Here is a 57,671-nt window from a genome sequence, read left to right as displayed (position 1 = left end):
GATTTCATCTTACACGTCAACCTTTGTGCAACAACTTTGTCACGTTTTAAAGTGAATTGGAAATAAATGTAAATTCATTTGTGCTTTTTGCGCATTGTGCCGTATATTTATCAATTATTTTAGGCATAATGACGATTTATTTTTTACGTAATTGTTACATCTTTGTTAAGATTTATTTTTGTTAATTTTTTGATCAATACTTTCATCTGTTTTATGTAAACTATTTATAGCCAAAAACCTTACTTTCACGTAATTCTGTTTTAATTTTTTCATAGGCTGTTTTTGTCAAAAAACGGGTGAACTCCCCACTTTTAACATTTTTGTAATTTTTTATATGTGCTATATCTTATACTCACGAATCCCGCGCATTCGCGCTCTACTGCCTGCTTACGCAGGCGATTCGTTCGTTAATGGCTTGTAAAAAACAAATGTCTGCTTGCGCAGCCGCTTGTTTTTCCCTGCGCTCATTATATCTTATACTCACGAATCCCGCGCATTCGCGCTCCACTGCCTGCTTACGCAGGCGATTCGTTCGTTAATGGCTTGTAAAAAACAAATGTCTGCTTGCGCAGGCGGAACCTTCGTTAATGGTCCAAGAAAAACAAATGCTACCTTCGGTGTCGCTTGTTTTTCTTTTGGACTCATTATATCATTTTAGCCAGATGATCCAGATGTGCCATAGTCTCCCCCACTGCAAACCACTTCTGTCCCGGTGGGAACTGGTCCCAGGAAAGACCTCTCATGGACCAGGATAAATGTCCTGCAAGTTCGTATGCATTTGCCCCAGGATATACATCTATAGCCTTTTTAAGCTCTGTAAGCCGTCTTTCATGATGAGCTAAAAGTTCATCGATCCTTGTGGCAAGATTCCCTTTCACGCCTCTGTGGGCCGGAAATACTGCCTGTACCGGAAGATTTCTCAAACGTTTCAGACTTTCCAGATAATCCCCCAGTGAGTCCTCTACCTCCGGCCAGCTTGTAATATTAGGTGAGATATCAAACAATACATGATCACCGGAAAACAATAATTGCTGCTCTGGCAGATATAAGACCATATGTCCCGGCGTATGTCCCGGCGTGCAGAAAGCTTTTACCTCATATTCACCGACCATAAAAGATGCGTTATCTTCCACAGGATTTACCGGATATCCAGGTCTGGCACTGTAGGCACTTCCCTGATTTTCCGTGACCTGTCGTTTTAACAGTTCATCAGGGAAACCTTCTCTGCGAAAACGCGGAAACAATGTCTCAAAAGCTGTCTTTTCCAGCCGCTTCTGATAACTGATCTCTCTTTTACTCATGTAGACCGGAATTCCCTTATTTACAAAATCCCACACAAGCCCCGTATGATCAGAATGCAGATGAGTTAAAAACAGGGATGTCTTTGACAGATCAAGGCCCAGCTCACTGATCCCATCCCACAAGGCTTTCCTGCACTCTTCCCTGCGAAAACCTGTATCGATCACAAGAGCCTGTTCTTTTGTCCGCAGAACATAAACATTTAACCCCTTTAATGGATTTTCCGGTAATGGTACCAGAATCCGGAAAATATCCGGTGAACCCCAAAGCTGCTCTATCATCATAAGTAATCCCCTTTCATGCATATACATTTTTAACATACTCTTTTTTACGCACTGCTTTTTTAGATTACCAACAAAATCCGGCTGTGTCTATGCTGTATCCATAAGCTCCTTTCAGATGTACTCTAACAAAAAAAGCCTCAGACAATGATATCCTCACCGTCTGAAGCTTTTTTACAGTTATCTTTTTTGATTACAGAATAACCTTCACAGGGCACTTTTCTGCGCACTTTCCGCAGTTTGTACACTTCTCATAATCAATCACTGCAAGGTTGTTATCCATATGGATAGCGTCAGATTCACACTGCTTGGTACATAAAGTACAGCCGATACATCCGGCCTGACATGCAGCCTTTACATCTTTGCCCTTGTCATGGCTGCTGCACTGTACTAAATGCTCTGCATTGTAAGGAACGATCTGGATCAGTCCCTTTGGACAGGTAGCAACACACTTGCCGCAGGCTACGCACTTCTCCTTGTCTACAACAGCTACGCCGTCTACAACATGGATCGCATCAAACTGACATGCCTTTACGCAGGAGCCAAAACCGGTACAGCCGTAGCTGCAGGCCTTAGGACCACCGGCAGGCACTACAGATGCCTTTGCACAGTCATCAATACCGTCGTAGTTGTAAAGAGTCTTAACCTTGTCACAGGATCCTTTACAACGTACAAATGCAACCTTCTTCTCTGCTGCTCCTGCAGATACGCCAAGGATAGCAGCGATCTTTTCGCCTACAGGTGCTCCACCTACAGGACATGCATTTGCAGGAGCTTTTCCCTCTGCAATTGCCTTTGCCAATGCGTCACAGCCTGCGAAACCGCAGCCGCCGCAGTTATTTCCAGGAAGTTCCTCACGGATAGCTACTTCCTTTTCATCTACTTCTACCTTAAACTTCTCACCGAAAAGTCCAAGACCGATTCCTACGATCAAACCTGCCACTGCAATAACAGCAGCAGCGATCAAAATTGCTGTCATGTTCATCTTCGTCTCCTCCTTCTACAGTAATCCGGAAAATCCGAAAAATGCGATTGCCATAAGGCCTGCAGTTACCAGTACGATAGGAGATCCCTGGAAGTTGTATGGGATATCATTTCCTTCAATACGCTCACGGATACCGGCAAGGAGTACGATAGAAACAGTGTAACCAATAGCAGTTGCAACACCGTTTACTACGCTCTGAGCGAAGTTATAGCTATTCTGTACGTTAGTAAGGGCAACACCTAATACTGCACAGTTCGTTGTGATCAATGGAAGGAATACACCTAATGCATTGTACAGGGAAACCATACATTTCTTTAAGAACATTTCTACAATCTGTACCAGAGCCGCAATTACAAGGATAAAGACAATGGTCTTCAGATAATCCAGTCCTAATGGATCCAGGACGAACTGATAGATCAGACTTGCAACAACGGAAGCGATGGTGATAACGAAGATAACCGCACCGCCCATACCTGCTGCTGTCTCTACCTTTTTGGATACGCCGACGAAGGAACAGATGCCTAAAAACTGGCTTAATACCACGTTGCTCACAAATGCGGAGCTAATGGCAATAACAAGTAACTCTTTCATCCGTTTCTACCTCCTATTCTTCCGTCTCTTCTTTTGCTTCTGCACAGCTTGCGCAATCACCGCAGCAAGCCTTCTTAGCTTTCTTGCCCTTAGCAGAACCATTGGTCGCACATGGCATCTTTAACTTGTTCTGTAATGCAGTTAAGCATGCCAAGACAAAGAATGCGCCAGGTGCCAGGATAAAGATGGAAATAGGCTGATAGGAAGCAGGCATGACAGTCACACCAAAGACAGTACCTGCACCTAAAATCTCACGGACAGCACCGATACAAACAAGAGCAACGGTAAATCCAAGGCCCATGCCTGCTCCGTCAAATGCAGAAATGACCGGTTTGTTCTTCATAGCAAATGCCTCTGCACGGCCTAAGATAACGCAGTTTACAACGATCAGAGGAATGTAAATACCCAGTGCGCTGTAAAGATCTGGTGTAAAGCCTTCCATCAACATATCTACGATGGTTACCAGGGAAGCAACAACTACGATCTCACCTGGAAGACGGACTCTTCCCGGGATGATGCTTCTCATCAGGGAGATAATAAAATTTGCTGCTACTAATACTACAGTAGAGGAAAGTCCCATACCAAGACCATTCATAGCAGATGTAGTAACAGCCAGTGTAGGACACAGACCTAACATCTGAACGAAGATAGGATTTTCTTTCCATATACCATTATAAAGACGTTCTGTATACTTGTTCATTTCTTACACCTCCTACTTTCCAACGCAGTTTTCCACAAAGTAAATAGCTGCATTTGTGGCACCGGTTACTGCCTTGGAAGTATAGGTAGCGCCGCTGATGGCCTGAATCTGGTTATCAGCTGTTGCGTCTGTCTTTGTTACTTCCAGTTTCTGTGCTTTCATTCCGTTAAACTGATCCTTGAAGGCCGGTTCTTTTGCTTTCATACCAAGACCAGGAGTCTCGCTGATGCTTAAGAAGCCAAGACCAGTCAGATTTCCTTCAGAAGTGATACCTACAGAGATCTGTACCAGGCCATTGTAGCCTTCTGTAGAACTTGCAGTGATCAGATATCCAAGAACAGAACCATCTTCTGCTTCTGCAACCTGTGCATCATCAACAGATACATTTCCAAAGCCCTGAGCCAGGATCTCATCTGCAGATGCGGCTACTGCTGCTGTCAGTTCATCGGTCTGTTCAAATTTTGCTGCTTCCGGGAATACTTCTTTATAAGTTTTGGTAGCTGCTGCCAGCTGAGCCTTTGCAATCGGATCTAATGTTACTTCGTGAACTGCCCCCAGGCAAAGTCCTGCGATCAGAGTGATCACAAACAGGATTGCAGCATCTTTTAAAATTCCTTTCATGCCTTCTTTGCCTCCTTTCCAAATGCTTTTGGAAGGGTCACACGTTCGATCATCGGTACAAACAGGTTGCTTAAAATGATCGCATAGGAAACACCTTCAGGAGAAGCACCCCACAGACGGAAGATACCGGTTAAAAGTCCTAAAACAACACCGAATACGACCTGTCCCATTGGAGTGATCGGGCTGGTCACATAATCAGTTGCCATAAAGAAAGCACCAAAGATAAGACCACCGCCGCATACCTGGCAGAGTACATAATTTACATCAAAACCACCAAAAATGAATACAAATACTGCAACTGTTCCAATATAGATCACCGGGATCCTCCAGGAAATAACCTTGCGTACTAACAGGTAAATACCGCCGACCAGAAGAGCGATGGTGGAAACCTCACCAATAGTACCCGGGATACGTCCGATAAACATAGAAGCCAGATCTACACTCTGTCCGGCACGCATAGCTGCCAGAGGAGTTGCTCCAGAAACACTGTCAAATCCCAGTCTTGCAGATGAAAAGTTATTCATCATGCCTGCAAAGGAGATCAGCAGGAAGCATCTTGCAGCCAGAGCCGGGTTCATAAAGTTCTGTCCCAGTCCGCCGTAAAGCTGCTTTACAACAATGATCGCAAAGATACCGCCCAGTGCAGGTACCCATACAGGGATCTGAGGAGGCATGTTCAGTGCCAGGATCATACCTGTAACAAGAGCACTTCCGTCTGCAATGGTGATAGGCTTATGCATCAGTTTTTCGTAAACATATTCACTTGCCACACAAACTGCTGATGTGATCAGAAGTACAAGCAGTGCGTGGAAGCCAAAGTTATATACACCGAAAGCTGCTGCCGGGATCATGGCGATCACCACGTCAAGCATCAGGTTCTGTGTATTCACACTGCATCTCACATGAGGAGATGAAGATACGTTTAATAATTTATTCATAGCTTTTGTCCCCTCCTAGCCTTTCTTCCTGCGGTTAGCCGCAACCGTTTTACGCATTTCCTTAAACGCCTGGGTCAGAGGACGTCTTGCAGGACAGATATATGTACAGCTTCCGCATTCCATACATTCCATACCATTGATCTTTTCAAAGGTCTCACAGTCATGGTTCATAGCTGCCTTCATCATCATAACCGGTACGATATGGCTTGGGCAGACACTTACGCAGCGTCCGCAGCGGATACATGCAGTTGGTTCAAAAGCTGCTACCTGGTCTTTTGTGAAGCAGGTCAGGGCGGAAGAAGTCTTGCATACAGGCACATCTACAGTAAACAGCGCCTGTCCCATCATAGGACCGCCGGAAATGATCTTCTCAGGCTCAGTTTTGAAACCGCCTGCTGCTTCGATCAGTTCCTGATAGTTGGTTCCCAGTTTTACGCTAAAGTTCTGGGGCTGCGCCACAGCATCACCTGTAATAGTAATGATCTTTCTCATTAATGGAGTAGACTTGCATACAGCCATATAAATAGCTGCAACTGTATCTACGTTATCTACGATACAGCCTGCATCTGCCGGCAGCATGGAAGAATTTACCTTGCGTCCTGTTACAGCGTAAATGATAGAACGCTCACCACCCTGAGGATACTTGGTAAGTAACGGACAGACAGTGATCTTTGGTTCATCCTTTACCATCTCAGTCAGTTTTTTAATAGCTTCCGGCTTGTTGTTTTCGATTGCGATCACGCCCTTTGCGTTATCAAACAGCTGTAACATAACTTTCAGACCGCCTACGATCTTTTCAGGCTCTTCGATCAGCATGCGATAATCGCTGGTCAGATATGGCTCGCACTCTGCACCATTTACAATAACGTAATCAATAGCGTTCTCATCCTTTGGAGTCAGCTTTACGTGAGTTGGGAAGCCTGCGCCTCCTAAACCTACGATTCCTGCCTCTTTTACGATAGAACGGATCTCATCTTTTGAAAGTGTGGATGGATCCCTGTCCTCTCCTACCCCTTCTACTGTTTCGTACTCACCATCGTTTTCTACGATGATGGAAGGTACCATTGCGCCATTTACCATACGTCTTGGTTCGATTGCCTTAACAGTACCGGATACAGAACAGATCACATTTGCTGAAATGAATCCACCGGCTTCCCCGATCTTCTGTCCAGCAAGAACCCTGTCACCCTTTGCCACTAGTGGTTTTGCAGGTGCTCCTATATGTTGAGACATAGGAAATACCAGTTCGCCCTTTGGCAGAAGGACCTGGATCGGTTTGTTTTCTGACAATTCTTTTCCTTCATACGGATGAATGCCGCCTTTAAAAGTCGCCAAACCCATGGTTTCTTCCCCTCTTTCTTTCTTTTTGATTTCTTTTGTTCAATAGTCCCTAATTAGTGGGACCATAACAGCCATTTTTGAGTATAACATACTTTAACTTTGTATACAATATGAAAAGTTATCGTTATTTTTTTAATAATTATGTTAATTTTTTAATAATGTTGTTAGTCTTGTCTAACTTCTTTTTTGTCAAACAGAAACTCTGATATTGCACCTGTATAAAGTTCTTTTTTCTTAAAAAAGCCCTGATGAGTACCTCCCTTTATAAGAACCAACTGGCTGTCCGGGATACATTTTGCTATAAACCGGGTGTGGGACTCCTTGATCAGGTCATGGGTCCCAGCCATTAAAAGGACCGGTACTGTGATCCTTTTTAACCGTTCTTCTGTAAGATAAGGTGAATGAAGGATAAGTCCGCTTAAAAACTGTTCTTTTTTACACCATTTTCCAATTCTCCCATCAGGTTTTATGCTCTCCATAGCTTTCGCCCACCAAAAGCGCATTCTTTCCATAAAAAGCATAGGAGCGATAAGTCCATCAGGCAGTGCGTTGGCGCTGACTGCTATGATCTTAAACGTCCGGTCCGGATGATCTGCAGCAAACTCCAAAGCTGTATTTGCCCCGTCAGAAAATCCCAGGATCACTGCCTTTTCTATTTTTAAATGATCTAACAGACGGACCACATCTTCTGCCATATCTGCTGCTGCAGTATGCCTTTTGTCACTGCTATTTTGCAGTTTCCCTTTTTTTCCTACAGTAATTTTCAAAGCAGCGGTCTTTAAAGCAGCAGCTTTCAGTACCGATCTTCCATGGCCTCTGCTGTCCATGGCGATCACCAGGCATCCCGCACCTGTCAGCATCTTTATATAAGAATCATCACATGCGTCACTGGCGCGTCCTCCATATGCACGGTATAAAAAATCCCGGTGAGTGCCCCTGTTCCCATGAAGGAGTACCACCGGAAGTCTGTTTTTTCCCTGTGTATCACATTTTTTCCCGTATGTTTTATAATATAATGTTCCCGCAGGCATGTTGATATAGCCTGCGGTCGACCTTATCTCATCTGTTTCTTTTTGGATCTCACTCATGGTCTTTTTTCGCCTCTGTTTCCTTTTCCCCGGCTCTGTAACCTTTTTGAAGTTCTGCTATTTTCTGCTTCTCAGGCATTTTTTTATGTACCGGCAGCTTTACCCACTGAAAGAAATCCAGGATTCCATGGGGATTCTGAATCTTTACCACTGCATAAAACATATCAGGAGAAGGGATCTTTGGCAGGTAAGCATAATAGGATGGTTCCCACACCGTTGGACTGTACTTTTCTTTCGCCCGGTAAAGATCTTTAAAACCGTAACATTGGTTTAAATGTTCATAGACAAATTCCAAAAGCTTTTCCATAAAACCGGCATTTTCTTCTTTTAAGCCTGCAAGAGGCGCTACACCCAGACTTGCATACTCCACACCTTCTTCTTTAAATACCTGAAAAGCCTCATACATGATCAGCTCCATTACGCCGCCCGGTGCTTTATTTCCATGGCGTGTCATATCTGCCATATATCCGTTCTTTCCAAGAAACGGCACAAAAACAATATAGGCTGCCATTCTGCCGCTTTCATCCACTGCATAAAAATACCGCCGGTCCATGGGATTATCCAGTCCTAAAGTACCCATGGTAAATTTCAGCATGGAGCTTTTTTTGCCCTGCAGCCATTCATCTGTAATACGGTTAAATTCTGCCTCTAACGCCCTATCTTTCTTTTCCAGTATTTTATACTCCCTGACAATAATACCCGCTTTTTTCGCATGGTTGATGTTCATGCGCATCTTAGCGCCCTTCTTGCCGCTGATCTCATAGTCAGACAGCTTAAACCTCGCCTCTTCCCCGCATTTTACAGTCCCAAAGCCCTGTCTCTTATATTCTCCCAGAAAATGATCTGTAATGCTTATAATAAACAGCTTATGGGCACTTTTTAGGCAGAATTCCTTAAATTCATCCAGAAGCTTTGGAAAATCCTCATCTTTACAAACCGGGTCACCATTGACCACCACTGTATCGCCAACGATCCCATAGGGAATGACCCCATCCACCTGTTTTCCAAAATAGAGGATCTTGTCATCTTCCAGAGTCAGATAGGAGCAGGGATTCTGGCTGTAAAGATTTAATAAGGTTCTGGCATGCTGCAGATCCGATGCTGTTTTTCCGGGATTTTCCATCCATGGACGGAATACATGGATCACCGCTGCCAGAATACAGATCCAGCTGAAGAAAAATACCAGCTGCTCAAAATGCCCTGCAAACTCTCCTGGGTAAAATCCATCTCCCATGCCAAAAAGCATTCCCAGCCCGGCTATAAGACTCTCCGAAAAAGATACAGTTCCCTTTCCCATAGCCAGATTCATATAATGGCGGGTGATGACCGCATTCACTGACACACCCATCAAAGATAAAAGCGCAAAGCCAAAGGCCTGTTTCAGGGACCTTTTAGAAGCCGGGCTGCAAAAATCCTTCCTGCACCATAAAAGGATCAGAAAAATGCATGCCTGAACAAGTATAAATATGTTTCCCTTCCCAGGGCCTGTATGCACTATCTCTCCCAGTCCCCTCAAAAGGCTTAGTGTTAATACAGCCATGGTCATTTCCCAGGCTGCTTTCTTTCGTTTCATCAGCTGCAAAGAAAGCACCAGCAGCATTGCTGCAAAGGCTCTCTCCACCATACGGTTCATTTCCAGATAGGAGCGTACCTTTTCTGACATGGCATAAGAAGGCAACAGACTGGCTGCAAGTAAGACAAAAGCCGCTGCTCCTAATAATAATATGGTTCCATTTTCAAGTCGTATCTTTGTCTGTCTGTTCACAGAAACCACCCTCTTTTTATCACACTGCCCATCCGGCAGTACTATTCTCTGCTGAGAGAAAAATCATCTCTGCAGATTTGCCGCTTTAGACTCCATAACTCTTTGGATCTCATTTTCTGTTACCAGATTAAAATCTCTCTGGATCATCAGCTTTAATACACTGGCTGAAATAGAAAAATCGATCAATTCCTGAGGTTCAAACTCTCTTACAAGACTATGCAGCAATGCACCCGCAAAAGCATCACCTGCTCCTACTGCCTCAAAGCTGTGTACTTTGTGTACCGGACTTTCGTAAAATACACCGTCCTTTAAATAAATCCCCAACCAGTCACCGTCTTCTGCTGTATACATATTGCGAAGAACACTGGCAACTGCCTTACAGCCCGGATAACGGCTCTGGATCTCTTTCATGCCTGCTTTGTAGCTGTCAATCTGGTCAATTCCTTTGGAAATATCCCCGTCATATGCGTGGATACCCAGAGATGACTCAAAATCCTCGTCATTGGCAATGCATAATGTTACATAGTTCATCAGCTCACCCATAACAGACTGTGCTTTCTTAATCCCCCACATTTTTGAACGGTAATTTAGGTCGCAGACTGTTTCGATACCATGAGTTTTACAGTATTTTAAGGCTTCTAAAACTGTTTCTGCCACAGATTCACTGACTGCAGGTGTTACACCGGAGAAATAAAAAATATCTGTATCCTTTAATATCTCATCCCAGTGAAACTCTTCCGCCTTTGATAAGGCAAGAGCACTTCCTTCTCTGTCATAAACTACATTGGTCGGCCGGATATCCGTTCCTTTTTCAAAGAAATAGATCCCCAGCCTGGAACCTCCAACCACCACTTTGGAGGTGTCCACACCGTACCTGCGCATTTCATTTAAAGCAGCTGTGCCAACAGAATTATCCGGCAGCTTAGTCACAAAGGATACCGGATCCTTAAGCACTGCCAGAGAAACCGCCACATTGGCCTCTGCGCCTCCGTAGCTTGCCTCAAACCCATCTGTCTGCACGATCCTCAGATGTTCCGGTGTTTTTAAACGGAGCATGATCTCACCAAATGTTACTGTTTTTTTCATGGCCTGCTCTCCTCTATCATCTTTAAAATATCATCTTTTGTAAGTTCTCCAAAGGAAATACCACCCTTTGACACGATCTGGTCTGCCAGATCCTTTTTTGCTTCCTGAAGCTTTAAGATATTTTCCTCAATGGTATCACTGGTGATCAGCTTGTATACCATTACCTGCTTTTCCTGGCCGATCCTGTGGGTACGGTCTGTTGCCTGGTTCTGGGCTGCCACATTCCACCATGGATCATAATGGATCACAATATCTGCTGCTGTCAGGTTTAATCCCGTTCCTCCTGCTTTCAGGCTGATAAGAAATACAGGCACCTCATTCTGGTGGAAACGGGATACCATCTGAATACGTTCTTCTTTCGGCGTTGCTCCCGTCAGCTTATAACATTCAATGCCATCCTTTTTTAGCTGCTCTTCGATCAGATCCAGCATAGATGTAAACTGGGAGAACAATAAGATTTTATGCTCCCCTTCCACACCGGTGCGGATCAGATCCATACAGGTCTTAAGCTTGGCAGAACCAGCTTTATAATTTCCATAACAAAGCCTGGGATCACAGCAGATCTGGCGCAGACGCATCAGATCCGATAAGATCTGCAGCTTTTCTGCTCCTTTAAAGTCATCGGATTCCAGTTTTTCCTTTAATAAAATGGCATTGGCTGTATACAGTTTTTTCTGCTCTTCCTCCAAGGTAGAATACACCACTTTTTCCAGCTTATCCGGAAGCTCTTTTAATACATCCTTCTTTACCCTTCGCAGGATAAAAGGTCCGATCAGCCCCTTTAACCGCTCTAAAGCCTGCTCATTCCTTTCTTTTGTGATAGGAATCTCATATTCCCTGCGAAAATACTGGTTTCCAAACAAAAATCCAGGCATCAGAAAATCAAAAATACTCCAAAGCTCTCCCAGACGGTTTTCAATTGGCGTACCTGTCAGTGCAAAACGTGAGCGTACATTAACTGCCTTTACAGAACGGGCGCTCTGGGTGGCAGCATTTTTTATATACTGGGCTTCATCAATGATCTGGAATCGGAAATCAATTCCTTCATAATTTGCAATATCTCTTTTTAACAGGTCATAGGAGGTGATCAGGACCTGACAGCCCAGACCACCTTCTTTGATGCTTTGCAGCAGTTCCATTCTCTGCGGGCCAGTTCCCACCACTGACTGTACCTTCAGATCCGGAGCAAATTTCTGTATCTCCTGTTCCCAGTTAAAGACCAAGGAAGCCGGACAGACTACAAGACTTGGTGCCTTTTCCCCACTGATGTAGGCATCTTCAAACAGGGCGATCACCTGAATGGTCTTTCCAAGACCCATATCATCAGCTAAAATACCGCCAAAACCACATTTATCCAATGTTTTCATCCATCGGAATCCCATTTTCTGGTATTCTCTTAAAACGTTTTCAAAACGGGCCGGAACCGGCTCATCACTGTCTTCTACTGCCTTTACTGCACGGACCATTGCCTTAAACAGCTGGTCTCTGTAATAGGTAATGCCCGGACCTTCTTTTAAAATATGGTCCAGATACAAGGCTCTGTACGCAGGCAGACGGATCGTACCGCTTTGCAGATCTTTTTTGCTGATTCCAAGCTCTCCTGCCAGCTTTGTAAGGGTAAACATTCCCCCTTTATCCAGCATTAAAAATTGTCCGCTCTTTAAGCGGTAATACTTCTTTTTCTGGCTGTAGGCAGCCAGGATACGGCCCAGTTCCTCCTTTGGAAACTCTCCCATATCTACAGTCAGCTCCAGCCAGCCTGTATAAGCGCTGACACCGGCGGATACAGTAGGTGTTTCCATAATTTTCCAGTTTTTCATGGACTCTGACAGGTATACATCTCCCATGCTGCGAAACTCTTCCATTCCCTTATCAAGAAGGTGATACAAAGCTTTTTCATCTTCTTTTAATACAAGGCGCCCATCTTTTGGGTCCCTGTATTTAAAATATTTCCGTATCACCTGGCTGATCTTAAACTCTCCCGGCACATCACGGCAGATAGCTGAAGGAAGATTTTCATCTTCTACAGGATGGAATGTATACTCACCATAGGACAAAAGCGGTTCCATGTATAAAATGCCCTTTTCGTCAGCATCAAAACGAAACACCGCCTTTAAAGGCTCCATTTTATATTCTTCCAGATCCACGTTTTCCTGCTGCATAAGGCTGTATGGTTTTAAAGTTTTAAGCACACGTTCATATAAAAGAGGAATATCCTTGGCCCCCGCCTGTATCTTGTATTCCCGGTCTCTGGTGATCTGCTCTAAGAAGGTTCCTGCCGCCTGACTGAAATGATGGGAACAGCAACAGACAGTCTTTTCCGTTACAATATAAATGCGGCGCTCACCCCTGAAAAAGGCAAGGACCGGTTCTGTAACACTTCCTTCTTCTGTACATACCCCCTTTAATACAGCTTCCACACCATCTCTTCCATATTTACTGATGCAGATCACCAGCTTAGGGTCTTTTTTCTGCACTTTAAGAGATGACCGGATACCTCCCGGAAGCTGCACCTCCAGTTCTTCCTGTTCTAAAACCTCAAAAAAGCGGTCTCTGTTCATACGGCTAAGGGTGATCTCCCTTTGTGACTTCTGTCCTTCCGTCAGGCTCATGACCAGGGATAATAATCCCCTGCTTTCCGGGCAAAAAGAACTTCCCTGATGGTGAAATGCCAGCTCTTTTCCATATTCCACATAAGCACCCATGGTCACTGCGTCAGAAAATTCTCCCAGATCTCTCACTGCATACATTTTTTCACGGCCTACTTTAAATTCCAGATGTACATCCCTGCCATTTAAGAGCACCGTCGGCACCAGTTTTACCTGGCTTCCCTCTTCTTCCTCTAAAATACGGGCTACCTCCTGATTGGTGTACTCGCGGATCATAGTATGGACCTGGGAAGAACTATGTACCAGAGGCTTGGACATTTCTGCCTGATATTCTTTATAATACGCAAAAAGGGCCTCCCCATGGGCGCAGATGCCCCTGTAAGAATTCCCTTTTTCACAGGTACAGGAATAGTCCTTTACCTGTCCGTTTTTCAGATATAACTTTGTTTTAAAGGTGTGGGCCTGATCTTCCACCAGACCCACTACGCCAGCTTCGCCTTTCCAGAAACTGTTTGCATCCATTTTGACGATTTTCATGACGTTGATCTACCCCTTCTTTACATCCGCTCCGGAGCCTCAATTCCCAGAAGTCCGATGCAGATCTCCAGTGTTCTTCTGGTCAATGTGATCAGGCCAATATAGCTGTCTTTTACTGACGGATCTTCTTCTGAGAGGATCTTTGTATCATGGTAAAAGCTGTTAAACGCATTGGCCAGCTCATAAATATACTGACAGATCTTATGAGGCGCTGTCTCTGCAAAGCCATTTTCGATCACTTCATTGTACTTGGAAAGCTGAAGCATCAGTGCCTTCTCAGAAACGCCCTTTGCAGGAAGGATCTTCTTTTCTACACCTTTTTCTGTTACCTGTCTGCCATTTTCCTTATATTTATTTAAAATGGACTTGATGCGGACGATGGTATAAAGGATGTATGGGCCTGTATTTCCCTCAAAGGAGATAAAGCGGTCAGTATCAAAGATATAATCCTTGGAAGCCTGATTTGACAGATCGCCGTATTTTAATGCTGCAAGACCTACGATCTTTGCTGTCTCTTTTGCTTCCTCCTCAGATACCGTGCGGTTTTCCATGATCCTCTGGTAAACAGCCTCATCAATATCTGCGATCAGCTTCTCAAGACGCATAACACCGCCTTCTCTTGTCTTAAAAGGCTTTCCGTCCTTGCCATTCATAGTACCGAAGCCTAAAAATACCATCTGGGTCTCAGGCTTAACAATACCTGCTTTCTTTGCAACGCGGAATACCTGCTCAAAATGCATAGCCTGACGCTTATCTACTACATAAATATAGCGATCCGGCTTAAAGTCTTCCTCGCGCTCTACAATGGTAGCAAGGTCAGAAGTTGCATATAAAGAAGCTCCGTCTGACTTACGGATCAGGCATGGAGGGATCTCCTTGGTATCGCCTTCTTCTGCCACATCTACAACTAAGGCTCCCTGGCTTTCATGTACCAGTCCCTGAGCCTCTAAGGTATCTATCATCTTCTGGATGTATGGTTCTGCATCGCTTTCGCCTTTCCACAGGTCAAAATCTACATTCAGATTGGAATAGTTCTTCTTAAGATCAGCTACAGACACATTCATAATGTGCTTCCAAATAGCCCTGAACGGAGGATAACCCTTCTGAAGCTTTAAGGTTGCCTGATGGGCACGCTCTTTAAACGCCTCATCCACCTTTGACTTACCGCTGGCAGCCGGATAGATCTCCTCTAACTCGCTGATGGTAAAAGGTGCCTCAGCCGGATATTCTCCTGTATAATTTTCATCAAAATATGGCAGCTCAGGCTTGCGGTCACGGAGTTCCTCAATAATAAGGCCCATCTGCAGTCCCCAGTCACCTAAATGCACATCACCAATCACATTGTGGCCCAGGAAACGTCCCATACGTTTTACGCTTTCACCGATAACAGCAGAACGTAAATGTCCTACATGAAGAGGTTTTGCCACATTGGCACCGCCAAAGTCTACGATAATCGTTTCTTTTTTTGCAGGCTCTTCCAGTCCCAGCTTCTCATCTGCTGCCATGCCGTTCATATAGTCAGCTAAAAAGCTTTCAGAAAGCTTTAAGTTGATAAAACCAGGCATCACTGCTACGATCTGGGAAAATACAGGACTTGCATTTTCTCCTGTAAGCTGCTCTACCACTGCATTTGCAATATCAATAGGTTTCTTTTTATATGCCTTGGCAGCTGCCATAGCACCGTTGCACTGATATTCGCACAGATCCGGGCGGTTGGATAAAACCACTTTTGCGAACTTTTCTTCATAGCCGCAGGCTGCAAATGCTGCTTTCAGTTCCTGCTCCAGAACTTCCAGAATCTTTTTCACAATTATTTCTCCTTGTATTCTTCTCTCTCATATACGAAAATCGCTCCGGCAGTCTGCCGGAGCAATCTTTTACTTTTTATCTAAGCAATCTGCTTATACACGGGACAGATATTCGCCGGTTCTGGTATCGATCTTGATCTTATCACCTGTGTTTACGAATAACGGAACACTTACAGTAGCTCCGGTCTCAACAGTTGCTGGCTTGCTTGCGCCGGTTGCTGTATCACCCTTAAAGCCTGGTTCTGTATCAGTGATCTCCAGCTCTACAAACAGAGGTGGCTCTACAGAGAATACATTTCCGTTGTAAGAACAAACTTTACAGATCTCATTCTCTTTAACAAATTTTAATGCATCACCGATGATGTCCTTATTTAATGCTAACTGCTCGTAGTTCTCTACGTTCATGAAGTTATACAGATCTCCATCCTCATACAGATACTGCATATCTACACGGTCGATTCTTGCTGCCGGGAACTTCTCGGTTGGACGGAAAGTACGCTCAACAACACCGCCGTTGATAACATTTTTTAATTTAGTACGCACGAAAGCAGCGCCCTTGCCTGGCTTAACATGCTGGAATTCAAGGATCTGAACAACCTGTCCATCAATTTCCAGTGTAATTCCGTTTCTAAAATCGCCTGCTGATATCATAAAGATATTCCTCCTTAAGTTCGTTCAGGATGCTGCCTGCATCCTCTAATTTCTCTCTAATCTTTTTTATTTTATACTATGTATTATGGTTTTTCAAGTTCTTTTTTCGTATTTACAGCTGATTTACACTATTTATGTGCTTCCTGGTAGATTTCTTCTGCAATATCCTCTAAAGAACGATCATTTACATCCACTGCCATATGTGCTGCTTTTAAATATAATGGCCGCCGCTCATCCAGTAAGCTTCTGATCCGTGCCGGCACATCATCACTGTGAAGCATAGGACGGCTGGACACATCTGCCCCGATACGCTTGTAAACAGTCTCCGGTGAAACATCCAGATATACCACCAGTCCAAGCTTCTTTAAAAGCTCTCTGTTTTCCTCTCTTAAAGGAAGACCGCCGCCTACAGAGATCACTGCTCCATCAGTTGTCTTCAACAGCTTTTCCAGACACTGTGTCTCTAACTTTCTAAAGACTTCCTCTCCCTTGTCTGCGAAGATCCTGGAAATAGCCATACCGGCTTCTTTTTCAATCTCCTGGTCTGTGTCAATAAAAGGCATGTGATAATGGGATGCATAAAACCGGCCAGCACTTGTCTTTCCCGCTCCCATAAATCCAGTAAAGATCACATTGTTCTTTCTTGTATTTCCATGTAAATGATCTAAGATCATTTCACGTACTGTATCAATCGTATCTTTGTCCACCTTTACATCCGGATTCCACAGTTCATAGGCGATCAGTCCCTGATACAGAAGCATATCCAGACCGTTGATGGCTTTTCCGCCTGCCTCCTGTACCATTTTCATAAATTTCGTGCAGGAAGGTGTGTATACAATGTCCACTGCTGTATGGATCAGCTTATAAAAGTCCGTATCTTCTATAATAACATCCTCTGTATGGGGATGCATACCTACACTGGTGGACTGGACCGCAAGATATCCTTTTTCATTTTGGGGAATCTGGCCATACTCTTCAAGCTTTAAAGGAATAAGTACTTCCCGCCCTGCAAGCCCGTTGATATAATCTGCCAGGGCTGCAGCTTTCTCCAGGCTGCGGTTTAAGATATAAACAACTGCCGCACCGGACTTTGCAAGGATATAAGCAGCTGCCTTGGCTGCGCCTCCCGCCCCCAGCAGAATACATTTTTCTCCTGTAATAGAGATACCAGCCTCATCCATAACCCGTTTCAGGCCGGCACCGTCAGTATTATATCCCTTGTAACCATGCTCTGTGCGCACCAGCGTATTCACAGCTCCAATAGCCAGGGCATCTTCGTCAATAGCCTCTAAGCATTTCATCACATCCTGTTTGTGGGGAACGGTGACATTGATCCCCTGGATATTTAATGCAAATGCTCCTTTTACTGCCATTTCTACAGTTCCCCGGTTTACATGAAAAGGAACATACACCAGATCCTTTCCAGTGCGTCTGGCATAAAAGTTATGCATAAGAGGTGACATGGAGTGCTCCACAGGATCTCCTATCACCCCATATACTTTTGTTCTTCCATCCATTATACTCTCTCCTGCTGTCTCTTTCTTCTTTTCAGGACTTTTCCTATTATCCTTCCTGTATCTATCCCTTTTTCAGGCTTTTCCTGTAACAATACAGGACTGGCTTTTCCAGATAGCGTTTTAAAACGATCTGTATCTCTTCTTTTGGGTTAATAGGCTTTACCAGGACGGTCTGTATTCCCAGCCAGTTGGCACCCAAGATATCTGTAAAAAGCTGATCTCCTACAAACAAAGTGGTCTTTATATCTGTGCCCATAATCCCCATAGCCTTTTTATAGCCTTTGGCTCCCGGTTTCCCACCTTTATAAATATAAGGGCTTTTTACCTGGTCTGCAAAGGACTTCACCCTCGGTTCTTTATTATTAGAGAGAAGGCAGGTCTTAAGACCCAGCTCTTTCAAATGTTCAAATAATTTTATGGCTCTCTCATCTGCCGGTGCCCCATGGGGAACTAATGTATTATCGATATCGTAAATGATCCCCTGGATTCCCATTTTTTTCCAGTTTTCATAAGGAATAACATAAGAGGAATCCTCTATTTTACCGGGATAAAAACATTGAAACATACTAAATTCTACTTTCTTTTAGATTCACTTTTTCAGAAGTTTTCCTAACTCTTCCATAAAGGTACTTACATCCTTAAACTCCCTGTAAACAGAAGCAAAACGCACATACGCCACCTCATCTACACTTTTCAACTTATCCATGACCAGTTCCCCGATCACGGAAGTAGAGATTTCCTTCTCTTCCCTGTTAAAGATCTGGTTTTCGATCTCATCGATCATGGTACTGATCTGACGTGGGGATACAGGACGTTTATGGCAGGAATGAAGAATACCCGCTTCAATTTTTGAGCGGTCATAGACTTCTCTGGATTCATCTTTTTTAATCACCATAAGGGGCATGGTCTCTAATTTTTCATAAGTGGTAAAACGCTTGCCGCAACGTTCACACTGACGACGTCTGCGAATAGAACTGTTGTCATCTGCCGGACGGGAATCGATCACTTTGGTATCTGCTTCATTACAGTACGGGCACTTCATAAATGCTGCACATCCTTTCTCTTATGATGTACTCCACCATTCCAGGAACACATCTTGTAATGATGAGTTTATTTTAACCGAAAGCCCCCTCAAGCGCAAGATTTTTGTTATAATTTCCCATGTTTTTCCATATCCGTTCCCCAGTCTACGTAAATAACTGTACGGATCACGTAGGATGCGGATTTGAGTGTGCAGGTCTAAAAACGCAGGCGTAGTGGGCTACGCTGAGGCTTTTAGGCCTGTGCAATCAGATTCGCAGATAAGTGAGTAGTATAGTTATTTCGAAAACGATGTACTAGTGTACCGGCAAATTGATTTCTAAAGCAATATATTTCCAAGTCTGATCCATTTTTATGAGTCAAACTTTGGATTTAGTTCAATAAGGTCCGAAAGGGCTCACCCATGTATAAACGCATTCACGGCAATTTTGTTCATTTTGCTCCGCCGCCGATCAGGCAGGTCTCCGGCAAACTCGCTCACTGCGTTCGCTCAAACAGTGCCTCCAACCTGCCAGCTATGCTCACAAAATGGACAAAATTGCCTGCCGAATGCTTATTATACATGGGTGAGCCCTTTCTACTGTATTGGATAGGTCACATAAAAAATGCCGTACTTAAATACAATCCCCCATCTACATGAAAACTGCTTATTGGTTTGCTCCTACATTTTTTATTGCCAATAACGTAGAAAGCCGCCGGTACACATGACAGAATAAGCATTTGTTTGAAAATCCGTGAGTGGGCGCACATAGCGTCAGAACGGAGAACCACTGTTTGAGCACGCAAAGCGTGCGAGTTTGGTTCGCAGTTCTGACAATAGGCGACGCAAGCCCACAAACAAAGGATTTTCTCCCAAATGCGCATCTGTCATGTGTACCGGTGGCTTTCGGACCTTAGTCAACAATATCCGAATTCGTTTTATTGTCCAAAGCTAAAAGAATCAGAACACTCTTGGAAACACGTGCTGAAAGTTTATTGTCTTTGCTCATAGCTAAAAGTTTTTCTTTCTCTTCCTAGCTGAGAGAAACAGAATATTGAGTAGGACGTCCCATATAATTTTCCTTCTTTCGTAAATTGAGTGGGATAATTATATGATATCACGTATTGATTTAGAAATCAATTTGTTAGTACACTAGTACATCGTTTCGTAAATAACTGTACTGATCACGTAGGATGTGGATTTGAATATGCAGGAAAATATAGACAAGGTCTGTTTTTATGTCTTATAATACAGATAATAAAATGATGTTGGAATCAAAGGAGAATAATAAACATGGAGCATACCACTGTTGTTTCTGTAAGAAATATAGTCTTAGGAGAAGGTATACCAAAGATATGTATTCCACTTGTAAGCACCAGTTTCCCTGCACTTTTAAATGATATGAAAAGAGCATTGGAATACGGTGCCGATCTCATAGAATGGAGAACTGACTGGATGGAGGATATTTTTAAAGAGGGATATCTAGAAGAGATCCTTCCTACCATCCGGAAAGCTGCCGGTAACACTCCTCTTCTTTTTACATTCCGGACAAAAAAGGAAGGCGGCAACATGGCTGCCAGTCTTTTACAATATAAGGATCTGGTTAAAAAGGCGATCTGCTCCAGTCTGGTGGATCTGGTGGATATTGAGCTGTTTTCTGGCCGGGAAGGGGTTGAAGAACTGGTCGCCCTTGCGAAAGAAAAGAATGTAAAAACTATTTTTTCCAACCATGATTTCTTTAAGACTCCTTCTGAAAATGAGATTCTTTCCATATTAAAGCAAATGGAAGAAGCTGGTGCTCATATTGCAAAGATCGCTGTTATGCCAACATGTACAGAAGATGTACTTACTCTTCTTTCTGCCACCTGCAAAGCAAAAAAAGAACTTTCCTGTCCTGTTATCACTATGTCTATGGCGAAAGCCGGACTGATCAGCCGCTTAAGCGGGGAAGTATTTGGCTCCTGTCTTACCTTTGGCGCTGCCGGAAATGTTTCCGCACCTGGGCAGATCAATGCCTTAAAGCTTCGTTCTGTACTGGAAATACTCCATGAAAACAGCTGATGCTTTTTTCATTTTCACCGATCACCTTGACTGCCTGACCGGGAATTTTACCTGTTCACACACTTTTCACATTTTACACAACTTTTTCTCACATTTTTTCAGTACATTTATTTATGTTAAAAGCGAATGCTTTTCATACAACTTTTTCTCACAAATGGGCCGGCAGGTGAAAACCTGCCGGCCACTCCTCATTTATGGAACTGTTACTGCTTTATCTCTGTTAATATTTTATCTTTGTTAATGTTTTATCTCTGTTTGGCTTTGTATCTTAACACTTCTTATCTGGCTTTTCTTTATCCTTCTCTTTAAAGCTTACCAGGATAATATCACTTCCGATCTGGCATACATCGCAAAAGGGGATCACATATTCCTTTTCTCTTCCTAAAAATCCGCAGATACACCCAGGTCCCGGCACTACCAAGTCTGTGATACAGCCGGTTTTTTCATCAAACTCTACGTCACCTACATAGCCTAAACGGGCGCAGTCTTTTATGTTAATAACTTCCTTTTGCTTTAGATCATAGATCCTTATGGGTATCGGCCCCTTTTTTCCTCTTATTGGTAAATATATTGGTAAAAGTATAAAAAAAGAACTCTGTCCTGCACTTACGTGCAGGGCAAAGTTCTTGATCAAACATCTTTACAGTCTGTCTAAACAGGATGGGCCTATTAGCAGCACAGATCCACGATGACCTGTGCAAAGATCTTTGCACTGTCAACCAGTTCCTTTACTACTGCAAATTCGTCTGCACCATGCATGCGGTTGTCAGTTCCGGGCATGGAGCATCCAAAGGCAACACCATTTTTCAGACTGTGTACATAAGTACCGCCGCCTGTGTACTGGCAGCTTCCCTTAAGACCTGTATACTCTTCATAAGCCTTTAATAAAGTACGCACAAAATGAGAATCACCATCTACATAATGAGGTGCTCTCATATGCTCAGCCAACAGTTCGATGCCTTCCTCTGCCATACGTGCCTTTGCTACCTTTAATGCATTTTCTTCATTTGCACAGATCGGTGCACGGCAGTCAAATACACCGTCTAAGTGCTCTGCATCTACCTGGAGCATATCAAAGGCCAGTGTCAGTTCTCCAGAAACCTCATCACTCATGGCAATGCCAACTGCATTTCCACGGGTATCTCCATGAGGGAACAGCTTTACAAGTCCCTTAACCGCATCCATCTGTGGACAGGAAGCTAATGGGAGCTTTGTGATCAGCATCAGCAGTGCAGTTAACGCATTCTTTCCTTCTTCCGGAGTAGATGCATGGGCGCCTTCTCCTTCTGCTGTGATCAGAATGCCTTCTTCACAGCCTTCAAGGGTAAATGTAACCTCTGTTTCTTTTGTAACAGCTGCTGCAGTTTCATTTAACGCAGTATCATCTACACCGGCTACTACTGCTTTTGCTTTTCCAGGAACTACATTGCTCTTAAGACCTGCATCGATCTTAACCAGCTTTGGCATAGCATCAGACTTCTCAAAAGAAGCTGCAAAATGACCTGGAAGACGTCCCTTTTCCACGTTGATCACAGGGAATTCTGCATCTGGTGAAAATGTCATAGGAGCTTCTTTTTCCTGCTTGTAATAAACAGCGATATCAGAACTGCCGCATTCTTCATCTGTGCCTAAGATCAGGCGGACATTTTTCTTTACCGGAAGTCCCAGTTCTTTTACAGCGCGCATTGCATAAAGAGCTGCAACAGCCGGTCCTTTGTCATCTGCAGTGCCGCGGCCATAAAGCTTTCCGTCTTTAATAACTGGCTCAAAAGGCTCAGTCACAGTCCAGCCTTCCCCTGCAGGCACTACATCCAGGTGGGCCAGGATATCAAGCTGTGCTTCCTTGTCATTTAGATCTGCTGTTCCTACATAGTTGTCATAATTGCGGACAGAAAAACCATAATTTTCCATCATGGTAAGAGCTGTCTGTAATACCTCAAATGGGCCTTCGCCAAATGGTTTTCCCTCTGTGTAAGGCATTTTTTCACTATTGATCCGGCAGAGAGTGCAAATATCTTCGATCATCTGGTCCTTGTGGGAATCAATATATTCTTCGATTTCTTTTCTGTACATGACTTTCTCCTGTTCTTTTTTGCAATCCAGCCATGACATCTGCATGGCCAGACTATTTTTTATTTACTCTGCTATTACTTCAGCATAGCACCAAGAGTTTCGTTTACAACCTTACCATCTGCTTTTCCCTTTACCTTTGGCATCAGCACCTTCATAATAGCGCCTTTATCCTTTGGTGCAGGATTTTCGATTCCCAGCTCTTTTAATACACCATCGATCACTTCCCTGATCTGGTCTACAGACATGTCTTCCGGAGCAAATTCCTTGTAAACAGCCAGACGTGCCCCTGCCTCTTCACGGATATCATCTCTGTCAGCTGGAGCCATATCATAAGTCTCCTGTGTCTGACGGATCTCTTTTTTAACGATTGCATCCTCTTCTGCCTCTGTAAGGGGCTCTCTCTTGTCAATCTCTGCGTTCTTTAAAGCGGATAATAACATGGAAAGGGAATCCTTTCTTGCCTTATCCTTTGCCTTCATAGCCTGTACCATAGCTGCTCTTACTACATCGATCTTGCTCATTTTGTAAAACCTCCTTAATCAATGTCCTTTTAAAGCCTTCAAATTTATGTTTAGTTATTACCAAACTCGCTTAATTTAAGACCTGGATTTCTTTCAAGTACCATGCCAACGCTCCAGCTGTTGATAAACAGAAGAAGCGGATTATCCTTTAAGTCCTTAATGCGCTTCATATCCGATGTTCCCTGGATACGTGCCACATCTACTTCCTGTGGATTTTCTACCCAGCGGATATGTTCATATGGAAGCTTCTCTAAGATAACTTCTACATTGTACTCATTCTGTAAACGATAAGTAAGCACTTCAAACTGAAGTACGCCTACTACGCCTACGATGATCTCTTCCATACCGGTATTGAACTCCTGAAAGATCTGGATAGCACCTTCCTGGGCGATCTGATTCACGCCTTTAATAAACTGCTTACGTTTCATGGTATCTACCTGGCGCACTCTTGCAAAATGCTCTGGTGCGAAAGTAGGGATACCCTCAAATTCAAATTTTTCATTAGAAGAACAAAGAGTATCACCAATCGAGAAGATACCCGGATCAAATACACCGATAATATCACCTGCATATGCTTCCTCTACGATCTTACGATCCTGGGCCATCAGCTGCTGTGGCTGGGTGAGACGGATCTTTTTGCCGCCCTGCACATGATTTACTTCCATGCCAGCCTCAAACTTGCCGGAAACAATACGCATAAACGCGATTCTGTCTCTGTGAGCCTTATTCATATTTGCCTGGATCTTAAATACAAATGCAGAGAAATCCTTATTAAATGGATCTACTACGCCAGTAAGCGTTCTTCTTGGAAGAGGTGATGTAGTCATTTTCAGGAAATGCTCCAAAAATGTTTCAACACCGAAGTTTGTCAACGCGGAACCAAAAAATACAGGAGAAAGATTTCCCTTTTGTACCCGGTCCATATCCAGTTCATCACTGGCACCGTCTAATAATTCAATATCATCTAATAACTGCTTGTGGTACTGGAAACCGATAATGCTTTCCACATCATCTGTCTCTGCGTCAAATTCCTGGGTGGCAACCTCTTTTGCACCGCCCTGCGCAGCGGTAAATGTAGTTACCTTCTTTGTAAAGCGGTCATATACGCCCTTAAAATTCTTTCCGCAGCCGATAGGCCAGTTTACCGGACAGGTACGGATCCCTAAAACCTCTTCGATCTCATCTAACAGCTCATATGGATCTCTTGCTTCACGGTCAAATTTGTTGATAAATGTAAAAATCGGGATATGGCGCATAACGCAAACCTTAAACAGCTTAATTGTCTGCGCCTCGACGCCCTTGGATCCGTCAATGACCATAACAGCGGAGTCTGCCGCCATCAGGGTACGATAGGTATCCTCTGAGAAATCCTGATGTCCTGGTGTGTCCAGAATGTTAATACAAAAGCCTTCATAATTAAACTGCATGGCGGAAGAGGTAACTGAAATACCTCTCTCCTTCTCAATCTCCATCCAGTCTGAAACCGCATGCTTTGCAGCCTTTCTTCCCTTTACAGTACCTGCCAGATTAATGGCACCTCCGTAGAGAAGGAACTTCTCTGTTAAAGTTGTTTTACCTGCATCAGGGTGGGAAATAATGGCAAAGGTCCTGCGGTTCTTTATCTGTTCTGTTATCTGATCATTTGTCTGTGACAATGGTCTTTCCTCCGTTCTTACTAAATGTTCCCTCAGGATCTTTCTGTGTCTGATTTTGTGAAAAGATTTTTGTCCACAAAAGCAGGTGCATGGAAAACTCCGAAAGGACATCTGATTCACTAATTGATTTTTCTGCTTCAATAAAAATAGGTATGATTTGTCATAAAGGTACACCTAAATTATCATTGTATTATGATTATGAAGTAAAGTCAAGAATCTGTGTCAGCAATTCGTCTGCTACCTGCTCCTTGCTCATCTTTGGCAGTTCTTTTTCACTGTCCTTTGTGATAATAGTCACTACATTTGTATCCGTTCCGAAACCGGCGCCTTCCACCTTTAAATTATTGGCAACGATCATATCCAGGTTTTTACGGGCAAGCTTGGCTCTGGAGTTTTCCAGCATATCCCTTGTTTCCATGGAAAAGCCGCATAAAAACTGTCCGGGGATTCTGTGCTGTCCCAGCCAGCCAAGGATATCCCTGGTACGCTCTAAGGAAATAGACATATCGCCATCTGTCTTCTTGATCTTGTCCTGGCCCACAACTGCCGGACGGTAATCTGCTACTGCTGCCGCCTTGATGATAATGTCCTGTTCAGGTGCTGCACCCGTCACTGCCTGAAACATATCTTCTGCGCTTTCAACAGGAACCACCTTTACAAACATAGGTGGTTTTATAGCTACTGGTCCGGTAACTAAAATCACCTCTGCTCCTCTGTAGGCAGCTGCCTTTGCAATGGCATAACCCATTTTCCCGGTAGAATGATTGGTGATATAGCGTACCGGGTCAATCGCTTCCCTGGTAGGTCCGGCAGTAATAAGAACCTTCTTTCCCAACATGTCTTTGGGATATCCTACAGTACGCAGGATATATTCAAACAATGTTTCCGGCTCCGGCATCTTGCCTGCTCCTGTATCACCGCAGGCTAAATATCCACTTGCAGGCCGGATCACTTCCATTCCGTAGTGCTCCAAGATTTTTAAATTATCCTGGGTAATGGGATTTTCATACATACGGGTATTCATAGCCGGTGAAATGATCTTTGGGCAGGTACAAGCCATAAAGGTAGTTGTCAGCATATCATCGGCAATACCATGGGCCAGTTTGCCGATTACATTGGCAGAGGCTGGTGCTACCAAAAACACGTCTGCTTCTTTTGCTAAAGACACATGCTCTACACTGAACTGGAAATTGCGGTCAAAGGTATCGATAAGACATTTATTTCCCGTCAGTGTCTCAAAAGTAATAGGATTGATAAAATTAGTGGAGTTTTTCGTCATAAGTACATGGACTTTTGCTCCTGATTTTACCAGGGCACTTGCCAAATAGGCGATCTTATATGCGGCAATGCTGCCGGTCACTCCAAGGAGTATTGTTTTTCCTTTTAACATAAGATTCCTCCGGTTGTGTTTCTTATTTTTGTGTGATACAATCATAACACACATTTCATGTATTTGAAAGGAGTTCCCCCTCATGATTTTAGCTATTGATATGGGCAATACCAACATCGTACTTGGAGGTATTGACGAAAAAGAAACCTATTTCATCGAACGTGTGACTACAGACCAGGGCCGCACAGACACCGAATATGCCATCCATTTTAAAAACATCCTGGAAATGCACCACATCCAGTTATCTGATATTGAAGGTTCTATCCTTTCTTCTGTAGTTCCGCCTTTAAACACTACGATTTTAAGTGCTGTTGAAAAAGCCATAGGCATCCGTCCTCTGTTAGTAGGCTCCGGGATGAAGACCGGCATGAATATTCTTATGGACAACCCTAAAAGTGTGGGAAGCGATATGATCGTAGACGTAGTTGCCGCCATTCATGAGCATCCTCTTCCACTGGTGGTTATTGACATGGGAACTGCCACTACCTTAAGCGTAGCTGATAAAAAGGGCAATTACATAGGCGGTGTCATTTTACCGGGACTTCGTGTTTCCTTAAACTCTTTAAGCGGAAAAACAGCCCAGCTTCCTTACATCAGTCTGGAAGTGCCAGGTAAGGTCATTGGAAAAAACACCATTGACTGTATGAGAGCCGGTATTGTTTTCAGCAATGTAGATATGCTCGACGGCATCTTAGACCGTATGGAAAAAGAGCTGGGTGAGGCCCCTGCAGTGATCGCAACCGGCGGTCTGGCACGCTTTATCACCCCTCTTTGCAGACATAAGATCATTTACGATGATGCACTTCTGTTAAAAGGACTTCTGATCCTTTACCGGAAGAATACACAGTAAAAGCGGTAAAGTACAATAGAGTGTTATTAAATACGCAGAAAAAGCATTGTCCGGCAATTTTTTTCATTTTCCGTCAGACAATGCTTTTGTTTTATTCATACGTTTATTTAATTTTCTATTGAATTATCCCCGCACCTGTGTTATGCTGAGTATATGAATTTTTGATTTTTGTATTTTTCTTTTATTTTTTCCTTTTAATCCTGCTATTCCTATGGATTACATTTCTTACAAGGATCATATCCTTTGGCGATCACTTCATCCCTGGTTCCTGTAAATTCCGCTTTATTCGACTCTTTCATCTGTGATACAGCCGAACAGCCCGGTTTATGGAATTTTTTAGAATTAGTGTTCAGGATGTAGGTGGAAGTCTGCTTCGCCGGTGTCTGTGCAGCCGGAGCCTGGGTCTGTTTTTCTGCCTGGGTTTCTGTCTCTGCCACAGTTTTGGTCTCTTTTTCAGCCTTCTGGCTTCCAGTGCCATTTTCATCTAACCAGCTGTCACCGGTTGCATAGTCAATAGTGACTCCCGGCTGCACATTGTAAACAAATACGCAGAACTCAACGCCTTCTCCTTTATCCTCTACGGACTCTGCCTCCATAAGCACACCGTCAGCTACCAGGTTATCTCCTTTAAAAACAGGTGTTACACGGTATAAAACATGGTTTTTAGTTTCTTTTACATAGTCAGCTGTCATATTTTCAAAAGGCAGCATTCCCTGGACATTTAAATATCTGGTCCCTGTGATCAGGTTCTTTTCATTGGCATTTTCTGCTGTCAGCTGGTAGCCGATCAGATGGCAGCGGTTGTACAGATATTTTCCATCCACAAAGTCATACTTCACTGTATGCCAGCCAGTAGGTTTCACCTGACCAATATTTCCACGTTTTTCTGCAGGCATGATATCTGTTCCCACAGAAGCATAAGCCACACTGCAGCGTCCTAATGCATCCAGATCTCCGTAGCTTTCAAAAGAAACATCTGTCAGATCCGACTCCGAAAAGAAGGGCACATTGTCATTGACTGCAACATAGGACTGTCCGGAATAAGCCGGGATTGTGGAAAGATCAAAGCTTCCACTGATGCTTTTTACCTGGGCAGCAGCTGCTTTTGGGATCTGGGCAGTCTCTACTGTTACACTTTCTGAAGCTATCTCTGTTGCTGCATCCGCAGCTGTTTTTGCTGTTTCTGTTACTGCCTCTGTTGTTATTTTTGCTGTTTCTTGCGCATTAGAAGCAGTCGCCTGTCCACAGGCTGTTGCCAAAATGGATATGGCTGCAGCCAGCCCTGCGGCCCAGTATTTTATTTTTCTCATCTTTCATACCTCTCTTCCGTGATCTTTTCATGGGAAGAACCTGCAAATTCCGCAGTTTCAACCAATTTCCAGCCTGACAGATCCATAGTAAAATATTGATCTGCAGGATAGACGCGGTTCCACTTATACAAAACTACCGACTCAATATTTGCCGTATCCGGGAACATGTCTAAGCCGCAGGAATTTGTCTCTACGAAGCAATACTCTCCTGATGAAGCCTTTTTAAGAAAATCCTCATCTGTCTGAACAGGGCCATGAAGCAGCTCTTCACTATCCTTTGCGAACATTTTTCCACTGTACTCATTCATCCACAGTTTTCCATTTCCCACCATATCCAGGATATGCCGGCGCAGCACTCTGTCCTGACTCTGGCGGCGATGATTGAACATCATGCCCTTATTATCATCAATACATACGATCAGTATCATAAACCATTCTTCTCCTATCCGTTTTTATGTACTCCCTAGGTTTTCATACACTTGCTTTTGCGGCCGGATTTACCTGATCCAGCACATTACAGGTCATCATTTCTCTCCATTTATCATTATAACTTCTCCAACAGGATAGTTCAATTTATATTTTCCAGGTATAAAATCTCCTGATTCCGTACATCATTCCGTTATAACAGCATTTTTCATGAAAGCTATCATAACGGAGGTAGAGGAAAATATGTCCGGCTATAAAGTTGAGATCTGCGGAGTGAACACATCAAAGCTGCCCCTTCTTAGCAGCCAGGAAAAAGAAGAACTGTTTTTAAAAATACTGAAAGGGGATAAGGATGCCAGAGAACGTTACATCAAGGGAAATCTGCGGCTGGTCCTAAGTGTGATCCAGCGCTTTTCCGGCAATCATGAGAATTTAGATGATCTGTTCCAGATCGGATGTATTGGTCTAATCAAGGCCATTGATAATTTTGATATTACACAGAATGTTAAATTCTCAACTTATGCTGTCCCAATGATTTTGGGGGAGGTGAGAAGATATCTCCGGGACAATAATACCATTCGGGTCAGCCGTTCTCTGCGGGACACTGCTTATAAAGCCCTTTGTGCCAGAGAACAGCTTACAAGGCTTCATTCAAAGGAACCTACCATCTTAGAAATCGCCAATGAGATCGGCATATCCGGTGAAGATATCACTTATGCCTTAGATGCCATCCAGACACCGGTCAGTCTTTATGAACCTGTATTTACAGACGGCGGTGATCCTCTTTATGTAATGGATCAAATCAGCGACAAGAAAAACAGGGAAGAAAACTGGGTGGAAGATCTTTCTCTATTAGAAGCCATGAAACGGCTTCCGGACAGAGAACGCCATATTATCGATCTGCGCTTTTTTGAAGGTAAAACGCAGACAGAGGTGGCCCAGGAGATCCACATCAGCCAGGCCCAGGTCTCCAGGCTTGAAAAAAATGCCCTGCGCTCTATGCGTACCTATCTGGCCTGAAATCTGTTGCTGCATTTCCCCTGCTGCCGCCTCTGCCTGAAACTGTGACATGACGCTCAAAATCTATATTTGATGCCGCCTGCAATCTAGTACATCGTTTTCGAAATAACTGTACTAAATGATGTACTAGTCATGCTTCCTGCCATTCTGAAGTTTTTATCATTCTTAAAATGAAATCTACAGAACCTTCGATCCCATAAGCGGAACTGTTGATACACAGGTCGTAATTATCTGCATTGCCCCATCTGCGGCCTGTATAAAACCGGTAATAACTCTCATGCTGACGGTCTAACTGTTTCAAAAGGTGCTTTGCCTTTTTTTCACTCATTCCCTGATGCTTTTCCATCGCACGCTGCACACGTCGTTCAAAAGGCGCCGTAATGAAAATGCTGATGTGGGGGATATGGTTATTGGTAAGGATCACATCTGCACAACGTCCCATAACGATAAAATCCTCTTTTTTTGCCATATCGCAGATCAGATCACTCTGGTTAAAGAATACTGCATCCCGCTTGGACAAACCATGATAGCGGCTGAACTGTCTTACATGATCTCTTAAGGTCATTCTTTTAGGTGCTGCAAAAGCTACTTCCTGGTTTGCCTTATCCGGATAAGCGCTACTGTCCCGGATTCTTTCATCTTGTTCTGCCTGAAGACGTTTTAATACAGCTGAGAAGATCTCTGCATCGTAATAATTGATCTTTAACTTATCAGCCAGCATAAAACCGATCTCATTGCCGCCGCAGCCGTATGTACGGCTGATGCAGATGATCCGGTGATTATCTTTTCCGAAACGTGCTTTAAACTGCAATGCATTTAAGCCCGCTGCCTTCGCATCCAGGATATCCCCGCTTGCGAAGCTGGTAGGCAGTGCTACTACTTCCATTAAAATACGGTTATACTCCGTCATGATCATGGACCGGGTTTCTTTATCTTCAATGGTGCGTGCCATGTTACTGATCAGCGCCAGCTCACTGCGCAGCTGGTGAGAATCTTTTTTTAACATCAGCTGTACCATATCATTGACACAGCCTTCACGGTCACGGTTAAACACACGGCCCAGAGAAGAACCTAACTGGGCATAAACTTCTGCATCCAGATCGTAGATACTCTCCGCCAGTTCACGGATATTTTCTTTCGTATATTCCATGATACGTTCCCCTCCTTATAAAAAGAATACTAACATGTCCAGCAAAAAGATCGGAACTAAAAATGTGACAGACCACAGCAGATATCCAAAGAAAGAAGGCATCTTAATACCATTTTCATCAGAGATCGCCTTTACCATAAAGTTTGGTGCATTTCCAATATAGGTATTGGCTCCCATAAATACAGCACCACAGGATATTGCCTCCAGCATGGCAACCGGTACAGTTCCAAGAATGGTCTGCATTCCTTCTGTAAAGCCAAGTGAACCGGCTGTTGTAAGAAATACCAGATAAGTAGGTGTATTGTCCAGAAAGCTTGACAAAAGCCCGGTTGCCCAGAACATTTGGAAAGGCTCTGTGATACCAAGCTCTGCACCCTTTGCCTTTAAGATCATAAGGGCCGGCTGCATGGTAATAAAAATACCTACAAACAGCACTGCTACTTCTTTGATGGCACCCCAGGTAAAGTGGTTCTTGCGGCGGATCTCTGGTTTTGTGGTTTTAAACGATAAAAATGCAGCTGCAAGGATGATCACTACTTCGATCAAAGCCGGATATGTAAGCTTTACATCCTCAAATACAGGAATGCCTTTTACAGCTCCGTTTACATCCTGAAATGCAGCCATTCCCGGTAATGTACCGCTTAAAATAACAGCAGCCACGATCATTGCCAGAAAGATCAGGTTATGAAGACCTAAAATATGTACTTCTGTACCAGGTTTGCTGATGTCAGGCTTTCTTCCTTCTGCAATGTCTTTTCTGTAAGCTCTCCGGTCCAGGAAATAAAATACAGTAAGAAGGACAACTGTATTAAAGATAAGGATCGGCAGAAGATGCAGACTCCAGAAAAAAGGAACCCCCCGCATAAATCCCATTAACAAAGGCGGATCACCGATAGGTGTAAGGCAGCCGCCCATATTTGAGATCAGGAAAATAAAGAATACCATAATGTGGCTTCTGCGCTTTCTCCAGGCATTCATCTTGATCATGGGACGTACCATAAGCATACTGGCACCTGTGGTTCCTACCCAGCTGGAAAGCATGGTTCCTAAAAGCAGAAGTCCCACATTGATCCTTGGGGAACCTGCCAGGTCCCCTTCCAGTGTAATATTACCTGATACACAGAACAGGCCAAATAACAAAACAATAAATGTAAGATAATCATCAATAATGCATTCTAATACTTTCTCTGCCGCCTCTCCTGCTCCCAAAAAAACAGCAAATGGAACAATAAATAAAAGTGACCAAAATATCACTGCATGAAGCTGATGACTTTCCCACCACTCTGCCTTTATAAGCGGCAGCACTGCCACGCAGAGAAGCAATCCGGCAAATGGAATGCAAAATGCTGGTGAAATGCTTTCAGCTGACCCTTCAGCCGCCCATGCTGTCATTGGAAACGCCATAAAGAACAATGCGGCCGTTTCCAGCAGCGAAACGATCTTTTTCACAATATTTTCCTCCTGTCCGTATATTATGTCCTCCCGGAATATTTCCATATTCCTTTGATATTTCTCTCCCAGATCATCCCTATAACTGAAGGATGACCGCACCTTTTTCCGTGCATTGTAAAATTTTAGCACTTTTTGACACAAATGCAAGAATTGATATTTTATTCACAATACTAATAAAGCTATACTTATTCAAACCGCACGATTTCTTTCTTCAGACGTTTCATGATCTTCTTTTCAAGTCTTGATATGTAAGACTGGGATATTCCCATCAGATCTGCCACTTCTTTCTGGGTCATCTCCTCTCCGTCTGCACTTGTAAGGCCGTACCGCAGCTCCACAATTTTCCTCTCTCTTGGAGCCAGACGGCTGATGGCAGTATTTAAAAGATTTTTCTCTATCTCATCCTCGATCCCATGATAGATCACATCCTCATCTGTACCCAGGATATCTGAAAGCAGCAGTTCATTTCCATCCCAATCTACATTTAAAGGCTCATCAATGGAAACCTCCAGTTTCGTCTTATTATTTCTGCGCAGATACATAAGAATCTCATTTTCAATACACCTGGATGCATAGGTAGCCAGTTTAATATTCTTATCCGTCTTAAAGGTATTGATCGCTTTGATCAGTCCAATGGTGCCAATGGAGATCAGATCTTCTACCCCAACACTTGTATTGTCGAATTTCTTTGCAATATACACCACAAGACGCAGATTATGCTCGATCAGGGAAGAGCGGGCCTTCCCATCTTCTTCGGTTCCTAAAAGAGCGATCATCTTCCCCTCTTCTGCACTGTCTAATGGCGGCGGCAGGATATCTGCTCCTCCGATATAATGCACCTCTCCCTGTCCCGGCATGAGAACGGTCCTGAACCTGGAAACGGTTTTTAACTGAAAACGATTTGGTACAGACACTTTAATCATCATAATGACTCCTCCTACACTTGCAACCCTTTATCATTCTTCTGTATCAGCACTTCATATTCATTATGTGGAGATAAGCTTCCCTTTGTTATAGCGATCCATGGCTTTGGTATCACAAAGCTTCCCTTCTCTCCTTCCACTTTCATTTCGTCGATCCTTACAGCTGGAAGGATGCCGCTGCTGCCTATGCATTGATAAGGAACATACATGACCCCTTTTACTGCCGGGCAAAGACGTTTCATCAGTCCTGCTGTAGCTACATGGACCGGCAGACCGCTTACAGGAGCTTTTAAATGGTTTCCTGTATCGATCAGGCCTCTGGTCTTTATGGTCTGGCCTGCATAAAACAAGGTAACATTTCTTAAATGCCTGTTTTCCTCTTTTCGGATGCTCAAAAGACGCAGAAACCGTGAAAGCCATACACACAAGAATACAGCTCCGGCAGCCAGAAACAGCCTGACCAGAAAGCTTTCCGGCATCCATTTTGTAAGATTTCTTCCCGGGCTGCTTTCTGCAAGCGCCAGCATGACTCCTCCAAGAACCACCGATATAAGGTAAATTCCCCCTACTGCCCGTAAAATCTCTCTTCTGCTTCTTATGCCATAGGCAACAGCTGCCATCAGCGCTCCTGCCGCCACATAAGTCCCAAACATCTGTAATATAAGAGGAATCCCCGGAAAAGCCGCCAGGATACATGCCCACAAAGCTCCTACAAAAGCTCCTTTTAACATATGCTTAAAATCTGCACGGTAAGAAAAAAGCTGGTTCAACATAGCAAGCACCGCCAGATCCATTAAAAAATTCACTGCAAATATCACATCTATGTAAACTCTGTACATCATCTTCCCGGACTTTTTTCCACCTCCTTTAATGACCATGGGTGAATATATAGGGTTCTTTATGAGGTACATTATAATCATTCTTAAGTGCAAATGCTGTCGAAGAGTGTTGGAGGAAACGCTGTTTTTTTCGACAATCTTCGCATTTTTGAACGCAAAAAAGACCTCTTCCACAGGCTTACTGTCTGTAGAAAAGGTCTTACTATACTATAATACTCTGATACCGAATTGCTACGTGCTTTGCACATGCAGATGATTCAAAAAATCTATTACCGCTTATTCTTTAAGAAATCCGGGATATTGATCTGCATTTCCTTGTTTGCTGCTGGGCGGAAGGAAGGAGCTGTTCTCTCTGTAGATGGAGCTGCCTGTTTTGGTGCTTCCTGGGTGTTTGCAGCACCTGTATTAAAGCTTCCTGCGCCTGTAAACTTAGGAACTGTATAGGTTGGCTGTGCAGTTGCACCAGGATTAAAGGTGCGGTTAAATGCAGGCTGGGCCGGCTTTGTAAAAGCCGGAGCTGCCTCAGTTGCTGCTGCTTCTGCGGAAGCTGCCTTCTCCGGAACCTGTGTCTTAAAATTATTAGAAGAAAATCCGGTCATAGCCTTGGATACAGAGGATGTTGCATTGTGCTCATCCAGTCCTGTAGCAATAACAGTAATACTTGCCTCATCCTGGGCGTTTTCATCATACATAGCACCAAAGATGATATTTGCATCATCGCCAGCCAGTTCCTGAACATAGCTTGCTGCTTCGTTTGCTTCGATCAGGCTGATATCGCCGGAGATATTGATGATAACGTGGCTTGCACCCTCAATGGTAGTTTCAAGAAGAGGGCTGGATACAGCCTGCTTAACTGCCTCAACAGCCTTGTCATCACCCTTAGCCTTACCAATACCAATATGAGCGATACCCTTATCGATCATAACAGTCTGGATATCAGCAAAGTCAAGATTGATCAGACCAGGAACATTGATAAGGTCAGTAATACCCTGAACTGCCTGCTGAAGGACTTCATCTGCTTTCTTAAGAGCATCCGGCATAGTGGTACGGCGGTCTACGATCTCAAGAAGACGGTCATTTGGGATAACGATCAGAGTATCTACAGCCTGCTTTAAACATTCGATACCATTTAACGCATTCTGCATACGTGCTTTTGCTTCAAAACGGAAAGGCTTTGTTACAACACCAACAGTAAGGATACCCATATCCTTCGCGATCTTTGCAACAACAGGAGCTGCACCAGTACCGGTACCGCCTCCCATACCACAGGTAACAAATACCATATCAGCGCCCTTTAATGCCTGGGAGATCTCCTCAGAGCTCTCTTCTGCTGCCTTCTCACCAACTTCCGGACGTGCACCCGCACCTAAGCCCTTTGTCAGCTTCTCTCCGATCTGCATAGCAGTAGGAGCCTTGCAGAACTGCAGTGCCTGCTTATCTGTATTGATGCCGATAAACTCAACACCTGCAATATTTTCATCGATCATGCGGTTTACTGCGTTATTTCCGGCACCGCCTACACCTACTACGATAATTCTTGCAGCATTCTCTGACTCATTTATTTTAATCTCTAACAAGATACTTGTCCTCCTTCTTGAAACCCTGTTCAAAGAACACGGTACTGTGCTTTTCTATTATTATAAAATGTTTCTGATTTCTAGCCTAACTAATACTATATTTTATTTTCCCCAAAAAATCAACCCTGAATTTACTTTTTTAACCCTCTATGAATAAGGGCTACAGCCCGGATCACCGGTACAGGCAGCGCCTGCACGGACTTTTATTTCAACTTAAATGGTATTGCCCCATCATTGCCTGTATCTGAATATCCGTCCAGCTCCAAAGTTCCCTTTTTCTCCTTTAATTCCGGATGATCCCGCAAGATATCATTTAAAAGAGACAGCTTTCCGTCTACATCTCCCTCATCTCCCAAAGTCACTTCCATCTGGCCAATGGTAAAGGAAGGCTGTCCTGAAATGGAAAAGCGGATACGGTCCACCTGGATATTATAAACAGACAGCTGCTGGGTCAGATTTAATATTTCTTCAAATATTTTCGGATTCTTTACAGGAAGAGGTCTGTACAAAATAATGCGTCCAAATTCCAGACCTGTGATCTGCGGGATTCCCGGAAGGCAGTCTGCAGAGCTTTCCACAATAATTCCCTCTCGGTCAAAGTACATATAACTGCTCATATAAGATACGTAACCTACAATGCTTTTATCATAAACAATGACCTCCACCTTAAAAGGACCATGAAAAACAATCTTATAATCTTCGACAAAGGGGATCTGTTTGTGGGGTTTTGTTTTATCATTAATAAGAGCCAGGATGGTATTATTTCCCCAACGCCCGGAAAACAGGATGTTTTCAATCTGCTGCGGCGTATAACGGTCACTTCCGGATATAGTCACTTCTTTGATCCGCAGGCCAAATATAAGGATCGCCCCAAGTATTAAAAGCAGTGCGGCGATCCTTATCCATGTAAAGCTTTTTCTCCCAGCTCTTCTTATCATCCTGTATCACTCTCCATCCAGTCTGCTCTGCCGCCTAATGCCCTCAGATCACGGCAGATATCTTCGTATCCTCTTTTAATATGGTAACAATCTTCTATAATAGTGCTTCCTTCAGCTCCTAAAGCCGCCATCACCAATGCAGCTGCGCCTCTCAGATCCAATGCCCTTACTTTTGTTCCTGCTAACAAGGGTACACCCTTTATCACCGCTGTTTTTCCCTGGCAGGTAATATCAGCTCCCATTTTCACAAGCTCTGCTGCTGTTCCAAAACGATCCTCAAATACGTTTTCCGTAATACAGCTCTCCCCCTTTGCAATGGATAAAAACGCCATAAAAAGAGACTGCATATCTGTGGGGAAACCAGGATAGGGGCCTGTAGAGATTTTCAGGGGATCCGGCCGGTCTTTCATACAAATAAAAAGCCGTTCCCTTTCCCTTTTAACTACAGCTCCCGCCCGCTGGAACAATATAAGAGGCTCTTCTAACTGCTCCGGTATCACTTCTTTTAAACTAATGCTTCCTCCTGCCATCATCACACCACTGCAATAAGTTCCTGCTGCAATACGGTCTCCTGCCACCTTCCACAGGCTGTCATGAAGCGTTTTTACCCCCTGTATCATCAGATGGTCCGTTCCCATGCCACAGATCACAGCACCCATTCCATTTAAAAAGAAGCACAATTCGCAGATCTCCGGTTCTTTTGCTGCCCCGTGGATCACTGTCACCCCATCCGCCAGTACAGCTGCTAAAATCGCCTGTTCTGTAGCACCCACACTTGGATATGGAAGATACAGCTCACTGCCTGAAAGCCCCTGACCAGCATCTGCACGGAACTTTCCCTCTTTTTCTGTGATTTCTGCCCCCAGTCCCCGAAGGACCATTAAATGCAGATCCACCGGCCTTGCCCCGATCAGGCAGCCTCCAGGCAGACTGCATTGCCCTTCCTTCATTCTTCCAAGCAGGGCACCCAGCAATATAATGGAAGAACGCATAGCTTTTACATATTTTTCCGGTACTTCTGTACCTGCTGCCTTTGAGGCATCGATCACAAGACGTATGCCTTCTCTTTTACAGTCACAGCCAAGCTCTCTTAAAATATCTGTCATGCACCGGGTATCTTCTATATCCGGTACGTTTAAAAGCACCGTTACCCCTTTATGCAGTAAAGCTCCTGCCATAACAGGAAGAGCACCATTCTTAGAGCCCTGAACAGAAATCTCTCCTTCTAAAGAATTCATCCCATAAACCTGAATTGCAGCCAAAAAGGCACCTCCACAGAAAGAACATCCTACTGTGATTATATGCCCTGATGGCTGCTTAAGTGCATGTATGTATGAAATGATCTACAGTTAATTTTCCAGCCGTATGCGGTTAGACACGCTTAAGACAATGCCCATTTCAATCATGGTAAACAGAACTGACGTACCTCCATAACTGATAAAGGGAAGTGTGATGCCTGTATTAGGAATTGTATTGGTAACAACTGCAATATTTAAAACAACCTGAATAGCAATATGTCCCATAACACCTACTACAAGCAATGCACCAAACAGATCCGGTGCATTATTGGCAATAACCATAAACCGGAAGATCATAAACAGAAAGATCAGGATAATGGATACGGCTCCAAAAAGCCCCAGCTCCTCACAGATAATAGCAAAGATCATATCATTCTGCGATTCAGGAAGAAAACCCAATTTCTGGATACTCTGTCCTAAGCCCTGACCAAAAAGACCACCAGAACCAATAGCATACAGCCCCTGGAGTACCTGGAAGCTTTTTCCTTCAGGATCCAGCTCCGGGTTCAGCCATGCCTCAATACGACGGTACTGGTATGGCTGAAGCACTTTTATCTGTACCAGGACCTTACCAATAGGCCCCGCACCGGCAAGGAGACCGATCGCACCGGCTGCTATACCGTAAAAAGGCCATTTGATCCTGCATGCTACAAAAAGCATAACAAAGCCGATACCTACAAGGATAATACCGGAGCTTAGGTTGTTGGCTGCTACAATGGCTGCGATGGGAATTGTTAAATACACTACCTTTAAAGCAGTTTTAAGGTGATTGATATTATCACCTTTTTTCGTAATAAAATATGCCAGCATAATGATTAGGGCGATCTTTGCAAACTCTGTAGGCTGAAAACTAAACGATTCCACTCCCAGCCATCTTCTTTTACCGTTTACCGATCTTCCTACAAGAGAAACAGCAACCATCAGCACATAAGACATCCAGTATGAAGGTCTTGCGAGCTTTACCAGAAAATGATAATCCAATTTTGATATGCCTAACATTGCCAGAAAGCCTGCAGCTGCGATCATTGCCTGCCTCTGTATAAAATAGGCACTATTTCCGCCATATTTATTACTTAACTGAGCTGTATAAGAGCTGGCACTGTAGATCATGACCAGTCCGAATACCGTAAGGAAAATGATGATAAAAAGAAGGCTGTAATCATAAAAATGACGGGGCTTTCTCTTTTTTTGCATCCCTTCCTGTTGTGCATAAACTGCTGCATCTGATGGATAAGCCCCTCCATTTCTTCCATACACTGCCCCATTTACCGGATAAGCAGCTCCACGACCCGGCTGTACATAACGTACCTGTTTACCTCCCCGCCTTACTGGAACTTCCTGCTGTCCTTTGATCTGGACAGGTCTGCCGTTCTGGCGGGACGCCTGTGGGTGATCTGCGGCCATACCAGAAGGAGCTCCTCCGGGATGTCTTCTTCGCCGTTTTTTTCCCGCCATTGTCTTCTACCTCCTAAAGCGCCATGACGCACTCTTTAAAAACACGCCCGCGTTCTTCATAATTTTTAAACATATCCCAGCTTGCACATGCCGGGCTCAGAAGCACATAATCTCCTGTGTCTGCATAAACAGCACACACCTGGACTGCCTCTTTTAAATCTTCTGCATACATGATCTCTGTAAAACCGTATTTTTTTGCACAGGCTGCGATCTTATCCCTGGTCTTTCCAATAAGCACCAGATATTTTACGCGGCCGGCGAATTCCTTCACCCACTCATCATAGTTACTGTTTTTATCATAACCGCCTGCAATAAGAAGCACAGGGCCCGGCATTGCCCTAAGAGCCTGGATAGCAGCATCCGGGTTCGTTCCCTTGGAATCATTATAATAGCGGACACCGGTACGCTCTCTTACAAATTCGATCCTGTGCTCCACAGGTTTAAACTGGCGCACTGTCTCCTGTATCTTCTCAAAAGGAACACCCATTAACAGTCCGATATAGGCAGCTGCCATTACATTTTCATAATTGTGCCGTCCTAGCAGCTGCAGATCCTTAACATTTACAAGGATCTGTTCTTTTTTCCCATCTGCATAGACAATATTGTCCCCATCCAGGAAAAAACCCTCTTTTAAACGCTCTCTGCTGGAAAACCAGTAAACCTTCGCCCGAAGCCCTGCAAGACTGCTTTCTGCTGTTTCTTCCGTTTCTTCTGTATCTGCCTCTGTACCGGCGCTTTCTTTTGTTTCTCCGGCTTCTTCATCTACCAGATCATTCCCGGTTTTTTCCAGTTTTTCATCTGGTTTGGAAGCCGTTTCTTCTATCCTGCTTTCACCGAATTCCCGCAGCAGCGGATCATCATAATTTAACACCACAGCATCCTCTGCTGTCTGGTTCATGGTAATGCACTCTTTAATGCGTACATAATTCTCCATGGAGCCATGACGGTCTAAATGATCTGGTGTAAGATTTAAAATAGCACTTACGTCCGGATGAAAGTCCATAATGGTCTCTAACTGGAAGCTGCTTACCTCTGCCACAGTCACAGACTGTTCTGTCATTTCAGATACCTTTGAAGTATAAGGCTCTCCAATATTTCCTACTACAAAAGTTTCCTCATATTGTGACTTAAGGATGGCACCTGTAAGAGCCGTTGTAGTAGTCTTTCCATTAGTTCCTGTAATAGCAGCCAGCTTTCCAAGACCACACTGATACGCCAGTTCGATCTCACCGAGAACAGGAATACCTGCTTCATCTACTACTGACACAAAAGCACTGTTTAAAGGGATACCTGGGCTGATGATACAAAGTTCCACACCTAAAAGGTCAGAACGCTTGATCTCACCAAGAACGATACCTACTTTGTCTTCTTCTTTAAATTTCTTACGGATCTCTGCCGGGTCTAAGGCAGTGTTGCCATCATAAAGCACCACTTCGCCGCCCCGCTCCAGGACCAGTCTTGCAGCAGCAATACCGCTGATACCAGTACCTGCAACTAATACTTTGCTCTGGTTCATGTTGCTTTTAACCTCCGTTTTTTCCGGGTGTACACCCTCCTGTCTTTCTATAATCTTTCTGAAAACCTACAGTCCCAGATATGCGATCATGCATAAAAGCGCAGTAACAATAGAGAATACTGCTACTACCCTTGTTTCAGACCAACCGCACAGTTCAAAATGATGATGGATAGGAGCCATTTTGAAAATACGTTTTCCACCGGTTTTCTTAAAATAAGTAACCTGGATGATAACAGAAAGTACTTCTACCAGATAAATAAGGCCAATAATAGGAATAAATAAAGGCAGACGCATCATGTAGGCTGCAGATGCCACAAAACCCCCTAACGCCAGAGAACCTGTATCACCCATAAATACCTTGGCCGGATAAACATTAAAAAGCAGAAAGCCCAGCAGGCTTCCCACAACGGCTCCTGTGATCGGACTGATACCCATATTTTCCCCAATAGCTACAATAGTGAGAAATGTAGCCACCAGGATCGTCACGCTGGTACAAAGACCATCCAGTCCATCTGTAAAGTTTACCCCATTATCTGTACCCAGTGTGATAAAAAACAGGGCCGGCACAAATAAAATGCCAAGAGATAAAAATTTTCCATTCTCAAATCCTCCTGTAAACGGGATCAGCATATCGATGCCAACTTCCCCGCTGTGGAGCAGATACCATGCAAAAATACCGGTGATAACAAACTGTCCAATCAGCTTCTGGATGGGGTTTAATCCTTCTGACCGTTTCATGATGATCTTAATATAATCATCTAAAAATCCGATAATACCAAAGCCCACAGTCATAAATAGGACCGGGATGATCCTTGGATAAGACGGAATGTAAAAAACAGATGTGATAATGATACTGGACAGAATGATCAAACCGCCCATTGTGGGGGTTCCCTGCTTCTTCAAATGGCTCTGGGGGCCGTCATCTCTTACCTGCTGGCCGAATTTCAGCTTATGCAGAAACGGTATGATAACCGGGCACAAAAGCGCGCTGACGGCAAATGCAATGATAATAGCTAATATTGTTTCACGAATCATAAAGCACCTCAATCTCATATGTATGTCTTATTTGGTAATTAGTATACGTCTTTTTTGCAGAATAATCAACTTAAAGGTTTTCCAGGTTCAGGATCCACTGTTTCTAAACATGGAAGGATATTTTCAAAAAGAGTTCCGATCACAGGAGCTGCAATGGTTCCTCCATAGTAGATTCCTTCCGGTTCATCAATAGTGATCAGTGCAATGACCTGTGGATCATTTGCCGGGGCAAAGCCTAAAAAAGAAGAAATATATTTTTTTCTGCTTCTGGGTAATTTTTCAGAAGTAGCCGTTTTTCCTCCAATAGAAAAACCTTCTACTGCTGCTTTTCGTCCGCTTCCCTCTGCCACCACCTGTTCTAATACATAGCGCATGGTAGCACTGGTCTCCTCTGACAAGATCCGTTTACCAACAGGATACGAAAAAGCTTTATAGTTTTTTCCATCCGGGCTTACCGTTCCTGCTGCAAAATGAGGCGTCACCCGCCTTCCACCGTTAATAATAGAAGCTGCCGTAGTGATCAGCTGAATGGGAGTGATCTGGAAGGACTGCCCAAAAGAAATAGTTGCAAGCTCCACCGGTCCTATATTTTCCTTTTTATGCATAATAGTAGCTGCTTCTCCCGGCAGATCGATCCCTGTTTTTCCCTTTAAACCAAACTGGATAAAATATTTATAATAAGCATCTCTTCCCAGTCTTTGCCCCACATCAATAAACACAGGATTGCAGGAATTCATTACCCCTTGTAAAAAGGTCTCTGCTCCATGTCCCCCGGCCTTGTGGCACCGGATCCTGCGGTCCTCCACCACCCGGAAGCCCGGACAGCTGAATTTATCTGTCAGCTTTACCACTCCTTCTTCCAATCCTGCAGCTGCTGTAATGATCTTAAAGGTAGACCCCGGCTCATAGGTATCATTGATACAGGTATTGCGCCACATGGCATTTAAAAGTTCCTGTTTTTTTATACCGGCCGGTCTTTCTTCCACTTCTTTTTGTAAAGCCTGGCTTCTTAAATTTTGGTCCGGGGTAAAGGGATCATTTAAGTCAAATTCTGGTACATTGACCATAGCATAAATACCGCCTGTCTGTGGCTCCATTACAATGATCGAAACTTTTTTCGCATTCTTCTTCTCAAGGGTCTGATAGGCCAGCTGCTGGGCATATTGCTGGATTTCTATATCCAGTGTAAGACGCAGGTCATTTCCCGCTACCGGTTCCAGCCGGTCTTCCGCCCCATTTTCCATTTCAACGCCTCTCGCATCTGTCATAGTCAGTATTTTTCCATTGGTTCCTTTTAAATAAGGATCATATTCTACTTCCAGTCCTATAATCCCCTGGTTATCTCCCCCGGTAAAGCCTAAAACCTTAGATGCCAGGCTTCCATAAGGGTAATACCTCTTATAATCTTCATCCACCTTTACACCAGAAAGTTTTAAGCGCCTTATTGCATCTCCCGTTTCTTTGTCTACGTTTGTCTTAATGATCTCCCGCACACTGCGCTTTTCCACTTTCTTTCTCACTGCCTCTTTATCGATCCCAAGAAGAGAGCTTAATTCCTCTGCCACTTTTTCCCGGTCTTTTACCTGATTATAAATAACAGAAACTGTACATACAGTGCGGTTATCTGCGATCACCTTTCCCTTTGTATCCAGTATCCTCCCCCTGGCAGCTTTAATGGAACGCTCACGCTGGTGCAGTTCCAGAGCCATTTTACTGTAATGCTCAGAGCGCAGGATCATAAGAAAAGCAAGCCGCCCTAAAAGCCCCGTCACTGCGATCGCAATGAGAAGCCCTAGGACGGCAATATTTTTTCTATGTTTTGTAAGATTCCCGCCTTTTATATCCACAAGACAGCCTCTTTTTGCTGTTTTCCTAAATATATACGGCATTTTTCTTTCTTTTATGCATCTGCCTTACAGAATCCAGATCATATTATACTCCAGGCGGCTGTGTTTCTGACGGACTTTCGCTCTCTGCACTTTCCTGGATCTTCCCATCTGTCTGCGCACTCTGGGAGTTTTCTGCCACCGGGCTTTCCTGCGGATCTGTCTGGGCTGGTACTGTAGCTTCACCTGCATTCGGGAAAGTAACCTGTGTAGTATTCTCTCCTGTTTCATCTGTATTTGCAGGTACTGCATCCGGGATACCGCTTCCTCCATCTATATCCATATATTCATCCGTCTCACTGGCCTTTGCAGTCTCCTCCGGCTGGGTCTGATCATTATCCCCGTTTTCCCCAGTCTCAGATGCCGGTGTATTGATGCCTTCAGAAGGTGTTTGTCCGTTGGCATCCAGACTTTCTTCCGGAAGGTCTCCATCCGGGAATACATTTAAGTAAGGCAGTGCTTCTGCCATGATCTTTGAGAAAATGCCGCTTGCAAAGGAACTGTGTGCCTGCTGGTCACCAGGCGGAAAACCAGGCACATCCACCACTACATATACAAACAGCTGGGGATCATCTACAGGAGCAAAACCTGCAAAAGATACCAGATAATTCTTTGCAGAACGTGGCTGTTTCTCTGCTGTACCGGTTTTACCGCCTACCTGGTATCCTGCTACTTTTGCAGCACCGCCGGTACCATTTTCTACAGTCTGGAACATGGCTTCCTTTAAATAATCTGCTGTAGACTGGGATACGGTTTCACGGACCAGGACCGGATCTTTTGTCTCTACTACAGAGCCCTGCTCATTTAATATCTGACGGACCACATGAGGCTCATAATAAGAACCGCCATTGATCACAGAGCAAAGTGCTGCTGCCATCTGGATCATAGTGCAGTTGTAATTCTGTCCAAAAGCATTGGTAGCAAGTTCTGTCGGCCCCATCTTATCAGCGGGATAAACCAATCCTGCTGCATCTGCCTCGCCGGGAAGATCAATTCCTGTTTTCTGTCCCATGCCAAACATTGCCTGGTATTTTGCAAAAATACCACTGCCCATCATAGCTCCGATCCGCATCATTGCCACGTTACAGGACTTCATAATAGACTCTGTCAGGCTTAAAGAACCATGACCTCCCTTTCTGTACGCTGTACACTTAATATCCCAATCACCTACATGGAGATATCCGCCACAGTCAAAATATTCATTTCCCTTTAAAACGCCCTCTTCCAGGCCTGCTGCAACTGTCAGGATCTTAGACGGTGAACCTGGCTCAAAGGTATCGCTGACGCAGAAGTTTCTCCACAGCTGGTTCCATGCAACCTGCTTGCCATAAGAAAGGATATCCTCTCTGGAATAATGATCCAATGCCTGATCTTCTGTAATAGTCTGATCCGGGTTTTCCCTGTGGTAAACGCCGACTGCCTCTTTTTTTCCCAGAGCCAGAAGTTCTTCTTCAGAAAATCCATCTGTATTCCGTGGATCATTTAAGTCAAATTTATTGCTGGTAGCCATTCCAAGGACTTCACCATTGTTTGGATCCATGGCAATGGCCGCTGTCACATGGCTTCCCACACTATTCTGCCACTCATCTATATACTTCTGAAGAATATTCTGCACATTCAGATCAATGGTGGAGACAAGTGTCTTTCCATTGACTGCAGATTTAACAACACCTTCCAGGTTGGCATCTTCATCCAGATAGCCATACTCCCTTCCATTGACACCGATCAGGCTGTCATTGTAATACTGTTCAATGCCGCCTGTACCGCTGCTTCCGTCCCCGCTTGCAAAACCGATTACATTGCAGGCCGCAGAGCCGTAAGGATAGATCCTGCGGTACTCGTCTTCAAACCATACGCCGGTCACACGGAAACGGGACTGGTTATCGTCATCACTTTTTCTGTAAGCAGCATTTCTTTCTTTTTCAGTCTCTTCAAACTGGCTTTTCTGGTCATATGAAAGCTGCCTGCCGTTTTTATAACGCAGATACGCCCGTTTGGGCCGCTCCTGGATCAGACTGCGAAGCTCATTTCCATCAAATCCGAACACATCCACCAGTGCCTGTATGGTTGGTTCCAGATAATAATCCGGCTTATCCATGATCTGACTGGGATCAAGGATAAGATTGTATACTTTTTCACTGGTAGCCAGATAGGTTCCGTTACGGTCTACAATATCACCCCGCCTGTAAGGAATAGTCCTGCTGGCATACTCCTGCTGTCTCTGGGATAATACGATCTTGTTGTAACGCTCATTATTTTCATTTACAATGCGGTATAAAACATAAACAAGAGCAAACAAAGCCAGCGATATCAGAAGAACTGTGATCGCCAGCTTTACCTGCATGTATTTGGCGAAGGGCCTTCGCCTGAATATATTCTCTTTATTTTTGCGTTTGCCGGAATGTCCTTCCTGTCCGGCATTGTTCCTAGTATTCCGGGATGTCTTCATATTGCCTTACGTACTCACTTTCCGTCTTGTCATATAAGAGAACCTGGTCTTTTTTTGCATAGACCATACCCAGTTCCTTGGTAGCGATCTCATAAATCTCATTTAAGTCAATGCTGGTATTAATACTGGTCTCTAAGGCATCATTTTCTGTACGCATCTTCTCTAATTTTTCTTCCATAGCCTCGATATTATGCATTCTGGCTGTAATGGCAGACTGAATGTGAAGATAATTGACACAGAGGTATAAGGTGCAGATGGACGCTAAGGTCAGTATAATAACGTAAGGAAGATCCATGTACATGGCACGTTCCTGGTTTCTGCGGATACGGTGATGCTTCTTTACATTTTTTCCTATATCCTGCTGCCGTCTTCTTCTTAATTGTTCTTCCCGCCAGTCTTGTTCTGGCTTTGGCGCCGCTGAGCCGTGAATATAAGAAGCCATACCTTATTCCTCCTTTTCTGCACGTTCAAATACACGAAGCTTTGCGCTCTTTGAACGGCTGTTCTCCTCCAGTTCCTCTTTTGATGGAAGGATCGGTTTTCGGGTGATCACCTTGCCCATACTCTTCCTTCCGCATACGCACACCGGGAAATCCGGCGGACAGATACACGGATTTTCATTGGTACGGAATCTTGTTTTTACAATACGGTCTTCTAATGAATGGAAAGTGATGATGCTTAATCTTCCTTCCGGATTTAAAAGACGGATCATTGTATCAATAGAATTTTCCAGTACATCCAGTTCGTGGTTTAATTCAATACGGATAGCCTGGAACGTACGCTTGGCAGGATGGCCTCCTGTAGCCCGTACTTTTGCCGGGATCGCTGCCTTTATGATCTCAGAAAGCTCACCGGTGGTTTCAACAGGCTTTTCTGCTCTCGCCTTTACAATGTGTTTTGCAATGTTTTTGGCGAAATTATCTTCCCCGTAATCCCTGATAATGTGAAACAGCTCCATCTCACTATAGCCGTTTACAATGTCAGCTGCAGTAGTAGGATTTCTCTGATCCATACGCATATCAAGAGGGGCATCTTCCCTGTAAGTAAATCCTCTGGACGCAGTATCTAACTGGTAGGAAGAAACTCCCAGATCCAGATAAATGCCGTCCACTTTTTCTATATTTAACTCTTTTAATACATTTTCAATATTCTGGTAATTGCTTCTGACTATGGTCACCTTATCTTTAAAAGGAGCCAGTCTCTCTCCCGCTGCACGGATAGCATCTGCATCCTGGTCGATCCCGATGAGCCTTCCGCCGCCTAAGCGTTTACACACCTCATAGGCATGTCCGCCCCCGCCTAAAGTGCCGTCTACATAGATGCCACCCGGCTTTATATTCAGGCTGCCTACTGTCTCATACAGCAGTACAGACTTATGTACAAATCCATGTTCCTCCATTAAATACCCAAGCCTTCCATATGTTCTGCAATTTCTTCCATATCATCAAAGGTGTTGGCCTGCATCCATTTATCCTTGTTCCAGACCTCGATGCGGCTTCCAACCCCTACAAGCACTGCGTCTTTCTCGATCCCTGCAAATTCTCTTAAAACTGCAGGCAGAAGGATACGTCCCTGCTTGTCTACTTCACAGGTGGCGGCACTTCCTAAAAGGAAACGTGAAAACTTACGTCCTGCAGTGTTGGTAATAGGTAATGCACGAAGCTTTTCTTCTAATGCAGTCCACTCAGAATTGTCATACACAAAAAGGCAGTTATCCAGTCCCTTCGTGATCACGAATTCGTCTCCTAACTGCTCTCTGAATTTGGAAGGAACGATCAGACGCCCCTTCGCATCTACTGTATGATTGTATTCACCCATGAACATAGCTATCACCTGCTTGTACATTGCATGGCAAGGCGGGATGCAAATGAAGGCTCCTTAAACCTCCACTTCATCCACGCAACAACCATCCTCTACCACTTTGCACCACTTTCTACCACTTGTATGTTTATCATAGTACAGAAACTGGGAAATGACAAGGATTTTTTACGTTTTTCTTTCAAAAATACCCGCCGGAGGTAAAAAAAGACCGCAGATCTTACGATCTGCAGTCTATGATGATATTCTGGTTGTTCTCACGCTCATTGGCGTAGTGGGGATCTCTCCCACTTTTTGATCATTTTAGTCTGAAAAAGGTGACTGTCTACTGGTTTTCCTGCTTCTGTTTTCTTAATTTACTGTGTTTATAATGAAGTATTCCCACTGCTGCTCCCACTAATGCTGCAGAAAGCAGCTGGGAAACTGCCAATGTAGTTCCCGGAACTTTTAACTGGTCGGTGCGCAGCCCTTCGATCCACACTCTTCCCAGTCCATATCCCAGAAAATAGATCCACAGCATCTCACCATCAAATTTCTTTTTCTTTCTGTACCACAGCATAAAACCTAATACACACAGGTTCCAACAGGACTCGTAAAGAAAGGTTGGATGTACCTGGATGTATTTTACCCCATTTTCTACGATCTCATGTTCTAACAGGCCAGTTGAGATCATGGACGGGTTTACAATGCTTTCTTTAATGCGCATGGCAAACAGGTTATCGGTGTATCCGCCAAATGCCTCACAGTTAAAGAAGTTGCCCCAGCGGCCAATGATCTGGCCTGTGATCAGCCCCAGCACACCACTGTCTGCCATGGAGAAAAAGGACTGTTTCCTCACTTTGGTAAAAATGACCAGTGTCAGGACTGCCCCTATCACACCACCATAAATAGCCAGTCCGCCGGCGCGGAGGTTAAAGATCTGAAGCAGATCATTTTTATAATTATCCCATTCAAAGATCACATAGTAGAGTCTGGCGCCGATAATAGAAAATATGATCCCATACAGTGCAAAATCCATATAAAGATCCGGATCCTGTCCCCGCCTTTTTGCATCAGAAAATGCCACAGCCATACCGGCTAACATACCGCAGCCAATGATCATGCCGTAAAATGCAATACGGAAGCCGAATATACTGATACTGTTTCTTAAATGTTCTATGGTGATCCCTAGGTGAACAAAACTTAAGTCCGCACCTGCGGATGTGATTAATTCCATAAATGCTGTCCCTTTCCATTATTTGCAATTATCCGTTAAAACAGATCCCATATAAAACAAGTGCCTGCAAAGCAGGCAGTTTGTTTTTATTATAAATTGATCCCTGATCATTATACATTAAAACGGAACAGTACAACATCTCCGTCTTTCATCACATATTCCTTACCTTCGGAACGTACCAGGCCCTTTTCTTTTGCAGCGTTCATGCTTCCGCATGCCATCAGGTCATCATAGCTTACTACTTCTGCACGGATGAAGCCACGTTCAAAGTCACTGTGGATCTTTCCAGCTGCCTGAGGAGCCTTGGTTCCTACTTTAATGGTCCATGCCCTGGATTCCTGAGGACCAGCTGTTAAATAGCTCATCAGGCCTAAAATGCGGTAGCTTGCTGCGATCAGTTTTTCAAGGCCGGATTCCTTTAATCCAAGGTCATCTAAGAACATCTGCTTTTCATCATCATCTAATTCTGCGATCTCCTGTTCGATCTCAGCACAGATCACAAACACTTCACAGTCATTTTCCTTTGCATATTCACGTACTTCCTGCACATAGCGGTTGGAAGCGCCGTCATCTGCCAGATCATCTTCTGCTACGTTTGCAGCAAAAATAACCGGTTTCCAGGTCAGAAGGTTCAGTGAATTGATAAATTCCCTGTCATCTTCATCTTCTACTTCAAAGCTGCGTGCCAGCTTGCCATCTTCCAGATGTGCCTTGATGGCCTTTAACAGTTCTACTTCCTTTGCAAGATCCTTGTTATTAAAAGCGCCCTTGGACTGCTTTGCAATACGGCGCTCCAGGATCTCAATATCAGAAAAGATCAGCTCTAAGTTGATCGTCTCAATATCTCTTACCGGATCTACGCTTCCGTCTACATGGATCACGTTAGGATCATCGAAGCAGCGTACAACGTGAACGATAGCATCTACTTCACGGATGTTGGATAAGAACTGGTTTCCCAGACCTTCACCCTTGGAAGCACCCTTTACCAGGCCTGCGATATCTACGAACTCGATCACTGCTGGTGTGGTTTTTTCAGAATTGTACATCTCTGTCAGCTTATTTAAACGCTCATCCGGAACCGGTACAACACCTACGTTTGGGTCAATAGTACAGAATGGATAGTTTGCGGATTCTGCGCCAGCCTTGGTCAGAGAGTTAAAAAGTGTACTTTTACCTACGTTTGGAAGTCCTACGATACCTAATTTCATTTTATCTTTTACCTGTCCGAAAACCCTTGATTTATCGGGGTTTTCGCCTTTCTTTAGATTTCTTGTACGCCCTTTTTACGCCCTTTTTTTGTGACTGGTGGCGTAGCCTGTTGAAATTGGCGTATAGCATTTACCAGTGACTCGTCCGTAACATGGACGTATCTGTCCATAATTGTTTTAATGCTTGCGTGTTGATATACTCTAAAATCTGTGACAGCGTTTCAGACTCTTTACCTTTTAGATTTTTGCCCATTTATCGGACTCTTGTCTTATCTCAAAAAAAGAATCCAACGCAACTATATATTATAGCATAAGTAACCTGCTTTTTCAATCTCAACAGTGATTTTTTGTAGTGGTTGTTGGTAAAAGTGTTACTTTTCACGGGTAGGAATTTTCTGAACTGAAAATTCCGTATAATACAGTTGTGACCGCGGATTTTGCCGATTCGGAATGCGGAGCATCGGCAAAATCCTGTTACAGTGCGCGGGCATGGAGAGCCCGTGTACTGTAACGTAAAAGTTTCTATAATAATTAAAAGAAACTATCAACTTCGGGTAAGCAATATGCGAATTAAAGCGGTTGATCACCACTCATCTCTACGAATAAATTCCCCCAATCAGAAACGTGCGCCGCAAGGCACACAAACAAAAGCGACCAACTTTTTACGGTTGATCGCCTTTGGCTTGGTCATTATTTAATTGTCTTTTGCTCCATACGGTGCAGATTCTTCGGCTACCATCTGATAGCTTGGCTCGGTCTCGTAAACAACAGGCTTTTCCTGTTCTTCCGCTCTAAACTCGGCAATTCCAAGTCCGAAGTATTTCTCGAAAAAGGCTTTCAGCTTTTCGATAACACCTTGCTTTTTCTTGGCTCTGCCGCCACCGCCGAAGCGTGAAACCGGGGGCATGAGCTTGTCGATTTCTGTTCCTGTCGTTTTGAATGCTCCATCACGGAACGCATTATCAACAAACTTTCTGGCTTCTTCCGACTTCAGCTTTTCGCTTGTGATGATTTCAGTCAAATCACCCTCTTCCTGTTCCAGAACAAAGCGCCGCCAGTCCGTAGTGACCTGCGTATCCACATTGACATGGCTGATAAATGCTTCGATAAGCTCCTTCTTGCTGCGAAGCTGTATACTTGCATCAACTGCCTTGCGGATGGAGGCAAGGATTTCTTTATCTTCACAGTTACCGTCGTGATATTTTTCAACCAACATCAATATGTAGTCGATATTGATTTCCACCTGCTTGATCAGTTCGATTTCAAATTCAATATCATCCGTTATATCCTCTTTTTCGGCATCTTCTTTTCTGCGGTACTTATCGTAAAGATCAAGGTAAATACTCTGATAATCCTGTAAATCTCGTGCGGCAATGCTGTCCATTTCTACAAACTGGTCAAAGGACGAAAGAATGTTTCTCATGCTAAGAATTGTGCCGAACAGCCTGATAAAGTCCTTCTCTGCCTGTTCTCCAACAATCTGAGTGCCAAGAGGAAATTCTGTTTTCAGCTTTTCGAGCAGGTCAACATAGCCCGGATGATATTTCCCGTGGTTATCCTCATAGCCGTTCCAGTAATCATTGAAGCTCTTGAGCAGAACAATGCCGCTCGCATTCTTATCTCCAAAGAGAGCGATTGCATCATCCGTAGCCTTCTGCAAATCACGGAAGCAGACAATGTTGCCGTAGGTTTTAACGGAATTCAAGATACGGTTGGTTCGGGAGTAGGCTTGAATCAATCCGTGCATTTTGAGGTTCTTGTCCACCCACAGGGTATTCAGCGTGGTTGCATCAAAACCTGTGAGGAACATATTTACGACAATCAGCAAATCCACTTCCCGGTTTTTCACTCGCATGGACAAGTCTTTGTAGTAGTTCTGGAACTTGTCCGAGGAAGTATCAAAGTTCGTGTTGAACGCAGAGTTGTAATCTTGGATTGCACTTTCAAGGAAGTCACGGGAGGTCTGGTCAAGGGCATCGGTATCGAAGCCTTCCTCTTGCAGAACATCTTCGGGGTCTTCCTCGTTTGCGGCGTAGCTGAAAATTGTGGCAATCGTAAACTGACGGTGGCTCTCCGCAATCTGTCTCTGGAACTCCGTATAATACTTCATTGCCATGGGAATGGAGCTGACAGCGAACATGGCATTGAAGCCCGCCATACGCTTGCCCTTCAAGGAATAGAAGCTGTTGCGTTTGGTTTTCTGGTCAAAATGCTCCAGCGTGTATTTGACGATTTCCCGAATACGCTCTGGCGCACCCATCGCCCGTTCAATGTCGATTGCTGAAACATTCTTATCCTTGATGTTCTCTTTTTCCTTGACCGTATTCACATAGTCGATACGGAACGGAAGCACATTGCCGTCATTGATAGCATCCACGATGGTGTAGGTGTGGAGCTGATCGCCAAAGATCTGCGGCGTGGTCAGCAGCTCCATGTGCTTGCCTTTTCCTGCATTGGCAGCGAAAATCGGTGTGCCGGTAAAGCCAAACAGATGATAATTCTTGAACGTCTTGATAATCTTAGCGTGCATATCTCCGAATTGGCTGCGGTGGCACTCGTCAAAGATGATAACGCAATGCTTGCCGAACACTTCGTGTCCTTTGTTTTTTGTGATAAAGTTGTCCAGCTTCTGGATGGTTGTGATGATGATCTTATACGGATGATAGCCGCCTTTTTCGTCCCTGTCCTCAAGCTGTCTCTGCAATACCCTGGTAGAAGCGTTGCTGTTGGCAGAGCCTTTTTCGAAGCGGTCATATTCTTTCATAGTCTGATAGTCCAGGTCTTTTCTATCGACCACAAACAGAACCTTGTCCACATAAGGCAGTGCGGATGCAAGCTGCGCTGTCTTGAAGGAAGTCAGCGTTTTCCCGCTTCCTGTGGTGTGCCAGATGTATCCTCCGGCATCCAGTGTTCCCATCTTCTTGTAGTTGGTGGATACCTCGATGCGGTTCAAGATGCGCTCGGTAGCTGCAATCTGATAGGGACGCATAACCATCAGAATTTCTTCCGTTGTGAAAACACAATACTTGGTCAACACATTCAGAATGGTGTGCTTGGCAAGGAAGGTTTTTGTAAAATCAATCAGGTCGGCAATCACCTTATTGTTGCCGTCTGCCCAGAAGGAAGTAAACTCAAAGCTGTTGCTGGTTTTCTTCGATTTCTGCTTTGCAGATTCGCCCATCTCTTTGATATGGCTGTTTCGGGTGGTGTTGGAATAATACTTGGTATGGGTTCCGTTGGAGGTGATGAAAATCTGCACATACTCGTACAAGCCGCTCGCCGCCCAGAAGCTGTCTCTCTGGTAGCGTTTGATCTGGTTGAAGGCTTCCCGGATGGCAACGCCCCGGCGCTTCAGCTCCACATGGACAAGGGGCAGACCGTTGACCAGAATCGTCACATCATAGCGTGTGTCGTGCTTGCCTTCGGATTCCTCATACTGGTTGATGACCTGTAAGCGGTTGTTGTGAATGTTCTTTTTGTCGATGAGCTGAATGTTCTTAGAAGTTCCATCATCCCTGCGGAGTACCTTCACATGATCCGTCTGGATAGTACGGCTTTTCTCAACGATGCCTTCGTTGGCATTGGCAAGGGTTTCCGTGAAGAAACGCTTCCATTCGCCGTTAGTAAAGGCATAGTCATTCAAAAGCTCCAACTGCCGTCTGAGGTTGGTGATCAGACTATTTTCGTCATGAATAGTAAGGTATTCGTACCCTTGTGTGGTCAGCAGCCGGATGAACTCTTTTTCAAGAGCCGCTTCGCTCTGGAAGCTGTCAGAGCGTGAGCTTTCCGGCGTATATTCAGCGACCACGGTACTCTCATTGCTTGCGGCAATGATGTTATAAATGCTCATAATTTCACGACTCCCTTCATTAAGAATCTAATATTTCTTCTATCATTGGCTCAACGCCAATATTCATGAGATTCTCAATCATGTGTTGTGCACTAAATCGGTTAACATCACGGGCTACCAAGCGCAAAATGTTTGCTGCGGTCTCATTTACTACATAAGGAAAACCATTACGAAGAACCGAATAGGCAAAGGAAGCAAATGGGTCGTAGGCAGCGAAAGTTCTTCCACAAACATCTCGATATGATTTATCTACGCTCTGGATGATATACAATGCGTGTTCCTCGCTTGTTTTCATAAACGCTAACAACACATCAACGAATCCCTTTTTCTCATGGAGAATAGCTGTAGATATTTTTTCTGCACTCAGATCATAGATGTAACTTTCAACTTCGTCATCGAAAACTTTTCTACTTATTTTTTCGTCAATTCGTGTTTGGTTTTCTGCTTTTTGCTTATAAGAAACCGCTTTCTCAAAAAAGACAGATAACTGTCCTGCATCTGCATAACGGTATGCAGCATCTGAGTTTGTGGCTTTTTCTGCAATGTTTCTGTAAATATGGTGAGAATCTCTTGGATCGCCCGTCATAATGAAGTTTATAACACGACCAAGGGAATACACATCACTACGCTTATCACCATCTTTGAGCATCATAAACTGTTCTGGTGCACAGTAGTAAAACTGTCCCACCGCATTTGTATGCATTGTTTGATGAGAGGTAAAAACATTTAGGTCTTTTCCCAGTCCAAAATCTGCGATTTTAATCGTTCCTGAAATAATAAAAATGTTGTTTGCGCTAATATCCCTGTGGATGATATCACGCTTGTGTACTTCTGTCATGATATGCAGAATTTGGCGAATACAATTTAGCTTTATATCATCCGTTAAATCAAATGATTTAACATACTTGTCCAACGTCGTTTCAGCATACTCCATTGTATAAGAGCTGCTTCCTTCATCGAATGTGTAAACCCGAATGATTCCAAATGCATCTTGCAGGGATTTGGTTATATTATATTCTCTCTTGAAACGACTTCTGATACCCGTATCTGTCAAATAATCGTCTTTCAATTTCTTTACTACTAATCCCGTAGATTTTTGTCGATATACATTAGCGAATCCGCCATTTCCAATTGGCTCTAAATCGTCATTTTCCTTAACAAGATGATATCGCCCATTGTTACGGGTTATTTTGCATAGATCTCTGTGGATAATTCGATTAAACTCGGCGTATATAGTCTCGCTTTTTTCGGCAGCCTCGACTTCTGATAGCGATTGCTCTTGCATTAAGTAACTCTTGCCCAGAACAACGTTGAAAAATCTATCTATTTGGTGGCTATTGATTAAATCAACAAGTTTATCGTGAACATACACCCATCTTGATGGAAAGCCGGAACGATAAACGTCTTTTGTGCCGAAATTGGAGTTAAAAAACTCTACCAGTTTATACCCTTGTTTATAGGAGTAAAAATCCGCAGTATCACCACAGAAGATGTTTGAAATTTCTTTTAATGAATCGGAACTGAGCATGATACTCCTTTCTACTTTGCTGACTCAAAAGTAAGTAGCTTGTCTCGGTAATATTCGTATTGCTTTGTTCGTGCTTCAATCTCGGCAGGCAAGCCAGAGGTCAGGTCGTTGCAAAGAGCATTAAAGCGGTCAAGAATTCCTACGATGCGTTTCTGCTCGTTAATGGATGGCACAGCAATTTTTGCTTTGCTGATATTATCATTATATAGCCTAGCGATTGTTCCACCAGTGGACACATTCCACGGTTGCAGTTGGTAGCAGTAATATAGATAGCGGTTCAGAACAACGTTCTCATCATTCGCAATCCAAACGATGTTGGAGTCTTGATAGTAAGCATCCTCTCCGTTAAAAATAACCGTTCTACCGATTGTCCCGGCAGCAGAAATCAGAATATCGCCCTTTCTCGGATAAGCGTAGGCTGCTTTATATTCCTCAAATTTTTCTCTGGAGATATAGGCATCCGGCTCTTTGCCGAAGGTTCCAATCTTAAAGAAAGGTACATCACCAGTAGTGCTTGTTTCAGCTTTCATGATTCGCTTGCACATGGAAACCTTTCCAATGGTACCAAGTTCAATACAAACATAACCAAAAACATATTGACACAGCCGAATCAGCGCATTATACTCGTCTGTCTGTCTGTCTGTCTGTCTGTCTGTCTGTCTGTCTGTCTGTCTGTCTGTCTGTCTGTCTGTCTGTCTGTCTGTCAAGATTGTCTTGCCGGTTGCGGCGTAAGTCAAGAGGGCATCACGATAGAACTCGTACTGCTTTTGCCTTGCTTCGATCTCAGCAGGAAGACCAATGTTCAGGTCAGAGCAGATGGCATCGAAGTTATCCAAAACATTGACAATGCGTTTCTGAACATCAAGTGACGGAATTGCCACTTGGAACTTATTGAGCATCGGTCTGCGGATTGACGGCACCGACCCTTGATACATTTGCTGACTGATATATTTCGGGAAAGTGGCAACAAAGTAGTGGTACAGATATTTACCCAAAAGCTCGTCTGTTGCAGGATGAATTCTGTAAGCTCTTTGATGGAGTGCATATTTCCCGTTGATATAATGGAATACCTTTCCAACGCCTACGCCATCTCCTGCGGTGATAATTGCTTCTTCGTCATACTCATATTCATCTTTAGCAAGTGGCTGCTGAGAGCGAACAAAAAATGGATAACAGCCGCCCTCAACCGCATCATCAGTGTTGCTTGACCCGGTTGAAATGTCTGCAATTTCAACAAGTGTCTTCCATACAATGTCACTTGTTGCCCCCCCTCGGACATTGCCGAAAGTCAGCAGCTTATCCCGGTAAAACTCATACTGTTTCCTTCTCGCTGTAAGCTCCGCTGTAAGCTCCGCTGTAAGCTCCGTGAAATTGTCCAGAATACGGACA

The 57,671-nt window shown here is 44.0% G+C and carries 46 protein-coding genes (1 of these 46 running past the window's edge); 3 read left to right on the top strand and 43 right to left on the bottom strand.

Annotated features, from left to right (window positions below):
* Nucleotides 1-644: 644 nt before the first annotated feature.
* The 16 genes from OGM16_13400 to nrdR form a co-directional block, all read right to left on the bottom strand.
* On the bottom strand, nucleotides 645-1,583 hold the full coding sequence (locus OGM16_13400) for an MBL fold metallo-hydrolase (GenBank protein ID UYJ45792.1): 939 nt from the start codon (nucleotides 1,581-1,583) through the stop codon (nucleotides 645-647).
* Nucleotides 1,584-1,773: 190 nt separating this feature from the next.
* A complete protein-coding gene (locus OGM16_13395; GenBank protein ID UYJ45791.1) occupies nucleotides 1,774-2,565 on the bottom strand; it encodes an RnfABCDGE type electron transport complex subunit B in 792 nt (263 codons plus the stop codon).
* A gap of 15 nt (nucleotides 2,566-2,580) precedes the next feature.
* A complete protein-coding gene (locus OGM16_13390; GenBank protein ID UYJ45790.1) occupies nucleotides 2,581-3,156 on the bottom strand; it encodes an RnfABCDGE type electron transport complex subunit A in 576 nt (191 codons plus the stop codon).
* Between the two features lie 13 nt (nucleotides 3,157-3,169).
* Entirely contained in the window at nucleotides 3,170-3,856 is a 687-nt protein-coding gene (locus tag OGM16_13385) for an electron transport complex subunit E (GenBank protein UYJ45789.1), read from the bottom strand.
* Between the two features lie 12 nt (nucleotides 3,857-3,868).
* On the bottom strand, nucleotides 3,869-4,477 hold the full coding sequence (locus tag OGM16_13380) for an FMN-binding protein (protein ID UYJ45788.1): 609 nt from the start codon (nucleotides 4,475-4,477) through the stop codon (nucleotides 3,869-3,871).
* Nucleotides 4,474-5,415 carry an RnfABCDGE type electron transport complex subunit D gene (locus tag OGM16_13375; GenBank protein UYJ45787.1) on the bottom strand — a complete coding sequence of 314 codons (942 nt, stop codon included), beginning with the start codon at nucleotides 5,413-5,415 and terminating at the stop codon, nucleotides 4,474-4,476. The genes OGM16_13380 and OGM16_13375 overlap by 4 nt, the downstream gene beginning before the upstream one ends.
* 15 nt (nucleotides 5,416-5,430) lie before the next feature.
* On the bottom strand, nucleotides 5,431-6,756 hold the full coding sequence (gene rsxC, locus OGM16_13370; protein ID UYJ45786.1) for an electron transport complex subunit RsxC: 1,326 nt from the start codon (nucleotides 6,754-6,756) through the stop codon (nucleotides 5,431-5,433).
* 164 nt (nucleotides 6,757-6,920) lie between these two features.
* Nucleotides 6,921-7,844 carry an alpha/beta hydrolase gene (locus tag OGM16_13365; protein ID UYJ45785.1) on the bottom strand — a complete coding sequence of 308 codons (924 nt, stop codon included), beginning with the start codon at nucleotides 7,842-7,844 and terminating at the stop codon, nucleotides 6,921-6,923.
* Nucleotides 7,837-9,609 carry a phosphatidylglycerol lysyltransferase domain-containing protein gene (locus OGM16_13360; GenBank protein ID UYJ45784.1) on the bottom strand — a complete coding sequence of 591 codons (1,773 nt, stop codon included), beginning with the start codon at nucleotides 9,607-9,609 and terminating at the stop codon, nucleotides 7,837-7,839. Before OGM16_13360 ends, OGM16_13365 begins: the two co-directional genes overlap by 8 nt.
* Nucleotides 9,610-9,672: 63 nt before the next feature.
* Complete coding sequence (locus OGM16_13355) at nucleotides 9,673-10,695, bottom strand: sugar kinase (GenBank protein UYJ45783.1); 1,023 nt, start codon at nucleotides 10,693-10,695, stop codon at nucleotides 9,673-9,675.
* Nucleotides 10,692-13,841 carry a DEAD/DEAH box helicase gene (locus OGM16_13350; protein UYJ45782.1) on the bottom strand — a complete coding sequence of 1,050 codons (3,150 nt, stop codon included), beginning with the start codon at nucleotides 13,839-13,841 and terminating at the stop codon, nucleotides 10,692-10,694. Before OGM16_13350 ends, OGM16_13355 begins: the two co-directional genes overlap by 4 nt.
* A gap of 20 nt (nucleotides 13,842-13,861) precedes the next feature.
* The gene (gene argS, locus OGM16_13345) at nucleotides 13,862-15,649 is read right to left on the bottom strand and encodes an arginine--tRNA ligase (protein ID UYJ45781.1); all 1,788 of its coding nucleotides are present in this window, start codon (nucleotides 15,647-15,649) and stop codon (nucleotides 13,862-13,864) included.
* Between the two features lie 93 nt (nucleotides 15,650-15,742).
* Nucleotides 15,743-16,300, bottom strand: coding sequence for an elongation factor P (gene efp, locus OGM16_13340; GenBank protein ID UYJ45780.1), 558 nt, complete (start codon nucleotides 16,298-16,300; stop codon nucleotides 15,743-15,745).
* Between the two features lie 128 nt (nucleotides 16,301-16,428).
* Entirely contained in the window at nucleotides 16,429-17,817 is a 1,389-nt protein-coding gene (aroE, locus tag OGM16_13335; protein UYJ45779.1) for a shikimate dehydrogenase, read from the bottom strand.
* 61 nt (nucleotides 17,818-17,878) lie between these two features.
* Nucleotides 17,879-18,382: a YqeG family HAD IIIA-type phosphatase gene (locus OGM16_13330; protein UYJ45778.1), complete on the bottom strand. Its 504-nt coding sequence runs from the start codon at nucleotides 18,380-18,382 to the stop codon at nucleotides 17,879-17,881.
* A gap of 24 nt (nucleotides 18,383-18,406) precedes the next feature.
* The gene (nrdR, locus tag OGM16_13325; protein ID UYJ45777.1) at nucleotides 18,407-18,859 is read right to left on the bottom strand and encodes a transcriptional regulator NrdR; all 453 of its coding nucleotides are present in this window, start codon (nucleotides 18,857-18,859) and stop codon (nucleotides 18,407-18,409) included.
* A gap of 1,272 nt (nucleotides 18,860-20,131) precedes the next feature.
* Between nrdR and aroD the strand changes: the two genes are divergently transcribed.
* Nucleotides 20,132-20,899: a type I 3-dehydroquinate dehydratase gene (gene aroD, locus OGM16_13320; protein ID UYJ45776.1), complete on the top strand. Its 768-nt coding sequence runs from the start codon at nucleotides 20,132-20,134 to the stop codon at nucleotides 20,897-20,899.
* 268 nt (nucleotides 20,900-21,167) lie between these two features.
* Here aroD and OGM16_13315 read toward each other — a convergent pair whose 3' ends face one another.
* The 5 genes from OGM16_13315 to coaBC form a co-directional block, all read right to left on the bottom strand.
* Nucleotides 21,168-21,431: a YlmC/YmxH family sporulation protein gene (locus OGM16_13315; protein ID UYJ48467.1), complete on the bottom strand. Its 264-nt coding sequence runs from the start codon at nucleotides 21,429-21,431 to the stop codon at nucleotides 21,168-21,170.
* A 137-nt stretch (nucleotides 21,432-21,568) separates the two neighbouring features.
* On the bottom strand, nucleotides 21,569-22,972 hold the full coding sequence (pepV, locus tag OGM16_13310; GenBank protein ID UYJ45775.1) for a dipeptidase PepV: 1,404 nt from the start codon (nucleotides 22,970-22,972) through the stop codon (nucleotides 21,569-21,571).
* 74 nt (nucleotides 22,973-23,046) lie between these two features.
* Nucleotides 23,047-23,493 carry a GatB/YqeY domain-containing protein gene (locus OGM16_13305; GenBank protein UYJ45774.1) on the bottom strand — a complete coding sequence of 149 codons (447 nt, stop codon included), beginning with the start codon at nucleotides 23,491-23,493 and terminating at the stop codon, nucleotides 23,047-23,049.
* Nucleotides 23,494-23,543: 50 nt separating this feature from the next.
* Nucleotides 23,544-25,148 (bottom strand): peptide chain release factor 3, encoded by a 1,605-nt coding sequence (locus tag OGM16_13300; protein ID UYJ45773.1) that lies wholly within the window; start codon nucleotides 25,146-25,148, stop codon nucleotides 23,544-23,546.
* Between the two features lie 196 nt (nucleotides 25,149-25,344).
* The gene (coaBC, locus tag OGM16_13295; GenBank protein UYJ45772.1) at nucleotides 25,345-26,538 is read right to left on the bottom strand and encodes a bifunctional phosphopantothenoylcysteine decarboxylase/phosphopantothenate--cysteine ligase CoaBC; all 1,194 of its coding nucleotides are present in this window, start codon (nucleotides 26,536-26,538) and stop codon (nucleotides 25,345-25,347) included.
* Nucleotides 26,539-26,620: 82 nt separating this feature from the next.
* Here coaBC and OGM16_13290 point away from each other — a divergent pair, with 82 nt between their 5' ends.
* Entirely contained in the window at nucleotides 26,621-27,388 is a 768-nt protein-coding gene (locus OGM16_13290) for a type III pantothenate kinase (GenBank protein UYJ45771.1), read from the top strand.
* A 209-nt stretch (nucleotides 27,389-27,597) separates the two neighbouring features.
* Here the strand turns inward: OGM16_13290 and OGM16_13285 are convergent, their stop codons facing one another.
* Together OGM16_13285 and OGM16_13280 are read right to left on the bottom strand one after the other, a co-directional pair.
* Nucleotides 27,598-28,698, bottom strand: a complete 1,101-nt coding sequence (locus OGM16_13285) for a DNA/RNA non-specific endonuclease (GenBank protein UYJ45770.1) — start codon at nucleotides 28,696-28,698, stop codon at nucleotides 27,598-27,600.
* Nucleotides 28,695-29,126 (bottom strand): ribonuclease Z, encoded by a 432-nt coding sequence (locus OGM16_13280; GenBank protein UYJ45769.1) that lies wholly within the window; start codon nucleotides 29,124-29,126, stop codon nucleotides 28,695-28,697. The genes OGM16_13285 and OGM16_13280 overlap by 4 nt, the downstream gene beginning before the upstream one ends.
* A gap of 241 nt (nucleotides 29,127-29,367) precedes the next feature.
* Here OGM16_13280 and sigG point away from each other — a divergent pair, with 241 nt between their 5' ends.
* The gene (gene sigG / locus OGM16_13275; GenBank protein UYJ48466.1) at nucleotides 29,368-30,144 is read left to right on the top strand and encodes an RNA polymerase sporulation sigma factor SigG; all 777 of its coding nucleotides are present in this window, start codon (nucleotides 29,368-29,370) and stop codon (nucleotides 30,142-30,144) included.
* Between the two features lie 130 nt (nucleotides 30,145-30,274).
* Here the strand turns inward: sigG and OGM16_13270 are convergent, their stop codons facing one another.
* The 20 genes from OGM16_13270 to OGM16_13175 form a co-directional block, all read right to left on the bottom strand.
* Entirely contained in the window at nucleotides 30,275-31,294 is a 1,020-nt protein-coding gene (locus OGM16_13270; GenBank protein ID UYJ45768.1) for a cytidylate kinase-like family protein, read from the bottom strand.
* A gap of 15 nt (nucleotides 31,295-31,309) precedes the next feature.
* A complete protein-coding gene (locus tag OGM16_13265; protein UYJ48465.1) occupies nucleotides 31,310-32,686 on the bottom strand; it encodes a sodium:proton antiporter in 1,377 nt (458 codons plus the stop codon).
* Between the two features lie 245 nt (nucleotides 32,687-32,931).
* Entirely contained in the window at nucleotides 32,932-33,672 is a 741-nt protein-coding gene (gene sigE / locus OGM16_13260; GenBank protein UYJ45767.1) for an RNA polymerase sporulation sigma factor SigE, read from the bottom strand.
* Between the two features lie 11 nt (nucleotides 33,673-33,683).
* Nucleotides 33,684-34,511 (bottom strand): sigma-E processing peptidase SpoIIGA, encoded by an 828-nt coding sequence (locus OGM16_13255; protein UYJ45766.1) that lies wholly within the window; start codon nucleotides 34,509-34,511, stop codon nucleotides 33,684-33,686.
* Between the two features lie 266 nt (nucleotides 34,512-34,777).
* Nucleotides 34,778-36,085 carry a cell division protein FtsZ gene (gene ftsZ, locus OGM16_13250; protein ID UYJ45765.1) on the bottom strand — a complete coding sequence of 436 codons (1,308 nt, stop codon included), beginning with the start codon at nucleotides 36,083-36,085 and terminating at the stop codon, nucleotides 34,778-34,780.
* 203 nt (nucleotides 36,086-36,288) lie between these two features.
* Nucleotides 36,289-37,023 (bottom strand): cell division protein FtsQ, encoded by a 735-nt coding sequence (locus OGM16_13245; protein ID UYJ45764.1) that lies wholly within the window; start codon nucleotides 37,021-37,023, stop codon nucleotides 36,289-36,291.
* The gene (gene murA, locus OGM16_13240) at nucleotides 37,020-38,285 is read right to left on the bottom strand and encodes a UDP-N-acetylglucosamine 1-carboxyvinyltransferase (protein UYJ45763.1); all 1,266 of its coding nucleotides are present in this window, start codon (nucleotides 38,283-38,285) and stop codon (nucleotides 37,020-37,022) included. The genes OGM16_13245 and murA overlap by 4 nt, the downstream gene beginning before the upstream one ends.
* Before the next feature lie 87 nt (nucleotides 38,286-38,372).
* Entirely contained in the window at nucleotides 38,373-39,515 is a 1,143-nt protein-coding gene (locus OGM16_13235; protein ID UYJ48464.1) for an FtsW/RodA/SpoVE family cell cycle protein, read from the bottom strand.
* A 274-nt stretch (nucleotides 39,516-39,789) separates the two neighbouring features.
* Entirely contained in the window at nucleotides 39,790-41,292 is a 1,503-nt protein-coding gene (locus OGM16_13230; GenBank protein UYJ45762.1) for a Mur ligase family protein, read from the bottom strand.
* Between the two features lie 66 nt (nucleotides 41,293-41,358).
* Nucleotides 41,359-42,327 (bottom strand): phospho-N-acetylmuramoyl-pentapeptide-transferase, encoded by a 969-nt coding sequence (mraY, locus tag OGM16_13225; GenBank protein UYJ45761.1) that lies wholly within the window; start codon nucleotides 42,325-42,327, stop codon nucleotides 41,359-41,361.
* A 65-nt stretch (nucleotides 42,328-42,392) separates the two neighbouring features.
* A complete protein-coding gene (locus OGM16_13220) occupies nucleotides 42,393-44,168 on the bottom strand; it encodes a penicillin-binding transpeptidase domain-containing protein (GenBank protein UYJ48463.1) in 1,776 nt (591 codons plus the stop codon).
* Between the two features lie 91 nt (nucleotides 44,169-44,259).
* Nucleotides 44,260-46,557, bottom strand: coding sequence for a penicillin-binding protein 2 (locus OGM16_13215; protein UYJ45760.1), 2,298 nt, complete (start codon nucleotides 46,555-46,557; stop codon nucleotides 44,260-44,262).
* A gap of 82 nt (nucleotides 46,558-46,639) precedes the next feature.
* Entirely contained in the window at nucleotides 46,640-47,104 is a 465-nt protein-coding gene (locus OGM16_13210) for a cell division protein FtsL (GenBank protein UYJ45759.1), read from the bottom strand.
* Between the two features lie 3 nt (nucleotides 47,105-47,107).
* Nucleotides 47,108-48,061 (bottom strand): 16S rRNA (cytosine(1402)-N(4))-methyltransferase RsmH, encoded by a 954-nt coding sequence (gene rsmH / locus OGM16_13205; protein UYJ45758.1) that lies wholly within the window; start codon nucleotides 48,059-48,061, stop codon nucleotides 47,108-47,110.
* Nucleotides 48,061-48,486, bottom strand: coding sequence for a division/cell wall cluster transcriptional repressor MraZ (mraZ, locus tag OGM16_13200; GenBank protein ID UYJ45757.1), 426 nt, complete (start codon nucleotides 48,484-48,486; stop codon nucleotides 48,061-48,063). Before mraZ ends, rsmH begins: the two co-directional genes overlap by 1 nt.
* A 319-nt stretch (nucleotides 48,487-48,805) precedes the next feature.
* Nucleotides 48,806-49,696: a prolipoprotein diacylglyceryl transferase gene (gene lgt, locus OGM16_13195; GenBank protein ID UYJ45756.1), complete on the bottom strand. Its 891-nt coding sequence runs from the start codon at nucleotides 49,694-49,696 to the stop codon at nucleotides 48,806-48,808.
* 110 nt (nucleotides 49,697-49,806) lie between these two features.
* Nucleotides 49,807-50,904, bottom strand: a complete 1,098-nt coding sequence (ychF, locus tag OGM16_13190; GenBank protein UYJ45755.1) for a redox-regulated ATPase YchF — start codon at nucleotides 50,902-50,904, stop codon at nucleotides 49,807-49,809.
* Nucleotides 50,905-51,598: 694 nt separating this feature from the next.
* Nucleotides 51,599-54,754, bottom strand: a complete 3,156-nt coding sequence (locus OGM16_13185; protein UYJ45754.1) for a type I restriction endonuclease subunit R — start codon at nucleotides 54,752-54,754, stop codon at nucleotides 51,599-51,601.
* Between the two features lie 19 nt (nucleotides 54,755-54,773).
* Nucleotides 54,774-56,282, bottom strand: coding sequence for a serine/threonine protein kinase (locus OGM16_13180; GenBank protein UYJ45753.1), 1,509 nt, complete (start codon nucleotides 56,280-56,282; stop codon nucleotides 54,774-54,776).
* Between the two features lie 11 nt (nucleotides 56,283-56,293).
* On the bottom strand, nucleotides 56,294-57,671 hold the 3' portion of the coding sequence (locus OGM16_13175) for a restriction endonuclease subunit S (protein ID UYJ45752.1). 431 nt of this gene lie beyond the right edge of the window; only the last 1,378 of its 1,809 coding nucleotides appear in the window; its start codon lies off the right edge, out of view; the stop codon is at nucleotides 56,294-56,296.

The organism is Lachnospiraceae bacterium (assembly GCA_025758065.1).
Lineage (GTDB): Bacteria > Bacillota > Clostridia > Lachnospirales > Lachnospiraceae > Enterocloster.
Note: the sequence above shows the minus strand (reverse complement) of the source record. Positions and strands in the feature narration are given on the sequence as shown.

Bases quoted from the DNA above. Each gene is read 5' to 3' on its own strand.
- OGM16_13400 (UYJ45792.1), bottom strand. From the start codon at position 1,583: ATGATGATAGAGCAGCTTTGGGGTTCACCGGATATTTTCCGGATTCTG.
- OGM16_13395 (UYJ45791.1), bottom strand. From the start codon at position 2,565: ATGAACATGACAGCAATTTTGATCGCTGCTGCTGTTATTGCAGTGGCA.
- OGM16_13390 (UYJ45790.1), bottom strand. From the start codon at position 3,156: ATGAAAGAGTTACTTGTTATTGCCATTAGCTCCGCATTTGTGAGCAAC.
- OGM16_13385 (UYJ45789.1), bottom strand. From the start codon at position 3,856: ATGAACAAGTATACAGAACGTCTTTATAATGGTATATGGAAAGAAAAT.
- OGM16_13380 (UYJ45788.1), bottom strand. From the start codon at position 4,477: ATGAAAGGAATTTTAAAAGATGCTGCAATCCTGTTTGTGATCACTCTG.
- OGM16_13375 (UYJ45787.1), bottom strand. From the start codon at position 5,415: ATGAATAAATTATTAAACGTATCTTCATCTCCTCATGTGAGATGCAGT.
- rsxC (UYJ45786.1), bottom strand. From the start codon at position 6,756: ATGGGTTTGGCGACTTTTAAAGGCGGCATTCATCCGTATGAAGGAAAA.
- OGM16_13365 (UYJ45785.1), bottom strand. From the start codon at position 7,844: ATGAGTGAGATCCAAAAAGAAACAGATGAGATAAGGTCGACCGCAGGC.
- OGM16_13355 (UYJ45783.1), bottom strand. From the start codon at position 10,695: ATGAAAAAAACAGTAACATTTGGTGAGATCATGCTCCGTTTAAAAACA.
- OGM16_13350 (UYJ45782.1), bottom strand. From the start codon at position 13,841: ATGAAAATCGTCAAAATGGATGCAAACAGTTTCTGGAAAGGCGAAGCT.
- efp (UYJ45780.1), bottom strand. From the start codon at position 16,300: ATGATATCAGCAGGCGATTTTAGAAACGGAATTACACTGGAAATTGAT.
- aroE (UYJ45779.1), bottom strand. From the start codon at position 17,817: ATGGATGGAAGAACAAAAGTATATGGGGTGATAGGAGATCCTGTGGAG.
- OGM16_13330 (UYJ45778.1), bottom strand. From the start codon at position 18,382: ATGTTTCAATGTTTTTATCCCGGTAAAATAGAGGATTCCTCTTATGTT.
- nrdR (UYJ45777.1), bottom strand. From the start codon at position 18,859: ATGAAGTGCCCGTACTGTAATGAAGCAGATACCAAAGTGATCGATTCC.
- aroD (UYJ45776.1), top strand. From the start codon at position 20,132: ATGGAGCATACCACTGTTGTTTCTGTAAGAAATATAGTCTTAGGAGAA.
- pepV (UYJ45775.1), bottom strand. From the start codon at position 22,972: ATGTACAGAAAAGAAATCGAAGAATATATTGATTCCCACAAGGACCAG.
- OGM16_13305 (UYJ45774.1), bottom strand. From the start codon at position 23,493: ATGAGCAAGATCGATGTAGTAAGAGCAGCTATGGTACAGGCTATGAAG.
- coaBC (UYJ45772.1), bottom strand. From the start codon at position 26,538: ATGTTAAAAGGAAAAACAATACTCCTTGGAGTGACCGGCAGCATTGCC.
- OGM16_13290 (UYJ45771.1), top strand. From the start codon at position 26,621: ATGATTTTAGCTATTGATATGGGCAATACCAACATCGTACTTGGAGGT.
- OGM16_13285 (UYJ45770.1), bottom strand. From the start codon at position 28,698: ATGAGAAAAATAAAATACTGGGCCGCAGGGCTGGCTGCAGCCATATCC.
- OGM16_13280 (UYJ45769.1), bottom strand. From the start codon at position 29,126: ATGATACTGATCGTATGTATTGATGATAATAAGGGCATGATGTTCAAT.
- sigG (UYJ48466.1), top strand. From the start codon at position 29,368: ATGTCCGGCTATAAAGTTGAGATCTGCGGAGTGAACACATCAAAGCTG.
- OGM16_13270 (UYJ45768.1), bottom strand. From the start codon at position 31,294: ATGGAATATACGAAAGAAAATATCCGTGAACTGGCGGAGAGTATCTAC.
- OGM16_13265 (UYJ48465.1), bottom strand. From the start codon at position 32,686: ATGACAGCATGGGCGGCTGAAGGGTCAGCTGAAAGCATTTCACCAGCA.
- sigE (UYJ45767.1), bottom strand. From the start codon at position 33,672: ATGATGATTAAAGTGTCTGTACCAAATCGTTTTCAGTTAAAAACCGTT.
- OGM16_13255 (UYJ45766.1), bottom strand. From the start codon at position 34,511: ATGATGTACAGAGTTTACATAGATGTGATATTTGCAGTGAATTTTTTA.
- OGM16_13245 (UYJ45764.1), bottom strand. From the start codon at position 37,023: ATGATAAGAAGAGCTGGGAGAAAAAGCTTTACATGGATAAGGATCGCC.
- OGM16_13235 (UYJ48464.1), bottom strand. From the start codon at position 39,515: ATGCAAAAAAAGAGAAAGCCCCGTCATTTTTATGATTACAGCCTTCTT.
- OGM16_13230 (UYJ45762.1), bottom strand. From the start codon at position 41,292: ATGAACCAGAGCAAAGTATTAGTTGCAGGTACTGGTATCAGCGGTATT.
- mraY (UYJ45761.1), bottom strand. From the start codon at position 42,327: ATGATTCGTGAAACAATATTAGCTATTATCATTGCATTTGCCGTCAGC.
- OGM16_13215 (UYJ45760.1), bottom strand. From the start codon at position 46,557: ATGCAGGTAAAGCTGGCGATCACAGTTCTTCTGATATCGCTGGCTTTG.
- OGM16_13210 (UYJ45759.1), bottom strand. From the start codon at position 47,104: ATGGCTTCTTATATTCACGGCTCAGCGGCGCCAAAGCCAGAACAAGAC.
- rsmH (UYJ45758.1), bottom strand. From the start codon at position 48,061: ATGGAGGAACATGGATTTGTACATAAGTCTGTACTGCTGTATGAGACA.
- mraZ (UYJ45757.1), bottom strand. From the start codon at position 48,486: ATGTTCATGGGTGAATACAATCATACAGTAGATGCGAAGGGGCGTCTG.
- lgt (UYJ45756.1), bottom strand. From the start codon at position 49,696: ATGGAATTAATCACATCCGCAGGTGCGGACTTAAGTTTTGTTCACCTA.
- ychF (UYJ45755.1), bottom strand. From the start codon at position 50,904: ATGAAATTAGGTATCGTAGGACTTCCAAACGTAGGTAAAAGTACACTT.
- OGM16_13185 (UYJ45754.1), bottom strand. From the start codon at position 54,754: ATGAGCATTTATAACATCATTGCCGCAAGCAATGAGAGTACCGTGGTC.
- OGM16_13180 (UYJ45753.1), bottom strand. From the start codon at position 56,282: ATGCTCAGTTCCGATTCATTAAAAGAAATTTCAAACATCTTCTGTGGT.